This window comes from Acinetobacter brisouisimilis, assembly GCF_000368265.1.
In the GTDB taxonomy this organism is placed as follows: Bacteria; Pseudomonadota; Gammaproteobacteria; order Pseudomonadales; family Moraxellaceae; genus Acinetobacter.
Map to the genome: position 1 here is coordinate 428276 of NZ_KB851219.1, position 57671 is coordinate 485946.

Consider the following 57671-nt stretch of genomic DNA (forward strand, 5'->3'; position numbering starts at 1 on the left):
TAGCGGATGCGGATGACAGACAATCGCAAAACTGCGAATTGCTCCCTGTGGGCGGTCAACAAAAACCTCAATTTTCCCAGCAGGACCTTGTAAAAAAATCGTTTCAGGCATAGAACTCGATGAGCTTAATTTTAAAGTAGGGGTCATGATTGTACCGATAAACGCCATCAGAAACACGAATTGGCGTTAGAAATAGGGGACTGATATAGTGGGCAGAATATAGCAAAAATGAGGATGTCTATGCTGGCTTTAATTTCACCTGCGAAAACACTGGATTATGAAACTGCATTGCCAAGTAGCAACTTTACTCAGCCACGTCTGCTTGATCAGTCTGAGCAGTTGATTGAGGTGTGTCGTGAGTTGTCCGCATCGCAACTGGCAAGTTTAATGAGTGTCAGCGAAAAAATTGCACAGCTCAATGTCGCGCGCTTTCAAGATTGGCAAACCGAGTTTGATCTTGCCAATGCCCGCCAAGCCATTTTTGCATTTAAAGGTGATGTTTATACAGGTCTAGATGCCTATGCATTGAACGACCCACAATTGGATTTTGCCCAACAGTATTTACGTATGTTGTCAGGTTTGTATGGTTTGCTTCGTCCACTGGACTTGATGATGCCCTATCGTTTGGAAATGGGCACAAAACTGCACAATCCGCGTGGCAGCAACTTGTATGAATTTTGGGGCAAACGTATTACCAACCTGATCCAGCAAGATTTGCAGCAAGCCAACAGCAATATTTTGCTGAACCTTGCGTCGGATGAATATTATAAAGCGGTGAAAGAATCTGAGTTGGATGCGAAAATCGTCAAACCTGTATTCCTCGATCAGAAAAATGGCAGATACAAAGTCATTAGTTTCTATGCCAAAAAAGCCCGTGGTTTAATGGCACGCTTTGTGATTGAGCAGAAAATTCAGCAGGTTGAAGATTTAAAAGCCTTTAATAGCGAAGGTTATTATTTCGATGCTGAAAACTCTAATGCTAAAGAGCTCGTATTTAAACGTGAAGAACAGGCAGCATAATGCTGACTTTTCAGCAGCAGTTTAGTCAGGCATGGCGAAAACTATTCGTACAGTTTTCACCTGAGTACTGGTCATTGCAGCAGCATGAACAGTGCTTGGCAGAATTGCTGCAAGCTTATCAGGAACCACAACGTGCCTATCATCAGGTACAGCATATTGTGGAATGTCTAGCGTTGTTTGAAAAAGTACAAAGTCAGATTGAAGATGGTTTAGCGTTGCAACTGGCAATTTTCTTTCACGATGTGGTGTATCAGCCCCGTTCTGCAAGCAACGAACAGGATAGTGCCATGTGGATGCGGCAACAACTGGCAGGCGCATTGCCCCAAACTCAGCTTGAGAAAATTGTGACTTGGATTTTGGCGACACAGCAACATGCCACAACGCCTGAGTCAGATTTAGTCTATTTACTGGATATTGATCTGGCGATTTTAGGCAGCTCAGCTGTACGTTTTGCCGAGTATCAACAGCAAATTCGGCAGGAATATGTATGGGTCGATGAACTGATTTATCAGGAAAAACGCACGCAAGTGCTGCGCCAGTTTTATCTGGCACAACCTTTGTACCAAACCCGATATTTTCAGCAGCACTATGAGCAGCAAGCCAAACTCAACTTGCTGCAAGCATTGGGTTAATTCGGGCTAATCCAGTGCTTTAAATGCTTCGATGGCACGCACGCGACTGCTTTTCAGATCGACAATTGCTTTGGGGTAGCCTAACCCAGCTTTATAGCCTTTGGCATAAGGCTCATGAATGTTCTTATCATCTAAAGATCGAAGTTCAGGCACCCAGCGACGAATATAATCACCATTTGGGTCAAATTTTTCTGACTGACTAATCGGGTTGAAAATCCGAAAATACGGTGCTGCATCTGTGCCTGTCGATGCGCTCCATTGCCAGCCACCATTATTGGCTGCCAAATCCCCATCGATCAGATGTTGCATAAACCATTGTTCGCCTTTACGCCAGTCAATCAGTAAATTCTTGGTGAGAAACATCGCGCAAATCATGCGTACCCGATTGTGCATCCAGCCTGTCGCCAGTAATTGCCGCATACCTGCATCGACAATCGGGATGCCCGTTTTACCTTGTTGCCATGCGCTTAAACCTTCAGGATCATCACGCCATTGCAGTTGCTGGGTTTTAAGCTGAAAGGGCAGGTGCTTAGAGACTTGAGGGTGATCAAACAAAATATGCTGATAAAACTCGCGCCAGAGCAATTCATCTAGCCAGGTCTGCTGTCCCTGATCGGTGATTAAAAACTGTCCTTGCTGTGGGCGAAATAACGCCTGTACGCATTGGCGAATCGACAGAATTCCAATATTCAAATATGCCGATAGTTGACTGGTGCCTGCTTGAGCAGGAAAGTCACGTTGCTGCTTGTAATCTGCCAGTGTATTTTTCAGAAAATTATCCAGTTGCTGCTGTGCATGCAATTCACCAACAGTCCAAAGTTGTTGTTGCTCAGAAGAAATGGCGCTGTAACCCAGTTCATGCAGTTCAGGAATATTTTGTTCTTGTTCACTCAGCTCAAGTTGCAGAGGTGTTTGAATGGCAATATTAGGATAGCAGGCAGGTAATTGTTGATTGAGCCGCTCGTAGCAGTTTTTCTTAAAAGGCGTAAACACCTGATACGGCTGTCCTGACTGATTACGAATACTGCCCACAGGAAATAATGTGCGGTCTTGGTACAACTCCAGTTGAATATTTGCTCGTGATAACTGATCTTGACAGTGTTTATCACGTTGCAGTTCATGCACACCGAGTTCAACATTGGCATGGACTTTCTGAACTTGAAGACGCTCGCACAGTTTGAATAACACAGAGGGAATATCTCGCCAAACTGGCACAATTTTAATGATCAGTGGAATATTATAGTGTTGTAATTGTTGCTGTAACTGGCGTAATTGACGCAAATAAAAATCCAGTTTAATTGGCGCATCATCATGTAGTTGCCACTGCTTGGGAGACAAAATCGCGAGTGCGAGACATGAACCATTTTGACTGGCATGCCATAAGGCTGCATGATCAGAAATCCGTAAATCTTGACGAAACCAAATCAGGGTAGGCATAAAATCAAATCAGTCTTAAGTACTTGATGAGTCAAAAATAGCATAAAAAAAGCAAAGCGCTAGGCTTTGCTTTTTAGATTTGCGCTCGGCAAAACTTAGTGGTGGTGACCACCTGCACCGTGAACATGACCATGCTCAAGTTCTTGCGCAGTCGCATCACGCACTTCAACGATTTCAACTTGGAAAGTCAAGTCTTGACCAGCAAGTGGGAAGTTTGCATCAACGATGATTGTGTCGCCTTCAACTGATTTAACAGTCACGATTTGTACGCCGTCATCAGTTTGAGCTTGGAACTGCATACCTGCTTCGATTTTCTCAACGCCTTGGAACATTTGCGCAGGAACTTCTTGTACGAGGTCTGGGTTGTATTCGCCATAACCTTCAGCAGCAGGAACGTTGACAGTTAATTTTTCGCCAACAGTTTTACCTTCAAGTGCTTTTTCTAAGCCAGGAATGATATTGCCTGCACCGTGCAAATAGGCAAGTGGTTCGCCTTGAGACTGGTCAAGTGTTTCACCCTCAGCGTTTGTTAATGTGTAGTGGAATGAAACCACGTGGTTATTTGCAATAGCAGTCATGTTTGAAATCCATACAGAGTTTTAAAGTCACATCATAAAATGAAATCCTGAATTTGGGGAATGCAAATTCAGGATTTTTGATGATGTGCATTATTTTAAACGAATTTGGGGCTGATTTAAAAAATTCAAGCCTATTTTTCTTTCGATCTTACAACAGTATCTTCGCGGGAATCACTTTTTCTGCGAGGAAAGGGAGTAATTGGCATAACCAGTGCCAGAAGCGCTGGAAAATGCTGGCATATTCAAGCTGAACATGTGAAAGCACTGGAATATCTTCTAACCATTGACCATTTTGGTACACCTTGAGCGTTGCGATGTGCACGTTCTGATTTAAAGGTGCGGTGAGTTGTTTCTGATTAAGGTTGACCTGAATCTGGGTTTTGGTCTCATTAATCGGTTCAATATTTTGCCCGTTATAGACTAAACGTCCGCTATTATTATTGAAGCTGCGCATGTCAATATTGATCGGCTGGTTGTACAAAGAAGTCGTCATAAACTGCGTGCTTTGCGGTACAACCTGATAGCTACGGATTTTCCCGTTCATGACAGGCAAAATCGCGATGGGCTGTTGTGCTTTAACCATCACTTCGTCGCGTGTGTAACTATAAGCCAGATTCATTAAGCGATGTGCGACTTCGGCACGCATTACAGGACTGGTTGTTCCAAGTACCACCACAATCAAACGACGCTCTGGCAAGTTTGGATTTATGGTTGGGCGTTTGGCAGTTAAAGCAAGGTTAAAACCTGCAGCACGGGTAAAACCTGTTTTTAAACCGTCCACAGTCGGATCTTGTTTGAGCAAGATGTTGGTGGCGTGATGCGGATGACCATTCCATGAATAACTGGTTTGTTTAGAGTAACCCAAATAATCAGGAAACTGTTGAATCAGTGCATTGCCCAGTTTTGCCATATCTGCGGCAGAGGAATAATGCCCATCCATGGTAATTCCTGCAGGATTGGTAAAGTGGGTATCCGTCATGCCCAATGCTTTGGCTTCTTGGTTCATGCGTGCCACAAAATGTGGAAGATTACCACCAATCCGCTGTGCCAATGTCACGGCAGCATCATTGGCAGACATCACCACTAAACCCGTGAGCAATTGATCAACCGTGATTTTTTGTCCTGGGCGCAAGAACATTTGCGATTCATCAGGCTGAACGACATGTACCACATCATTGGCAGTAATCACATCTGTCTTTTTGAGTTTGCCTGCCTTAATTTCTTGGAGCGTAATATAGGCCACCATCATTTTGGTTAATGAAGCAGGTGCACGCTGCGCATGGCTATTGTATTCAGCAATAGTTTGACCAGATTGAGGATCATAAATTGTCCATGCTGCGGCAGGTACAGATTCGGGATCGATATTCAAAATGGCTGCATGGGCAAAACCTGAGCACAATATACCTAGCCCCGCAAACCAAGAAATAAAACGTTTCAAAGGACAAATCCTGAGGAGATCAAAAGAAAGAGAAAGCTATCTTCCATGACAAAGATTAAAGCTAACTTGATTTACTTTATCTTCTGTATGGAATACTAGCAGTAGCGCATATTAGAGTAAAAAAATGCTAAGCTAAAGCCCTGCATAACCTGATTAAGATTAGAATTCCGACTTATGTTGCACTATCAAATAGAGTTTGACGATTACCAACAGCATCTCATTCATGTGACCTTACGTTTTGTTGCCAATCCGACCCAAGAGTTGTGGTTGCCGACATGGATTCCGGGCAGTTACCTGATTCGTGAATTTGCAAAACACATTGAATCTGTCAAAGCCTATGATGAGGCAGGGCGCGCGCTTAAAATCAGTAAATTTGAAAAGAATAAATGGCGTTTATTTAACACCGATCATGAGCTGATCACGGTGGAATACGATGTCTACGCGTATGATTTATCGGTACGCGGTAGTTATGTCGACCAGACACGTTTTTATGTCAATCCAGCGTGTGTGTGCTTAGGTCTCAAAGATCAAGAAGAAGCTGAATGTGAATTGGAAGTGTTCTTGCCCGATGAGTTTAAGCATTTTGCTGTAGCGACAGGCTTGGCATCAAAAAGCTTGGTGAAAGGGCGCTATACCTTAAAAGCTGAAAATTATATGCAGCTCATCGATAGTCCATTTGAACTGGCTGATCAAACCCGTTTCAGTTTTGAGGCTGAAGGCATCCAGCATGAATTTGTGATTTCGGGTAAACATGCAACCAACGTTGAACGCTTACAAGCAGATATCCAAAAAATTTGCCAAACTGAAATTCAACTTTTTGGTTCTGCACCCTTTAAAAACTATGTGTTCATGACCATGGCTACAGGCAACAGTTATGGTGGGCTTGAGCATCCGAACAGTACCAGCCTGATTACCCCACGTGATGACTTGCCAAAAGCCAATGAGCCACAAGAGCCATCGGAAGATTATCAACGTTTCCTCGGGCTTTGTAGTCATGAATATTTCCATTCGTGGTTAGTTAAATATATTCGTCCTGAAAACTTTGTGAATTATGATTTGCACAAAGAAAGCTACACCTCGTTGTTATGGATTTTTGAAGGCTTTACTTCATATTACGATGATTTGATCCTGCTGCGCAGTGGCGTGATTTCACAAGCCTCTTATTTGAAATTACTCAAAACACAGATTGATCGTTATTTACAGAATCCAGGTCGTGAAGTGCAGTCTGTGGCTGAGTCGAGTTTCGATACTTGGATCAAATTCTATCGCCCAGATGAAAACAGCAATAATGCAGGAACCAGCTACTACAATAAAGGTTGCTTGGTTGCATTGTGTCTGGATTTAGGTTTGCGTTTACGCGGTTCAAGTCTTGATGCGTTGGTACGTAAGCTGTATGAAAATGCGCAAAAAGGTATTCAAGTCAGCGAGCGTACTATTTTTGACTTGTGTGAAGAATTAACAGGTCACTCATGGTTAGAGCAAATCAACCATCTGATCTATACCACTGATGAATTACCACTGGATCAATTATTCCCTGAATTCGGGATTGAGTATCAAGTTAAAAATGACAAGACTCAGCCATTTGGTTTGAAAGTTGCCGATAAACCTGAGGGCATGATGATTCAACAGGCACGTCGTGATGGTGTGGGTGCAAAAGCTGGGTTGTCTGCCAATGATGTGATTGTTGCGATTGACGGCTTAAAAGCTTCGGAAAAACTGTTAGCGAAGTACGCCAAGCAGCAAGGTGAATTTGTGGTACATGCTTTCCGCCGTGATGAGTTGCTTCAGTTTACGGTAAATGCAGCTGAAATTGGATTGACCACAGTTGAGTTGAAAGTGGAAGATCAAGAGAAGGTAGAAGGGTGGTTAATAAAACAATTTATATTTTAAAAATATAAGAATTACTTTGTAAAATGGTGAATACTGAAACCTAGTGTTTACCATTTTCTTTCTTTAATAGTTTGGTATTATTATAAGTTAGTTAAAATGGATTAGAAATTTTTTTAATTTTATTGTTTAATTATTGAAAATATTGTAATAATTTCTTTATGGTATTTTTAATAAGTTGATACTTTATATTTTTAAATATAAGAATAAATAATGGTTTTTTGTATTGGGAAGATTAGTATAATAAATTTGTTTTTCTAATATTTAAGTTATTTTTTATATATGAATAAATTAAGTTTCATAGTTATTAGCACTAAAAGTGACATATCCTAGCTCTTATAAAATTGACTTTTAAAAATATGAACTATATTTTACTTTAAATATACAAATATATACACTTATTAAACGTGAGATAATAATGAATAGGTCTTTCTTGCTTATAGCGAGTTTTTTGCTATTGTCATCTGTTGCTGTACATGCAGAAATTATTAAAACAATTGGTGAGGGTAAAGCACTGATTATAAAGAAAGATCAGAATCTAACGCGTAATCAGGCTTTAAATAATGCGCGTGAAGATGCAGTGACTGCCATGATTATTAAAATTAATGGTCCACAATCTCTTGCTGATGCCAAGCCATTTTTAAGTCAAATCGTCAAACAGGTTGATCCAAGCTATTATGTCAATTTGGGAAGCCAGACGGATGCTGAGCAAAATTTGGTGACACGCATAAGTCTGGAGATGGATGATCAAGAGTTTCGTTCAATTTTGAATGATTATGGTCTATCTAAAAAGAACAGCCGTACAAGTCCAATTATGGTGGTTATGGATGAGTATTTTGGTGTTCCACGAGATAATTCTAAGCCAGTCAAAGAGTTTACGGCTTATTATAACGATCAGAGCTATAAACATAACGAAGATGCAAAATATAAGAGCAATGAAAGCGCAAGTGCGTCTTCAAAAGAAAGCGCTTCTTCACGGAGTCGTGCAAGCTCAGGTTATGCAGGAGCTTATGATAATTATTATGGAGCAGGTGCATATGCAGGCGGGAGTAGCCGTAGCAATAGTAATAAATATGCTGCTGCGTCTTCTTCAAAATATAATGCCTCAGAAAGTGCAAGTTATTCACAAAATGAGCAGCAAAATGATATTCAAAGTTTTGTTCGATATGTGGAATATCAAACGCCAAGCACGCAACCTGAAAGCGTTAATCAGACCTTAAACAGTATTGCGCAAAATGCTGCGAAATATGATTTACGCCTCATGGATTCAGACCTATTTAGAAGTAAATATTTAAAAGGGCGTCATATGTCAGTTCAGCAATTGCTGAGTGACAGTGAACTGGCAAAATTTGCTGCTGCTGCACGCCAAGAAAAAGCAGATTGGTTTATGGCAGGCAGTAGCAATATCTTTGATCGAGGGCGATCTCCAGTAACAGGGCAATATGCTTGTGATGGAGCAGTCAGCTTTAAGGTTTATTCAGTTGATGATGCAACTTTAATGACTGGGGAAACTCGTACTGAATCTGCTTCAGGCGCAACTGCGGAAGCATGTCGTACAAATGTTGCGGCAAAACTTGGGCAATTAGCACTGAGCACGATTGGACCACAAATCTTGAATTATTCAAAAAATCGTTCAATGTATGGTAAAGACATGACGATTTTTGTAAAGAGTACTTCGAATAACGTTTCAACTCGTTTAGGTGATGATCTCTTTGTTGCGCTAGAAGATATTCAAGGTGCAGATAATATTAATATTCGCACCCAAGATGGTCATTTAGTTGAAATTACAATGACCTATAAGGGTAATAAGCCAATTACAGTTGAATTGGCGAAAGCATTACGTAGTAGCCCTGTGTTAGCTGCAGCAGAACGTAAGCAAGAAGGTAATACGCTAACCTTATGTATTGGTGGTACCCAATGCAAATAAAAAAATTGGCGTGGTTACTCCCTTTTTTGAGTGCAAGTGCCTATGCTGATTTGCAAATTTATCCTGCTAAAGGTTTATTTGGCTTAGATCAGGAATGTAAGCAGGCATTCGTCCATGATGAAAAAAATTCACCGATTGCATGTGATTTTATCCAGTCGATTACGCCAAGTATTCGCTCACAGCTACAAACGAGTTTTGAAGGAGCATTGAATCAGGAATTTACCAATCAGATCGCACAGCAAATTCAGCAAAATACCAAGCATAAAACTTATATTGCATCATTGGAAGTTTTACGGGCAGGTGAATATTTTGTTGAAAAACAGTCAACAACAGAAATTTTTACACCTGTTACCTTGAGCTTGAAGCTGACCAATATCTTAACTGGAGAAGTCCTGTATAGCGAAAGTTTGACTTCGACACAGCCGATTAAGGTATTAACAGCAGACTTGCGTAGTCCAGTCACAAAACAGCAAATCATGCAGCAATATCAAGCCAGTGTGATTACACTGTCGAGCCAGTTGGTCAAAAAAGCCAAAGCGAATTTGCAGCTATCTGAAATTAAAACGTCAGTCCTTGACCAATGGAAATCTTATTTAATTCTGGATAAAGGATTGAATCACGGAATCGGGCAAAATGATGAATTGTCATCAGCTGAGGGAGACTTGATTCATGTGGTTTATGCAGATAGTGATTATGCTGTAGCAACGCCAATTCTGGTCAATAACCATTCTAAACAGTTTGTAAAACTGACGACCAATGTTCGTCAAGCAGTCAGTAAACCTAAAGCTTTGGTAGTTGATGTGGCAACAACACAGGGTGAGTCAAAGGATCTGGTAGAGCAAATCTTTTCTGACGCCATCGGAGATGGTGCCGCATTTAGTTTGGTGCCTGTTAACAAGCGCTATAGTAGTTTAGCGCAATCAGTTTCTGAACAAACGCAATTAGCGCAAGCCGAAGATATTAATCATCGAGAATTACCTGATTTATTTATTCGTCTAAATGTTTTGCCAACCGTCGCATATCTCCAGCCTTTAGGAAAAATTACCCAGCAACAGGTTGTACATAGTGAAGTATTTGCGGAAATGTTGGATCGTTCAGGTCGAGTAATTCATGTTGCCCATGCCAGTGATGAAGTCAAAGATGTGATTTCTGATGGCATGGGTTTTTCTTTAGAAAATCGCCAAGAAGTTGTATTGAAAAATGCTTTAATTAAATTAGGTCAGGAATTTAAAAAAGGCATTAAATTTACACGATCTGATTTGAAAATCAGCGCGAAAGATGGAAATCAGGTCAAAATTTCTGATTCAGGTTTGCGCTTGGGTGTCGGAACGAAAATTTACATTTATAACCAGCAGAAAGTTTCTGGAAGATTGGTATCTATCCCAACATGGGAAGCAACTGTAATTTCGCGTGATCAAAACGAAGCAGTTGCTCAATTGGATGCAGCCATTAGTGGTCGAGATAATCTCTCGGTCACAAAAGGAGATATTGTTCTGGTTAACAATTCTCAACAGGCTGTAACGGATTCAACTGATTCTCGTGCAATGTGTTCTTTTATTTCATCTGAGCAATCTGGTGATTTGCAATTATCGGCTTTTCCTACATTGACTTATTATGCTTTTGCGACAAATTCTAAGTATCCATTTTATGCAACAGGTGGTGCATTGCCAGGGCAAATGCCGTTTCAGGCATCGGTTACCTATATGACACAAAATGCAGGCTTTAAGCAGCAGTTAAATTTCAAGCCCTTTGTTCCTGCAAAGTGTATTCAACCTGTTTTAAAATCTAAGTTAAAAATAGATACATCCAAGTGTAATGCACAGGATCATCATTGCAAAGTTGCAGCAGATTTTACCTTAGGCGTGCGTTTCTTTGATCAAAAACAGCAAAAGATTGCAGCTCAAGGCATTCAACAAGAATTCAATTTAATTGACAGTCAACTAGACAATCGAGACCAACTTTATAATCTTCAATTACTTGAAATCATTCCCCCATTACTTAAACAAGTTGTTCAAAAAGCCGATTTGGCGAAATAAGGAAAAATCATGAAAAAAATTGCAGCAATTTCTCTAACTGTGTTTTCTGTGTCTATGGCCCATGCAGGCTTTGGACTAAGTAATCTTGCTTCTAATGTTACTCAAAGTGTTGTCGGAACCTCATCTGCAACAAGTGTAAATGTCGGAGATTTCTTAACTCAAGCACGAGCAACCAATTATCTCTTTCAGCAAAGCCGCGCTGCGTTAGCTGCTGCCATTTCAACAGGTGCGGATAGCAAAGAAATTCAAACTAAATTGGCTACTTTAAGTAAAACATCTAATTTGCAAGAAAAAGATGCTCAAATTAAAGAATTAGCAAAACTTTCTGAGACTGTTTTGTCAGCAGCAAAAAAAGATGAAAATCAAACATTAGAGCAATTAAAAACATTGAGTGCTCAAAAGAAACAATATCTATTGGGTGCTGCAAAAAACTATGCGATTGCTGCACTTATGGCAAAAGATTTAGCACAAGGTTCTAAGCAAGTTTCTATGGCAATCGTGAGCAATCCTCAATCATTGGTCTCAACAGGGATGAATTTAACCAGTGCTCAGGGATTGGTAAGTGATGTTGGAGGAATTGCAAAAAACTCATCTATGGCCTTAGTGGAAGTACCTCAGTTGTTTAAAAAAGCAGGAATTGATTTTCAAGTGCCAACTAATGCTAAAACAAAACCTGTTGACTTAAGTAACTTATAAGTCTGAAATAAAAAACCGATGCTCAGGCATCGGTTTTTTATTTAAATACCCCGATAAGTCGAATACCCATATGGACTAATCTGTAGTGGAATATCATAGTGACCAATTGAATCATCAGCCACAAAAACAATGGGTACTGATACTGTACATTTTGCTGAAGTAACTCAGATTGTGTTTGAGTTTTTATTGGTTAAAGTAGCTAAAGATGAGGTTTTTGTGGTCGAATGAATGACCCAATTGAAGTTTTTATATCGCTGACCAATATTAAATTAAAAAATATTGCGATACATTTTGCGCTTTAAAAGTTAAAATTAATGCGCTACAGTGAATCAAATTATTCGTGAACTCAGTAGAAAGTTGCATAATAATAGACGTAGATATGTGAAAAATCTTATAGTTATATCACTTATCAATCTGAATTTTTAAACAATCTTATTGAATATAGACACTGATGACCCAAAACAAGATTGGGTATTTTTTTTCGAAATGTCGTTATCACAAGATATATCGTTGACTGAAATGCCATGAGGGTCGATACTCTCAAGGTTTTTATTTAAGCACATTAGTGAGTAGAACTGGGCCACAAGCTCGGTTCTTGAAAAATCAATTTAACACAAGGGGCTATATATGGCTGGTGGAAAGTCAAACATCATTTACACACTGACTGACGAGGCGCCATTATTGGCGACCTATTCGCTACTGCCGATCATTGAAACCTTTACTAAGCCCGCAGGTATTCAGATTGTCAAAAGTGACATCTCTGTTGCTTCGCGTGTGCTCGCAGAATTTTCGGATTACCTAAGCGACGAACAGAAGGCACCTAACAACCTCGCAGAGCTAGGTCGTCTTACGCAAGATCCAGACACCAATATTATCAAACTTCCTAATATCAGTGCTTCAGTTGGTCAATTGATCTCATGTATCAAAGAACTTCAGTCTAAAGGCTATCCAATTCCTGATTATCCTGAAAATCCGACTACTGAAGATGAAAAAGCGCTTAAGACTCGCTATGGTAAATGCCTTGGTTCTGCTGTAAACCCAGTATTACGTGAAGGTAACTCTGACCGTCGTGCACCTGCTGCGGTGAAAAACTACGCTAAAAAACACCCGCATTCGATGAGCGAGTGGAAGCAGTGGTCACAAACCCACGTTTCACATATGGAACATGGCGATTTTTACCACGGTGAAAAGTCGATGACTCTTGATCGTGCGCGTAACGTGAAAATGGAATTGATCACAACAAGTGGTAAAACCATCGTACTTAAGCCAAAACTTGCGCTTCAAGATGGTGAAATCATTGATTCAATGTTCATGAGCAAAAAAGCACTTTGTGACTTCTACGAGAAACAACTCGAAGATTGTCGTGAAGCGGGCATCTTGTTCTCATTGCACGTAAAAGCAACCATGATGAAAGTTTCACACCCGATCGTATTTGGTCACTGTGTGAAAATCTATTATAAAGATGCGTTCGAGAAACATGGCAAACTATTTGACGAGTTGGGTATCAACGTCAATAACGGTATGTCAGTGCTTTACGAGAAAATCGAAAGCTTACCAGAATCACAACGTGATGAAATCATCCGTGACTTACATGCTTGTCAAGAACACCGTCCTGCGTTAGCGATGGTTGATTCAGCGAAGGGCATCACAAACTTCCATTCACCTAACGATATTATTGTTGATGCGTCTATGCCAGCGATGATCCGTGCGGGTGGTAAAATGTGGGGTGCCGATGGTAAGCAGTATGATGCTAAAGCGGTGATGCCAGAATCAACATTTGCTCGTATCTATCAAGAAATGATCAATTTCTGTAAGTGGAATGGCAACTTTGATCCGAAAACCATGGGTACTGTACCTAACGTTGGTTTGATGGCACAGCAAGCTGAAGAATACGGTTCACACGACAAGACTTTCGAGATTCCTGAAGCGGGTATTGCCAACATCACTGACCTTGAAACAGGCGAAGTGTTGATGTCACAAAATGTTGAAGAAGGCGATATCTGGCGTATGTGTCAGGTAAAAGACGCTCCGATTCGTGACTGGGTGAAACTTGCGGTAACTCGTGCACGCAACTCAGGCATGCCTGCGATCTTCTGGCTTGACCCTTACCGTCCACATGAAAATGAATTGATCAAGAAAGTACAAGAATACTTGAAAGAGTACGATACTTCAGGTCTCAATATTCAAATCATGTCTCAAGTACGTGCAATGCGTTATACGCTTGAACGTGTGGCGCGTGGTCTGGATACTATTTCTGTGACTGGTAACATTTTACGTGATTATCTAACAGACTTGTTCCCAATCATGGAGCTTGGTACTTCTGCGAAAATGTTGTCTATCGTTCCGCTTATGGCTGGCGGTGGTATGTATGAAACGGGTGCAGGTGGTTCAGCGCCTAAACACGTTCAGCAACTTATCGAAGAAAACCACTTACGTTGGGATTCATTGGGTGAGTTCCTGGCTCTTGCAGCTTCTTTGGAAGAGATGGGCATTAAGGAAAGCAATGACCGTGTGAAGTTGCTTGCCAAGACATTGGATCAAGCGACTGGCAAGTTGCTCGACAGTGACAAGTCACCATCACGTCGTACAGGTGAGCTTGATAACCGTGGCAGCCACTTCTATCTATCGTTGTACTGGGCTGAGGCTCTTGCTGCACAAGATGAAGATGCTGAGTTGAAAGCTAAGTTTGCTCCACTTGCGAAGGCACTGGCTGAAAACGAAGAGAAAATTGTTGCTGAACTTGCTCAAGTACAAGGTAAACCTGCTGATATTGGTGGTTATTACGTGATTGATCAAGCTAAGGTAAATGCTGTAATGCGTCCAAGTACGACGTTCAACACATTACTTGCAGCTGTTTAAGTGAAATACAAAGTCGGCAATTAAGTCGATGATGTGAAAAAGCCGATGCAAATGCATCGGCTTTTTTGTTTTGTAATAAATATAAAATTGATGTAAAACGTTTACTTATAATTTTTTTAAAAAAAGATGATGAAACTAGGAATAAAGCAATTAAAAGAGTTGGCTAAGTTAGCTGATAAATTATTATTAGATGAGAATAGAAAAAATGAGTTAATAACGTTTTTTAACATTCAAATTGAAACTTTATTCATATTTGAGAGTGATTTTTGTAAGGGGTATTTTTATTACATTTTAGGAAACTGTAGTTCCGTAATTTACAGATATCAGAGTGAAAATTGGTACTCGCAGGATTTGATTAATACGGTTAATCTATATCAAAAAGCAGTCTATTTTTTAAGAAAAGAAAAAAATGCAACAGATTTACTTTCATTTGCATTAACAAATCTAGGTAATTTTTTATCATCACAAGGCCGTTGTTTTTGTGCACAACATTATTGGGACGATGCAATTAAAATTGATGAAAACCCTGTTGCTGTAATTGCTAAAGCAACCAATATTCTTTTTAGAACAGAGCAATTATATGATGATTCTAATAATGAGGTTTATTATTTCTTTGCTAATCAGTTAATAACTCAAGCCTACAAAAAAATTGACTTTTTAGAACGAGAGCAAAAAATACCACTTCAACAAGGTCATCTATTGTATGTTTTTCATCAATGGTATGGACAAAACTTTAAAGAAAATGAATTTAACTATTTAAAAGAATATAAGCAAAAAACAAGTACAAAAACTGAATATCGTTATTTAAATTGGGTTGCCAAGAATAAATTATTTCTGAATGAACTAAATGATCTTTTGAATGAGGAAATGGTTTTTCAAGACACTTTAGAAATTTCATCAATGAGTTACAAGATTAATACTTCATTGAGTTTAAAAGAGGAATTAGTATTTTATTCTAATTTTGATGAGTTACGAAATGAATATACATATGCGCGTTTTTTGATTTTTCAGGCATCGGAAATAAAGGAGGACTCTGAACATTTTTATAATAAAACATATTCTCATATTGATGATACATTACATGCTATAGATAATTTAAAAACTTCACAGATGAAATCTGCATTTAGAATTTTATATTCAATTTTTGATAAGATTTCATACTTTATTGCAAAGTATTTTGGTTTATCTATTACAGATCATGAAATTAGCTTTAAAGGGATATTTTATGAAGGAAGGTTAGATAAAATACGCAATAGATTCTTTGAATCCGAGAATTGTTTCTTACATGCTTTATTTTATATATTAAAAGAGATTGAGGTTGAACCTAAAAGGAAAAGCAAAGACTCTATTGAAAACATGAATAAGATCGAAAATCTATCAAATCTGGAAAAACATCGATTAGCGAAAATTAGAAATCATTTAGAGCACAGGTCTTTTCGTATCGTTGATGATTTTGGATATGAATTAAATACAAAATATAATTCTAGTGAAGAATTTAGGTATCAAGAATTATTAGTAAGAAAAGATGAATTAGAGAAAAATAATCTTCAAAGTTCTGATGAATATATTGAAGTTATAAATAATTTAAAGGAAAAAGAGATTAAATCTAAATATATTCTGGAAATGCCTCTTTCGGAATTTGAGGAAAGTTTAATGCACTTAACAAGACTTGCTAGAAACTCTTTGATGTATTTATCTTTGCTTGTACAGTATGAAGAAAAAAATAAGCCTAGGGATGGCAAACTTGTTTTAGAAAGAGAAGTCCCTTTAAAGTAAAAGCCCACTTTCGTGAGCTTTAAAATCTTAAAACTTAACGGCTATTACGGCTGCGACCGCGTGGCGCTTTGGTATTTGGGCGAGTTGTACCATTGGTTTTACGACGTGGTTTTTCACTTTCATCCATCTGCCAGATGCGTTTAGTTCCTGTTTTTTTCTTTTCGCCTTCTTTCTTTTTCTGGTGTATTGGCTTGCCACCTGTACCACCTGGCTTTTTCACGTATGAGCGCGACTGATATGGTCGTTCTTCTGGAACATCCCTAAAGTCAGGATACAGCAATGGCTCAATTTCTTTAGTTTCACCTGGTTGTAAACCGAGTTGAACCAAATCGATTGAACCGATTTTGGTGCGAATCAGACGTAAAGTCGGAAAGCCAACAGCAGAGGTCATGCGGCGCACTTGGCGGTTACGACCTTCACAAATTGAGATTTCAACCCAAGAGGTAGGAATATTTGCACGGTAACGTACAGGCGGGTTGCGTTCCCATAACCATTCTGGCTCTGAAACTTTAATGGCTTTGGCAGGGAGTGTCATGCCATCATTGAGCTCAATTCCTTGACGTAATTTTTCAAGAGCTTCTTCAGAAATGTCACCATCTACCTGAACTAAATACGTTTTGTATTTTTTATTTGCAGGATTGGTAATGAACTGATTGAGACCACCGTGATCAGTTAAAAAAACCAAACCTTCAGAGTCCATATCAAGACGACCAGCCAAACGTAAAGTTGGATCATCTACAAAGTCAGACATCGTCATGTGTGCTTCGTCTTTACGAAATTGGGAGAGGACGTCATAGGGCTTGTTCAGGATGACGATTTTCATAAAAAATGACTTCTTCTTTCAGATAACCACAGGAAACATTGAGTTTTATTTGAGCGAGAAATATTGTTATTTCTCATATAAATCTCAAAAATGATTTAATTCAATTAATCTATTATGCGATAAGAAAACAGGAAAGTATTGTCTATCGGCAATTATTTTTTTAATTTGCTAATTATAATAAAAGGGAGAACCGATACAATGGGTTATCAGAAGATCGTAGTGCCTGCGGATGGCAGCAAAATTACTGTAAACGCAGATTTGTCACTCAATGTTCCCAACCAGCCAATTATTCCGTTTATTGAAGGTGATGGTATTGGTGTGGATATTACACCTGCGATGCGAGCTGTTGTTGATGCTGCAGTGCAAAAAGCATATGGTGGCAAACGATCTATCGAATGGATGGAAGTCTACTGCGGTGAAAAAGCAGATAAAATTTATGGCACATATATGCCAGAAGAAACTTTTGAGGCTTTTCGCGAATTTGTAGTATCTATTAAAGGTCCACTCACAACACCCGTCGGCGGTGGTATTCGATCATTAAATGTTGCCTTGCGTCAAGAATTAGATCTTTATGTATGTGTACGCCCAGTGCGTTGGTTCGAAGGTGTACCTTCACCTGTTCAACATCCTGAACTCACCGATATGGTGATCTTCCGTGAAAATTCGGAAGATATTTATGCGGGGATTGAATGGAAAGCGGATTCTGAAGAAGCGAAAAAAGTGATCAAATTTCTTCAAGAAGAAATGGGTGTAAAGAAAATCCGTTTTCCTGAAGATTGTGGTATCGGGATCAAGCCCGTATCTAAACAAGGTACTCAACGTTTGGTTCGTAAAGCAATTCAGTTTGCAATTGATAATGATAAGCCAAGTGTAACTTTGGTGCATAAAGGCAATATCATGAAGTACACCGAAGGCGCGTTCAAAGAATGGGGTTACGAGCTTGCTGTAGAGCGCTTTGGTGGCGAACTGATTGATGGCGGCCCTTGGGTGAAAATTAAAAACCCTAAAAATGGTAAAGACATCATCATTAAAGATGTAATTGCAGATGCATTTTTGCAACAAATTTTAATGCGTCCTGCAGACTACTCGGTGATTGCGACATTAAACCTGAACGGTGATTACATTTCTGATGCACTTGCTGCTGAAGTGGGTGGTATTGGGATCGCGCCTGGTGCAAATATTGGTGGTGCGATTTCAGTTTATGAGGCAACTCATGGCACTGCACCTAAATATGCGGGTCAGGACAAAGTTAACCCAGGCTCAATCATTCTTTCCGCTGAAATGATGCTGCGTGATATGGGCTGGGTTGAGGCTGCTGACCTGATCATTAAAGGTATTTCAGGTGCGATTGCAGCTAAAACGGTCACTTATGACTTTGAGCGTTTAATGCTAGGCGCTACACTTCTTCGTTGTTCTGAATTTGGTCAGGCGATTATTGAAAACATGGGCGAATAATCCCTGATGATTTGTTGCAAAAAGACCTCGCTATATGTGAGGTCTTTTATATTTTAAGGTGATTTTGGTCGATCCTGTACGCTGACTTCTTCTCCAATCAAATAGAAGTTGCCACCTGCAACATGATGTAAGCTACGCCACTCAGGATCTGCGTCTTGAAAATGCCAATGCCCATCACGGAAAATTCGGTCATCTGCCCATGCACTGACTACTTCACCAATAAACAAATCATGTGCCTGCTGATTGTGTGGTTCAGGAATCAATTTACAAACTAACCATGCTGAACAGCCCGCAACTAAAGGCTACTCTGAATCTTCTAAGTAAAATAACTTCACACCACTTTGTTCTAGTTTGTTGGGCATGCCATGCAGGCTAGTTGTACCAAGTTGATAGACCAAATCAATTTGTTTGTAGGTAGGAACTTGTAATACAAAATAACCTGATTGTTCAATAATCTGACGGGTCATGGTGCTTTTATCGAGAACCACAGTCACTTTTGCGGGTTTAAATTCTAGTGCGCATGCTCATGCAGCTGTCATGACATCACGTTGTTGCCCATGCTGTGCAGAGACTAAGACCGTTGCGCCATGCGTCAGTAAGCGATATGCCTTTTCAAGTGGGACATTTTAAAAATGTGAGTTAGGAAAATAATTCATAAAGTGACAATCGTATAGGATTCGGTTAAAAAAGAAATGAGCTCAATCACAATAAAAGATTCTGTGGTTCATCAATAAATTAATTCTACCTAGAGAATGTAAAACAATGAAAATTTATCAAGTGGATGCCTTTAGTCAAACATTATTTCAAGGCAACCCTGCGGCAGTGATTGTACAAGATGAATGGTTGCCAGATGAGTTAATGCAAAATATAGCACTTGAAAATAATTTATCTGAAACGGCATTTGTAAAACGAATTGATGATACCCACTATGCGATTCGCTGGTTTACACCTGCGGCTGAGGTGGCATTTTGTGGTCATGCAACATTGGCAAGTGCTTTTATCTTGTTTCGTGAATATACAAAAGCCACTGAGATTGAGTTTGAAGTCAAAAACTTGGGAACATTTTATGTCTCTCAAAGCATAGATGGCAAAATCAATATGAATTTTCCGATTCGTAAACCTGAATATTTGGAAGAATACCCAGAAATTTTGAATGAAGCGCTAAATAAGCCCATTCAAGCTGTCTATGTGAATCCACAGGCGTATGTCATTGAATTGGAGTCCGTACAAGATGTGTTGGACTTGGAGGTCGATTTTTTAAAGCTCAAAGCATTAGGCTGTATACATGCTGTGATGGAAGCACCGAGTTTGGATGTTGCGGTGACAGCAAGTGATGTGGGCGAATCTACCTATGACTGTATTTCGCGTTATTTTGCGCCAGAGATTGGAGTGAATGAAGATCCTGTTACCGGTTCGATTCATACTGCAATTGTGCCGTTATGGGCAGAAAAACTGGGTAAAACTGAATTGGTTGCGTATCAGGCATCGGCACGTGGGGGAGAGTTATTCTGTCGAATCTTGAATGATGAGCGTATGGAAGTTTCAGGATATGCCAAGCTCTATATGATTGGTGAGCTGTTTGTTTAAACACGCACAAAATAAGGAATAGCAATCAAGATACAACCGATACTGGTAATGGCAAGGTTGCTATCAAAAAAATAAGGATAAACCATTAAGCTTAAGCCGCAGATGAAAGGTACGCTGCGCTTTTGCTTTTTGCCGTAAATAAAATAGCCTAACCCGATTGAGCCAAAGATGACTCCAAGAAAAAGTTGTGTTGCATTCATGGTATTCGTTGGTTTGTAAATTTCTGTTTATAGTATGCTGAATTCTATAAGATGAAAAATTAATTTTGAGGAAGAAAAGGTGTCTGCAATTTTACCTGTTGCCCAGCGTGGAGAAGCTATTTTAACGCTTGAAGCGGCTGCTGTTGCACAAGATGAATTAAATAGTGACTGGCTTAAGCAATTAGCGCTTGCGATGCAGGCAACTATGCTGGCGCGAAATGGTGTGGGGATTGCTGCACCGCAAGTCTATATTTCGAAAAGGGTGATCATTGTGGCGTCACGCTCCAATCCACGCTATCCAGATGCGCCAGATATGTCAGCAGTCACCATGATTAATCCTGAGATTATTGAATACTCAACAGAAACCTGTTTTGGTGAAGAAGGTTGTCTGAGTGTGCCTGAGCAGCGAGGGCAGGTGGAGCGCGCTTATGCGGTTAAAGTACGTTATTTAACGCTACTGGGTGAGCAAGTTGAACAATTTTATGAAGGTTTTCCTGCACGTATTGTGCAACATGAAATTGATCATCTAAACGGAATCTTATTTGTAGAGCGACTTTAAGTCGCTTTTTTTATATGGATATACACGAAGCTCTAAATTTCAGGTATAAAAAAACCAGCTTACGCTGGATTTTTTACTGGCACCATTTTAACAGTCTTAAAATGGTGCCCGGGGCCGGACTCGAACCGGCACGCTTTGTGGGCGGGGGATTTTAAATCCCCTGTGTCTACCTATTTCACCACCCGGGCTTTACCAAGATTGGAGGCGGAGGTCGGAATCGAACCGGCGTCCACGGAGTTGCAGTCCGCTGCATGACCACTCTGCCACCCCGCCTTGTCTTGGTGATGCACATATTAGCAACCTTTGAAAAAAAAACAATAGGTAATTCAGAGGATATGCACATAAAATCAACATCTAAAATAAAATTGGGCAAATTATCATGTATTATTTGCGGAATTGATTGATATCGGCCTGTGGAGACGTATTGTGGCATTGGTATTAGATGGTAAAGCGTTAGCAAAGCAAATTGAGGCAGATTTATCTGCACGTGTTGAAGTATTAAAGCAAAAATCTGGTCGTACTCCGATTTTGGCAACAATTCTGGTGGGGGATGATGGCGCATCGGCAACGTATGTTCGCATGAAAGGCAATGCTTGCCGCCGCGTGGGCATGGATTCAATTAAAATTGAATTGCCACAAGAAACCACAACTGAGCAGTTGTTGGCTGAAATTGAAAAATTAAATGCCAATCCTGATGTGCATGGTATTTTGTTGCAGCATCCTGTACCTGCACAAATTGATGAGCGTGCATGTTTTGATGCAATTAGCCTTGCAAAAGATGTTGATGGTGTCACTTGCCTTGGTTTTGGTCGTATGGCAATGGGCGAGGCGGCTTATGGTTCGGCAACACCTGCGGGCATCATGACGATTTTGCAAGAAAACAACATCGAAATCGCAGGTAAACATGCCGTTGTCGTAGGTCGTTCTGCAATTTTGGGTAAACCAATGGCGATGATGTTACTTCAAGCCAATGCAACTGTGACGATTTGCCATTCACGTACCCAAAACTTGGCTGATCTTGTGAAACAAGCGGACATCGTTGTTGGTGCAGTTGGTAAAGCTGAATTGATTCAAAAAGACTGGATCAAGCAAGGCGCTGTTGTGGTTGATGCTGGTTTCCATCCACGTGATGGTGGCGGCGTTGGTGATATCCAGTTGCAAGGTATTGAAGAAATTGCTTCTGCTTACACACCAGTTCCTGGTGGTGTTGGCCCAATGACGATTACCACTTTGATTCGTCAAACGGTTGAAGCTGCTGAAAAAGCTTTAGGTTAATTTTATTTATTCACGGTGGCATCCTATCATTTAACGCAAATGTTAGGAGCTCGTAGGTTACTTTTCTTTCGGGAAAAGTAACCAAAACCATTTGTCATTCGCAAAACTCGTCAGCTACTGGTTAGCTTTTGATGAGTCGCAGAAACATTTCGACCTTATGTAGTCCGGCCTCGAACAATTGCGGATGACGTTAACGCGTATCGAATAGTAATTATAAATTATTGAGCTTATTTATGAGCTGCACCTTTCAACTTACCAAAGCCCCTGAACATTTACTTCAAGCCTTACATCAAGTCATCCCTCATTGTGATTTACAGCCACAGCAGTTACCCAATACGCTGATTTCATTGTGGTTGATACCGCCTGTATTTCCGACTGAGCGCTTGGACGATGAAGTGATTCAGCGCATCTGGAATGACACGCCGTATTGGATCTTCTGTTGGGCTTCGGGTTTAGCAATGGCGCAGTGGTTACTTGCAGAACCTGAGCATGTCAGAGATAAAGTGGTTCTGGATTTTGGTGCGGGCTCAGGTGTAGTCGCGATTGCGGCAAAACTGGCTGGAGCAAAGCGTGTGATCTGCTGTGATATTGATGCGGTTAGTTTGGTAGCCTGTCGTGAAAATGCATTGCTTAATGGTGTAGAGCTCGAATATTTGGACGATTTATATAAAGCTGAACAAGTTGATATTTTACTCGCGGCAGATGTTCTCTACGATCAATGCAATCGTTTTTTCTTGGATGAGTTTTTAAAGTTTGCCCCAGAAGTTTGGGTAGCAGACAGTCGAGTGAAAAATTTTAGTCACCCACAATATCAAAAAATAGATGAGCGTAGCGCTACGACTTGGCCAGATTTAGATGAAGCCAAAGAGTTTCGTAATGTAAGTTTTTATAAGACGCTGTAACCCATCAGCGTCTTATTGATGTGCTGCCTAACTTAGATTGAACAACGGTAACGGATGACAGTTAGTGTGCTTGGACGAGTTTGCATAGCATTGCGCATTGCATAGTCATCATCATTGTTATTTGTGCTGGTATTGCTTAGACCAAATGTGGTGTGTGTTTTACCAATTTGTACGCCATTGCTTACTGGAATGCTTGCAGGGTTGGCAATTTCATTCGTACTTAAAATTTCAATTTTATAATCTTGGTTTGCCCCTAGAACTTTCTTACAAGCATTTTGTAGCTTATTCTGATTGGCAACACGATTGGCATGAACTGCAAGCGTATAGCTAATAATGGCACTATTTTCTGTTTTACTTTCAACCTGATAGCCAGAGTTACCATTGTAACTTTGTGGAACGTTCTGGCAAGCTGTTAGCCCAATAGCAAAAGCGCTCAGACCCAATAATTTCAATGTCATTTTCATGAGGTTAAACCTTTGTCATTTCTTTACAGTATGCCATAGCTCGGTTGAATACTCATTAGATAAAACAAATATTGTCGGCTAGGTCTTGAGAGGCCTCATACATATTTATACAAAATAAAATTGGATTTTTCACACAAAGTGTCTTTATTTTAACTTAATCGGTTTGTGATTCGATAGGATTAAGTTGAGTCATGCTACTGAAAGAAACCCATGATTTAATCAAGGAAAAATGATTCAAAATTTAGCAGGATAGGCTTCTTTGACTCTAATGATTTTACTTCTTTATAGGGAAGCAAAGAGGGATCAAATCCTCATAAAAGAAGCCCAATAATAAAGAAAAGATAAGCTAGTCTGCTGAGGGTGAACATAAACAACGAGGGAGTGTGATGTTATGAGTGAAGGTGTATATACCACAGAAGAAAAGCGTAAACGTATTTTTGGTATTGTTGGCGCTGCTTCTGGTAATTTGGTTGAATGGTTTGATTTTTATATCTATGCAGTTTTTGCAGTTTATTTTCAGCAAGCACTGACATCGCCTGATATGGCATCGACTACGAAGCAAATTTATATTTGGGGGGTATTTGCGGCGAGCTTCTTTATGCGCCCCATAGGGAGTTGGCTATTTGGTCGAATTGCTGATAAGCATGGACGTAAACGTTCAATGATTATTTCGATTTGTTTAATGGCTCTCAGTTCATTTTTATTTGCGATGTTACCTACCTATGGGCAGGTGGGAATGGCTGCTCCATTTTTATTGCTTCTTGTGCGTCTATTGCAGGGATTGTCAGTGGGTGGAGAATATGGTGCTGTTGCAACATATATGAGTGAAATCGCTTTAAAAGGGCATCGGGGATTTTACGCCTCATTTCAGTATGTGACGCTTTCGGGGGGGCAACTCCTTGCTAGCTTACTTGGTGTGATTTTGCTTTTCTTAATGAATGAACAGCAGCTGGAAAATGGAGGTTGGCGGATTCCGTTTGTTGTGGGTGGGATTACCGCACTGCTGTCGTTACTGGCGCGTAGTCGTTTGGTTGAGACATTGGCGAGTGAAGACAGTCATCATAAAGAATCAGGAACACTTAGGGCTCTTTTTAGAGATCACTGGCAGTCATTTTTACTGGTGGTTGGTTATACTTCGGCAGGCTCTTTATCTTTTTATGTCCTCACGGTTTATTCTAAAACCTATTTAACCAGCCTAGGGATTGCTGCGAAAACAGTGGGCTATATGATGACAATTGCACTGTTTGTGTATATGTTGGCTCAGCCTCTATTTGGAGCGATTGCGGATCATATTGGTCGTCGTGCTGCGATGCTAATTTTTAGTGTTTCTTTGGCAATTTGTATTTATCCAGTCATGGTGATTGCAATGCCTGCATTTAGCAGTTCACCTGTCATAGTAACGTTAATGCTGATTTTCCTGATGTTGCTATTGAGTTTTTATACATCTATTAGTGGTTTGATTAAGGCGGAAATGTTTCCTCCACATGTGCGCGCACTGGGGGTTGGTTTTTCCTATGCTGTTGCCAATGCAATTTTTGGGGGATCAGCGCCTGCTGTGGCTTTGCAATTTAAAGAAGTAGGGCATGAATATACTTTTTTTGTTTATGTCATTGTGATGCTGATTATTTGCTTCTTCTGTAGTTGGAAATTGCCAAAAGAACCTGAATATTTGCAGCATGATCATTAACAAGAGCATGAGACAATAAAAATGCCAGTGGATCAAATTCACTGGCATTTTTTAATAGTATATGTGCGGAAAACTTAGAGTTCTTGACCATTTGCTAAACGGCAGTTTGTAGCAGATGGAGATTTCCATTGAATGGCTGTACCTGCAATTACAGGTCGAACAAAGCGCCAAGGCCAGAAGCCGAAGCGTTGACTCGCACGATAATGAATCACGGCATCGGCATGGTATTTTTGAGTAGTTTCATGTAATCGAGGATATAAGTCCGTAACACTGCCATAAGTGCCTTTGGCAATTTTAATGTGTTTCACAACTTTATAGGGTAAATCGCTCGGTGGTGTATCGGTCATGACACAAAGGGAACCTTTTACAGGCGTGCTGATTTGAGTTGATATATTTGGATTGGTAGTGGGAGTTGTTTCTGCATGTACAGTTGCTGCACATACTAAAATGAGTGCAGTAAAAGGGATAGATTTTTTCATATTTAACTCAGTTGAACGTATTTATATTTTAAGTAAAGTGTTAAAAATATTAGAATAAAAAAAGACCACACGAAGTGGTCTTTTTTTTATGTCGATTAAGCGTTTACATTTTCAGATTGAGTTGCTTGAACCGCTTCTAAAAGTTCAGCTTGACGTGATTTTAATGCTGTTGGTAGACGATCACCGAGTTTGTTGAATAACTCAGTGTGGCTTTCGATTTCTTTAATCCATAGTGCTTTGTCTTGAGAAGTTACTTTCTCAAAGTCAGCTTTAGAGAAATCTGTACCTGTCCAGTTCAAGTCATCATAAGTTGGAACGAAACCGATTGGGGTTTCAACCGCGTTAGCACGGTTTTCACAACGGTTGATGATCCATTCAAGAACACGCATGTTTTGACCGAAACCAGGCCATACGAAGTTGCCATTTTCGTCACGACGGAACCAGTTTACATTGAAGATTTTTGGTAATTTGTTACCAGAAGCTTGCGCTTTTGCAGCAACTTGTTCACCAAGCTCTAACCAGTGGCTGAAATAATCCGCCATGTTGTAACCTGTGAATGGAAGCATTGCAAATGGGTCACGGCGTACAACACCTTGTTGACCAACTGCAGCAGCAGTTGTTTCTGAACCCATAGTTGCAGCTTTATAAACACCGTCAACCCAGTCAAATGCTTCAGAAATTAAAGGAACAGTGTCTGCACGGCGACCACCGAAGATGAATGCAGAAATTGGAACACCTGCTGGGTTTTCCCAGTCAGCGTCGATAGAAGGGCATTGACCTGCTGATACCGTGAAGCGCGCATTTGGATGAGCAGCTTTTTCACCAGCAACGTGTGGCTGACCTTTCCAGTTAGTTAAGTTTGCTGGAACTTCTTTAGATAGACCTTCCCACCATACTTGACCATCTTCAGTCACAGCAACGTTGGTATAGATTACATCTTTATGCATGGTTGCCATGCAGTTCGGGTTGGTTTTGGTATTTGTACCTGGCGCAACACCAAAGAAGCCTGCTTCTGGGTTGATTGCATATAAGCGGCCATCTTCACCTGGTTTGATCCAAGCGATGTCATCACCTACAGTTTCAATTTTCCAGCCTTCGTAGCCTGCTGGTGGAATCAACATTGCAAAGTTGGTTTTACCACAAGCTGATGGGAATGCTGCAGCAACGTAATGTTTTTCGCCTTGTGGGTTAGTAATACCCAAAATAAGCATGTGTTCAGCTAACCAGCCTTGTTCACGACCCATCACAGAAGCGATACGTAATGCTAGGCATTTTTTACCTAACAAAGCGTTGCCGCCGTAACCAGAACCGAAAGACCAGATTTCACGAGTTTCTGGGTAATGAACGATATATTTTTCTTTGTTACAAGGCCAAACAACGTCTTTTTGACCTTCAGCAAGTGGCGCACCAACAGTGTGGACACAAGGAACGAATTCGCCATCTGTACCTAAAACATCATAAACTGCTTTGCCCATGCGTGCCATTTTACGCATGCTGACTGCAACGTAAGGAGAGTCAGTGATTTCGATACCGATATGCGCGATGTGGCTTCCTAGTGGACCCATTGAAAAAGGAACCACATACATGGTACGTCCTTGCATTGCGCCATCGAACAGACCGTTTAATTTTTCGCGCATAACTGCTGGGGCTTCCCAGTTGTTAGTTGCGCCAGCATCTTCTTTTTTTGCAGAACAAATAAAAGTACGATCTTCAACACGAGCAACATCTGAAGGGTCAGAATTCGCCAAATAAGAACCAGGATGTTTTTCTTCATTTAGCTTTTGCATGGTGCCGTTAGCAATCATCAAGTCGATTAGACGTTGATACTCTTCTTCGCTGCCGTCACACCATTCGATTTTTGCTGGCTTGGTTAATTTAGCAATTTCTTCCACCCACGCAATCAGCTTAGGGTGACGAACGAATTCTGGTGCATTCACTTGGGTCATGTTGATGCCTTTGAGATACAAAAAAACAAAACACACATTCAATATATGATCAACCCTTGATCATGAGTGTGTTAAAAAGTTTGCGTATTAAATCACAAAAGTTCTCAAATTTTAAGATGTTTAAAAACTGATCTTATAGGAAGTTGTGAGTAAATTTTATAAAAAAATGTTTAAAATCATAGTTTTGTGTTTTTTATTTGCAACCATTCATAAAATAAATTATGAAAATAAAATCATTTATTTTACAAATATGTATTTAAATTAGTGGGTTACACAGTGTGTAAAAAAGCATAAAAAACTGAAAAATTGCAAAAGTTTATGTAGTTTTTTTACATAAACACACTATTTCATTTCAAATGAAATCCAGACAATTAAAGATAAATCAATTTGCATCATAATAATTATACTATGCTAAAACCGTTCTCTATTATCTATAACCAAAAGTCAGGTTTTCATACTGCACAGCAAGAGCGTGTATATGCTGAAATTATAACTATTTTTTCTAAATATAATTTTGAAATTCAAATATTTGAATTTAATGATAAGCACTCTATTTATACCCTGATGCCACAGGTTTTACAACGCCATAGTCATACGGAAAACCGTGGAGTCGTGGTGGTTGCAGGAGGGGATGGAACCTTAAATGCTGTAGCAACTTATTTATTACATACAGAAATTCCTTTGGGAATCTTGCCTATGGGAACTTTTAATTATGTAGCCAGAGTGTTAAATATTCCCTTAGATTTGAGTGAAGCAAGTAAAATCATTGCAACTGGAGAAATAAATAAAATTCATGTCGCAAAAATGAATGAACATATTTATTTAAACAATGCTAGCCTTGGCTTATATCCATTATTTATTGAGAAGCGTGAGCATTACAATCGGTTATTTGGTCGGTTTGCTTTACATGCTTATACTTCAGCATTAGATGTATTGCTGAGGCGACATCGTGAATTGGAATTAAAAGTTGTTGTAGATGGTGATCAATATCCAGTTAAAACACCGTTGATATTTTTTGGTAATAATCACTTGCAGTTGAAAGAGCTGAATTTGAAAATTGCCCAGTCGGTACAGCAAGGCAGGGTTGCGGGCGTGATTGTTGCCAAAAGTAATAAAATCACCTTGTTGAAATTGCTCTTTCAGCTCTTAAAAGGAGATATTGAGCAGGCAAATGATATTTATAGTTTTGCTGCCGAAAAGGTTGTCGTTCATGCGGCAAAAGGTAAAAAGCTACATATCGCAATAGATGGTGAAATCGTGGAAGAATTTGCACCTTTACAATTTTCTGTTATGCGCGAAGCACTCAATGTGATGGTACCTGCTCATGTTACTTCATCTGTCTGATTTGCATTTTGGCACAGAAAAACCAGAGTGTTTGCTGGCAATACAACAGTTTTGCTGTGAGCATTCGATAGAAGTGATTGCCGTAAGCGGTGATCTGACTCAGCGTGCGCGTTTTTTTCAGTTTCTAGGCTGCAAGTATTTTCTGGAGCATTTGAACTTACCTTATCTGGTCGTTCCTGGAAATCACGATATTCCGCTATATCATGTATTTAATCGGTTATTTAGTCCATTTACCCGTTATCAGGCATTTTTTGGTTCGTTGGAAAGTGTCTTGGAAACCGAACATTTTTATTTGGTTGGGGTAAACAGTATTCGGCGACGTTATCATACCAAAGGACATATTTCCTTAGAGCAGATTCAGGAGATTGATGCCAAATTACAGGCTGCGCCAGCCAATAAATTAAAAATTGTGGTGGTACATCAACCTTTTTATACCTCTCCTGAAGATGGTCATGCAGTCAAAGATTGCCCTGTGCTTGGGCGCATGGCACTTGAGATTTGGGGCAAGCGGGGAATATTTGCACTGTTGCATGGGCATTTGCATCAGACAGCACAATATGATTTGAACCAGATCTATGATTTGAAGCTTGAGCATCCTGTTTTTGAAATTCATGCAGGAACTGCAACCTCTCATCGTTTACGCAAAGGTGAACCGAATAGCTTTAATGTACTGACATCGCAAGGTGAGTTACAACGCTATTGCTTTGATGCTGTAAAACGCCAATTTGTTCTTAAATGATCCACGTCAGAAAAAATATTGGGTTTTAGACTAAAAAAACTGCAAAAAATGAAATTTTTTTTGAAATGCCCCTTGAAGCCTTGTTTTCTATCCCCAAAAAAATGACATCACAAACATTTATTGATGATGGCACATAGAAACTATGAAAAGTGCCGTTTTTAATTGAAACAAAACTTAGTCTGATGGAGTTTTATATGAGCAACATTCGCCCATTACATGATCGTGTAGTTATTCGTCGCGTTGAAGAAGAAACAAAAACTGCAGGCGGTATCTTATTACCAGGTTCAGCAGCAGAAAAACCATCTCAAGGTGAGGTGATTGCTGTCGGTAACGGTCAAATTACAGATAATGGCGTTCGCGCATTAGATGTAAAAGTAGGTGACAAAGTATTGTTCGGTACTTATGCAGGTACAACTGTAAAAGTAAGCGGTGAAGAACTTCTTATCATGAAAGAGTCTGATATCTTAGCTGTTTTGGAAGGCTAATTTTCAACCATTCATATCAGATCAAGTAAAAAGCAAAAAATTCGGAGTAAATAAATAATGTCAGCTAAAGACGTAAAATTTGGTGATTCAGCTCGCTCTAAAATGATTGCAGGCGTAAACATTCTTGCAGATGCGGTTAAAGTCACTTTAGGCCCTAAAGGTCGTAACGTTGTAATTGACCGTTCTTTTGGTGCACCACACATCACTAAAGATGGTGTTACTGTTGCAAAAGAAATTTCACTTAAAGACAAGTTTGAAAACATGGGTGCTCAACTTGTTCGTGAAGTTTCAAGCAAAACCAACGATATCGCGGGTGACGGTACTACGACTGCAACTGTACTTGCACAAGCAATTTTGAATGAAGGTATCAAGTCAGTGACAGCGGGTATGAACCCAATGGATCTTAAACGTGGTATTGACCTTGCGGTTAAAGCATTGGTTGCTGAAATTAAAGCAACTTCAAAACCTGCATCTGATACTAAAGCGATTGAACAAGTAGGTTCAATTTCTGCAAACTCTGATGAAACTGTGGGTAAATTGATTGCGCAAGCAATGGAACGCGTTGGTAAAGAAGGCGTGATCACAGTTGAAGAAGGTTCAGGCTTTGAAGATGCGCTTGACGTTGTAGAAGGTATGCAGTTTGACCGTGGCTATATCAGCCCGTACTTTGCAAACAAGCAAGATACTTTAACAGCTGAATTAGAAAACCCATTCATTCTTCTTGTAGATAAGAAAGTTAGCAATATCCGTGAGTTAATCACTGTATTAGAAGCTGTGGCTAAAACAGGTAAACCACTTCTCATCATCGCTGAAGATGTTGAAGGTGAAGCGCTTGCAACACTTGTTGTTAACAACATGCGTGGCATCATTAAAGTATGTGCAGTGAAAGCTCCTGGTTTTGGTGATCGCCGTAAAGCAATGCTTCAAGATATCGCAATTTTGACTGGTGCTACTGTTATTTCTGAAGAAGTAGGCATGTCTTTAGAACAAGCTTCTCTTCAAGATTTAGGTACTGCACATAAAATCACTGTTTCTAAAGAAAACACAGTGATTGTCGATGGTGCTGGTGATGCTGCTCAAATCGCTGAGCGTGTTCAACAAATCCGTGCGCAAATTGAAGAATCTACGTCTGAATATGACAAAGAAAAACTTCAAGAGCGTGTTGCTAAATTGGCAGGCGGTGTTGCTGTTATCAAAATTGGTGCTGCAACTGAAGTTGAAATGAAAGAGAAAAAAGACCGTGTTGACGATGCGCTTCATGCAACGCGTGCTGCGGTTGAAGAAGGTGTAGTTGCTGGTGGTGGTGTAGCGCTTGTACGTGCTGCTAAAGCGCTTGATGGTGTAGTTGGTGCAAATGATGACCAAAACGTAGGTGTGAACATCCTTCGTCGTGCAATCGAAGCGCCACTTCGTCAAATCGTAGCGAATGCAGGTGATGAGCCTTCAGTTGTGATCAACGCTGTGAAAAATGGTGAAGGTAACTTCGGTTACAACGCTGCAACTTCTGAATATGGCGATATGTTGGAAATGGGTATTCTTGACCCAGCGAAAGTAACACGTTCTGCACTTGAGCATGCTGCATCTGTAGCAGGTTTAATGTTGACAACAGAATGTATGATTACTGACATTCCAGAAGACAAACCTGCTATGCCTGATATGGGCGGCATGGGTGGTATGGGCGGTATGATGTAATTCATCATCGGTTCTTACTAAAAAATCCCCGCATCATGCGGGGATTTTTTTATCTTATTTTTATGGTTTCTGGCCCTTTATTTTAAAATTAAAAAATTGTTATTTATGTGGAAAATTAAAAAATTAGCTTTAAGAAGTCTTTTAAAATTAAGCTTTTTTTAAGCTTAAGAGATTATTCTAATGAATATGGAAATTATGCTGTAGTTTCCTATTTTGGCCATACTCCTTACTGACAGAGTATGGCTTTTTTTTGTCTAAAAAATGGCGAAATATACTTTTGAACATTTCAAAGCATCCGTGTTTTATCCTGTAGGTTCTGCCTATGAGTCAGGTTGAACATCATCTTAGAATTAAAATTAGTAAGCTAATCAATAAATAATCAGATTGAAGTTTTTATCGTATCTGTTGTCATTTCAACATGTTTCAGTTTAATTTTCAGATTATATTTTATTGAAATATATTTTAATTCTATTCAATGAAAAACAAAGAAGATATCGAACATTATGAAAAATCTATTACCTAACCCTGTATATATTACAGGGTTTTTCTATTAAAAAGAGAATGGTTTTATTTTTGAATATACGATGTTTAAAAATAAACATATTGTTTGATTCCTAGCTTTAAGATTGTTTAGTTTGCATCATTAATTTTTATGTTTTTAAAATAAAATAATAAAAACAATAACTTAAATTTTGGTATTGGCTTTGCAATAGGTTAATTATCCAAAATAGTCACTGACTATTTTAAACAATAAACTTTTTAGTTCAGGATTATTAACAGTGAAATTTAATTTGAAAATAACAACGGCAATATTATTAGCAGCTTTTGTATCACAAGCGAAGGCAGTAGATTTGGATGCGGGTGATTATGATGTTGCTCCAGCGGGGACAAATCTAGCTTTGCTGTATTTACAATCTGCTAGTCGCGATGCGCTGTATGCAGGAAGTGACAAATTGTCAGGTGATCCTAAACTGGATTCAAATGTTGGGATTGCTCGTTTTGTGCATTATACCGATATTGCAGGTTTACGTGTTGCTCCACAAATTTTAGTTCCATTTGGTGAATTAAAAGCGAAGGGTGATATTTCTGCGTTGGGTTCAGCCAGTGGGCTAGGAGATATTATTTTGGCTGCTCCTGTGTGGTTGCTCAATAATCCAGAGCATAAGACTTATTTTGGGCTTACCCCTTATTTGTATTTACCAACAGGTCATTATGATAAACATGATGCTTTAAATTTTGGTGAGAACCGTTACAAACTTGATCTTCAGGCTGCATATAGTCAACGCTTGACTGATAAATGGGCATGGGATGCGGCCGCCGATATTATTTTTTATGGTCAAAATAATGATGCCTTTGGTGGAGGAACTTTAAAGCAGAATACGGGTTATCAACTGCAAACCAATACTCGTTATTTTATTAATGATCGCTTAGATCTACGAGCAGGGCTGTCTTATACTGATGCAGGAGATACCAAGAAAAATGGTATTAAGACACAAAGTTATCAGCAAACAAAGTTTTGGGTAGGGACAGCATATTCACCAACCGCAAGCACCAATGTGATTTTAGCTTATGGGCGTGATCTTGCCATTGAAAACGGTTTTAAAGAAAATAATCGTATTAATGTTCGATTATTAAAAGTATTTTAATCTCTTTAGGCAGGTCAATCTGCCTTGATCTGCCTAAATTAAACTTGTGTTGACCAAAAGCATAACAAGATATTGAATAAATGCAGTAGAAATAAGTATAAGCCAAGAATAAAGAGCGTATTAATATACTCACAATATATAAAGCCGATGGATTTAATTGGTTAATGAATAATTTTACTTTAACAAATGTGTTTACTTTGGAGGGTGAGCACACTCAGCCTTTGACTGTGCGAGCCAAAGCTCTGGTTTTTCATGACCCAGCTTCACAGTCATTATTAAAATTAATTGAACGCCTTGCGCCAAGTGATGCCCCTATTCTGATTCGCGGTGAAACGGGGACAGGCAAGGAGCTGGTTGCACAGCATATTCATCGTTTAAGTGGAAGAAAAGGTCCATTCCTTGCAGTGAATTGTGGCGCTATCAATGAACAATTAGCTGAGAGTGAATTATTTGGTCATGAAGCAGGAGCATTTACTGGAGCAATCAAACAGCGTAAAGGCTGGTTTGAAGCTGCACATGGTGGAACACTGTTTTTAGATGAAATCGGTGATTTGCCCTTGTGCTTGCAGGTCAAATTACTCAGAGTGTTACAAGAAAAAGAAGTCACCAGATTAGGTGCTAGACAAGCCATTCCTGTCGATATTCGATTGATCACAGCAACCAATATTGATTTGGAACAAGCCGTACAAGCTGAGCAATTTCGGCAGGATTTACTATTTCGTATTAATATCGCCCAATTAGAACTAAAATCATTACGGGAGCGTAAAGGGGATATTTTACCGCTGTTTGAATATTTTATTCAGCGTTATTTAACCAAGGTAAGACGCTCTGATAAATTACAGATTTCTGCATCTGCAACTCAGCAATTACTCACATATTTATGGCCAGGAAATATCAGAGAGCTAGAAAATATTGCACATTATGCTGTTCTTGTAACTGAAGGGATGTTAATTCAGACTGAACATTTAAAATTTAATCAGATATTCAAAAATATGGAGTATCGTTCAGCACAACCTATCACGCATACAGATGATGAGATCAATACGGCATTATCTCCTTATCAGATTATTGAGTCCCAGTTAAAGAAAATCTACGCATCGAGTCAATCTTCTTCTGGTGATTTATGGAATACGTTAGAAAGTATGATCATTGCGACTGCATACTCATCATCATTTTCTAATCAGGTTAAAACCAGTGAATTACTGGGAATATCTAGAAATGTGGTACGAACTTTATTAAAGCGCCATCATCTTTTACCTCCTTCTATAAAAGAAATAGTTGAATAAGAGAGAAGAGAATAATTTATAGGTGATAATAAAATCCTAGTCTAGAAACAGATATTATGCTGATTTACTTTTCTAATGAATCAATCAGTTTTTTATGTATTGAAAAGTAAAAAAATTAAAAGATAAATATTATATTGTTTTATATCATGCCCTGTTTTTTTAGATTTGGTTTTAACTGATATTTTTAAAATTCTATTTTCTTGGTTCGAATAAAAAAAGCCCTTACAAAATATGTAAGGGCTTTTTAGTATTTGGCGGAAGCGGTGAGATTCGAACTCACGGAGGACTCACACCCTCGTCGGTTTTCAAGACCGGTGCATTAAACCGCTCTGCCACGCTTCCAATGTGCGCTATCATATAAGGAAAAATATGCTTTGACAACTGATTTTAGTGTGAAAACAATTGATTGGTTAAAATAAGTGCAATTTAGAGGGGTGTATTGGACGTGTAAAATACCCATAGTGAAAAGATATCTTATTTATGGTCTGTAAATATTTAAAATTATGCTCAGTTGAGCTTAAATTTTTATCTCTCAATGCTCGCTATGCTTTATAGGTTCTGATATTACCTATCCTTCAACCTAGCAAGAAATGAACTTAGCAGCATTTAAGGTAACTTCAAAAAAGTTACCTTCTGTCTAATATGTCGGGTCTTTTATTTTGCCTGAAAAATGTTGTGGCAACTGGTGCAGTAAATACAAACACAGCAGCACTGTGAAAAACATGAGTGCCCATTTTGCAGAATAAACACTGGCAATTGCACCCGCAATCAGTCCACCCAACGCATCAAAACCAAAACGGATGGCGGTGTAAATGGATACCGAGCGTCCACGCAATTCGGCAGGGGTGTTTTTCTGAATGAGGATATTTGTTGAAACATTCGCGGTAGAAATGCCGAAGCCCAATAAAAATAATGCCAGTAGATATCCTGAAAACAGGTTGAGTGCCGATAAAAAGATCAGTCCTAAGGCACACAAAAATTTACTATAAAAAATTCGTTGGTGAATATTATCATCATTTTGACTGCCTGCTAAAAGTAGTGAAGATAGTAGCGATCCAATGCCTGCCATGCCCCATAAATAGCCCAAAACCTTGGCATCCCCGTGTAAATAGTCTTTTGACAGAATCGGGAGCAGCGCGACATAACTCGAAGCAGTAAAGTTTAGACAGGCGATGCCGATCATCATGCGTTTATAGTCTTGGTTTTTAAAAATAAAACTATAGCCTTGCTGAAACACCTGCTTGAGTTTACCTGTGGCTTGGGTGGCGTGAATGTTACGCATCAGCAGTAGCGCCAGCATGAGAAATAAATAGGACGCCGCATTGAGTACAAAGCAGGTAAACGGATTTGAGATCGCCAGTAAGAACCCAGCAATCGGTGGGCCAATAAAACGGCAGGAATTAAAAATCATGGCATTCAGCGCCAGTGCATTGCCAATATATTGCCGATCCTGAATCAGTTCACTAATAAACGACTGGCGTAAAGGAGTATCAATCGCGGTTAAAAGTCCCAAAAATAATGCCAATACAATAATGCTACTGGCGTTGAGTAAATTAAAATAGGTTAAATAAGCCAATAAAAGTGCTTGTATTAGAAACAGGGCTTGTACCACAATCAGCGCAACCCGTTTGTTAAGTGTATCAATCACCGCGCCAACCAGAGGGCTGACCACAAGCTGTGGAAACAGTGCCAAAAAACTGCTTAAACCTAGTAAAGCTGCTGAATGAGTGAGCTTATACACCAGCCAGGCTAAAGCGACTTGTTGAATCCATGTACCTAGTGTGGAGAGGGTATGCCCAATAAAATAATGTCTAAAATTGGGGAAGATTAGGCTACGAAATAACATAGGGAAAAATGTCAAAAAGCTACTTAATTAATATATTAACATTATTGTTGCGTCAAATTTATATCAGGAAATGAATAGATTAATTATTTCGTAAAAGTCATTTGATTTTCTAGCATGTTTCAAGGAAAATAAAAAAATTCCAGTATTTTACTTTGATTATAAATGAGCAAAATTCGCCCTTCATTGACGCTAGCCTTACTGCAAGCCCGCGAAACAACAATGAGCTTTTTTCGACCAGCCTTGAACGAAATTGGTTTGACTGAACAGCAGTGGCGTATCATTCGTATTTTGTCGCAATACGACGCTTTGGAAAGCAACCAATTAGCTGATTTTGCGTGTATTTTAAAGCCGAGCCTGACGGGTATTTTAAACCGCATGCTGGAAATGAAGCTGATCAGCAAGAACAAAAGCACGGAAGATCAGCGTATTTATCTGATTAGCCTGACCGAAGCAGGCAAAAAGTGTTTTGAGCACCAAGTGGTCAAAATGGAAGAAACCTACAAGAAAATTCAAAAAGAATATGGCGAGGAAAAAATGCAAACCTTGATGCAATTGCTGAAAGAGCTTTCCGAACTGAAAGAGAATTTTTCTGAGTAATCGCATACTATAACTTTTTCATCCTCTTTATTTTGTTCCTGTAGGATTAAAAAGTGTATCTAAGAAACCTATTTAAAAATGTAGACTGAAATAAAAAAGCCATTGAGTTGAACCCAATGGCTTTTTTGTGCATCTTGAATTAAATACCAATCAAGTCTTTCAACATTTGCTTGAACAAGTCACGTTGTTCATCGCTGTATTTCGCAAAAACTTCTTTCTGGTGATTTTCAGCAATCTCGTAGAGTGTACGTGCAGTGTCGATGCCTGCCTCGGTCAACTCGTAATGATTGCCTTGATCAGTCAACAAGCCTTTTTCCGCAAGAATTTGCGTCGCACGCTCGATTTCAAGCATTGGCATGGCGACTTCACGGACTAAGTCTTCTTTAGACTCCGCCATTTTACTTTCCAGAACTAACAGCAAACGTGCTTCGCTGGTACGGAAACCCGATGCCAGTTGTTTGGGCTGATAGTCGTTTTGGTAGGCACGTACTGCTTGGGTTAGCAAGTAGTACATGTTTTGGTATAAGCGACCTGGATAAATATCCTGTGCAGTCTGCGCATTTTCCTGTTTGTTTTTCAGGTGCAAGCTCGGATGTGGCAACACCGCTGAATATGCTCCCTGATGGTAAACTAACGGGTAACGACCTGCATCGGTGAAACACACCACTTTACCAATCAGAATCCAGTGATCACCACCTTCAGCGATTTGATATTTTTCACATTCAAAATTTGCCGAGCAATTTTTCAGAACAGGCGCATTGCCCATGCCGAGTTCATACTCTGTGCCTGCAAATTTGTCGGTGTTGTGGCGGGCAAATTTGTTGGACAAATCAATTTGCGCAGCCGACAAAATATTGACAGTAAAGTGTGTTGCTTCTTCAAACACTTGAAAGCTCGACGAGTTTTTGTCGATGCTCCATAAAATTAGTGCAGGGTCTAAAGACACAGAGTTAAAGCTGTTGGCAGTGACACCAACTTTTTCGCCTGCGGCATTTTGTGCAGTGACAATGGTTACGCCTGTGGCAAAATTACCTAAAGCGCGGCGAAACTGTAGCGGATCAATAGCCGCATTGACTTGAGAATTCATCATGACATCCTTGTATTGATTAAACCATGCTCGGATCTGGGTCTAAGCCCATGAGCTGACGTCCTAAAATTTGTGCACAAACGTCATAGTCCGTATAGGCATGTGCACCTGTCATGTGTGAATCACGGAACAGACGTTGTAATTCACTTTGATCGAGCCAGCTGGTTGCGCCCGCGGCTGCAAACAAACGGTCAACCGCTTCAATACACATTTTCACCGCATAAGCTTGGTTGGTACGCCAGAAGGCTAAAGTATCGGTATTTGGGTAGTGTTTGTTTTCACCATGCACTTTATGGTCTTGCCATGTTTTTTCCAGTAAGGCACGCGCTGCGGCAACCTGATGGGTCGACTCGGCTAAACGCATGAATGCAGGTGTGGCATTGGCAACATTTGCACCTGTATAGGCACGCACACGGCTCTTTTGTTTTTCTTTGAAAGCTTCCAGCATGCGCTCTGCAATACCGAGGCTGACTGCCGCAAAACCACTGGCAAAATATGGACGGTAAGGGGTATAGAAAATCTTACTGTCAGGATACAAACCAAAACCTGAAGAACGACCTTCCATCATATTCTTGGCTTTTTCAATGCGATACTCAGGAATAAACACATCTTTCAGCACGAGCTGTTTTGAGCCGCTACTTTTAATTGCTTGGGCAAACCAGTTGTCATGAATTACGTAGTCTTTACGAGGAACTACTCCGAAGCTATAGATTTTGTTGCCTTCGGCATCGAAACGGTTGAAACCGACAATCGCATATTCGGCGTGGTCACAGCCAGAACTCCAACCGTATTCACCATTTAAGATAATTCCGCCTTCAACTTCTTGCACTTTACCAAAAGGCGCAATTGAGCTACTTGCAGTGGCATCGGGATTGCTGAGCCAGATTTCGTTCTGAAGCTGTTTGGAGAACATGGCAATTTGGTGGCTATGGGTACACAATAAGCTAAATGCCCATGCCGTTCCTGCGCATGCACCTGCAATTGCCACGATACAGTTGGCAAAATCAGGCAGGCTGATTTCCAAACCACCATAAACTTTCGGTTGAAAGGCTTTATGCAAGCCAATGCCTTTTAAAAGTTCAATATTTTCATCGGGAACTTGGCGTAAAGCTTCAGCTTGTTCCGCATTTTTGGCAATTTTTGGTAATAAGGCTTTGACCTGTTCCAAAATGTCTGCACCCACCACTGAATCTGCATAATAAGTGTTGTTGCTAATAAATGTCGCAGGAATACGTTCTGCTAAAGCGATATTTGTTCGGGTTGCTGCTGGTTGAGCAATGGTATTTTCCATAATAGCTAATCCTTAAACTACAGTTGTATGTCAATCATGTGATCTCTCCGATGTCTATTAAGATGCGGTATAAAAAGGATTTTTTTAATGCACTTTCCATTGTTTAACTTGTACTTTTCATAAGTGATTATTTTTTATTAATTAATATATTAATTTTATTTTTAATTGTTTTTATAAATCATCCTAGAGGATGATTTTAAGCCTGAAACGGAGTTTGTGATAGACAGTCTAAATGTTAATTAATATATTAACTTTAATTGATGATCTAATGCTCATTCTATCTTTTAAAATAGTGACCATGCGCACAACACAAGATACTTGCTTAGATCTCATCTTATGAACTGTTGTGAATATCTGATCAAGGAGGACAGGGAATGACCAGTAACAATCATCTCCGAAAAGGAAGCTTGGGTCTGTGGACTGTCGTATTTTTTGTGGTTGCAGCAGCATCACCTTTAACAGGTGTGGTGGGTGCATTGCCACTAAACTTTATGTTGGGGAATGGCGCGGGCGTACCTGGGTCATTTGTGGTTGCAGCAGCATTGCTGATTATTTTTAGCTTTGGCTTTGTAGCAATGAGCCGTTATGTGGTCAATGCAGGTGCGTTTTATACCTATATTGTGCAAGGCTTGGGGGTTGGCTCAGGGATTGCAGGTTTAAGTACCGCAATTTGGGCATATGCCGCGATGGAATTATCTGTAACAGCCATGTTTGGTTTTTTTGCTGAGCATTTATTGCAAAGTAATTTTCATATTGATTTGCCGTGGTGGCTGTATGCGGTTGTCATGCAGGTCGTGGTCGTTTTCCTCGGAATTGCCAAAGTTGAGATCGGTGGCAAGATTTTGGGCTTGCTGATGATTATGGAAGTGGGGATTATTCTGGTTGCTGACTTTGCAATTTTTAATCAACCGACCGAAATTGATTATTCACATGTTCAGGCAATGAATATTAACTTTGCTTCATTTTATCCAAGTAACATCTTCAATGACCATTTTGGGATTTCGATGGTATTTGCGATCTGTTCCTTTATTGGTTTTGAAGCTGCAGCAATTTACTCGGAAGAGTGTGTGAATCCACAAAAAGTGGTGTCACGGGCGACATTTATTGCGGTAATTTTAATTGCAGGATTTTTTGTACTCACTGCATGGTCGTTTGTTTTATATAGCGGGGTTGATCAGGTTACAGCGATTGCGACCAAAGACCCAGGCATGTATATCTATAACGTAACTGAAAAGATTTTGGGGCATTGGGCAGTGGAGCTGATGTCAGTCCTGTTGGTCACCAGTCTGTTTGCTGCAACTCAAGCCTTCCATAATTCGCTTTCTCGCTATATGTATACCATTAGTCGTGATGGTCTGCTTTGGGCAAAAATGGGACAAACTCACCCTAAACATCAAACTCCATATATTGCCAGTCTGGTACAAGGCGTGTTGATGATTGTTGCAGTTGTGGTATTTGCTGTGATGAAACTTGATCCGATGATTGATATTTTCGCATGGGCTTCGGCGTTTGGCAGTATGGCAATTTTAGCCTTGCAGTTTGGCGTATCTTTGGCGGTGATTTTCTACTTCATGAAAAACAAAGACTTGCCTGTATCAATCTGGAGTCGTTTGCTTGCCCCTTTAATTTCAGCGATTGGCATGTTTGTGGTGTTATGTCTGGTGGTGAAAAACCTCGACATTCTTAGTGGTTCAAACAGTCCTGTTGTATATAGCTTGCCGCTGATTTTAGCTGCCTGCATCATCTTTGGTTTATTTGTGGGCTCATTCTTGAAGAAGAAGAAACCAAGTTTATATGCCAATATTGGTAACACTGTGAAGAATATTTAAGATCAGTTTTGCGCAGACCCATCCTCGGATGGGTCTTTTTTGTTTAAAAGAAGCGAACAAACAGTTTAAGTCAGTTGCAAATGCTGCTGTATTTTCAGTGAAAATTTAATTCAATAGGATGTGAGGGATTTAGGTGAAGTAATACGATTTTGCTTCATTAACGGAAAAATAAAACGAGTATTGGAAAAATCCTATTCATTAATAGACTGATTTTATTAGCCCTTTTTTTAATCATAAATTCTCATAAAGATACCTTCATTCTCTTGCGAAACAGCGTTTCTCATCCCAAAGGGAGATGGAACTTTCAATCTCGATTTTATTATCGCTCATGATCATTTTTGATTGATGAAAGAGGTCTAATCTCAAATTCTGTAAAGAACTTGATTGAATAGATCAGATAGAAAACAGATTTTCTGATTTTGGGACGTGCAGATAAGGTTTTTACAATTGTTTATTTTGAAGTCTAAAAGAAAATGCCAGCCAATTAATGTAGTGACTGGCATTCATCAGACATCAGATTAGGTTGGGTGGGGTTATATTATGCCACTCAGACCAATTTAGAATTTCTTCACATAGGTCAGGAAGATACGGTTTTCATCAAAATCGGTACCATAGTGAATCCGATAGGGCGCATACAGGTATTGAATCGATAGACCTTGCAGGGCTTTTTGCTGGAAGTTGTAATTTAAAATCACATTAGACTCCTGCTCATTATTTTTGCGATTGTCAGTGGTTTTAAAGCCGTAACCGTAAACATGTTTGAGTATCATGCTGAGTCCAGGAATATAAGCTTTAAAATCATAACAATAGACAAAGTGCCATGATTTTTCTTTGGCTTTAAAAAAGCCAGTCACGTTCCAGTTAATAAAATAGGTTTCAGGCAAATAGCCATCTGGCAATGGGTAGGCATCACCAATAATTTGCTGATAACCCAGACTGACTGCATGATTTTGATATTTTAGGGTTTCCAGCAAGCCAATATTTTGACTATCGATTTTGAAATGCGAGTTGTTGTCTTGCGAGTTAAAATATTTCAGTTTGCTGTTTAAGATCAGATCAGTCGAGGTTGGCAACTTCCAAGCGTGATCCAGCCCCAGATAGTGCTTGTCATACAGATTTTCTAAGTTGCCATAGTAATATTCAGCTTTCAGGTTGGGGCTGATCCGATAACGGACATCCAGATAATTTAGCCCATCGGAATAATAGGTTTTACCGCCAGTGGTATAAGCAAAATGATGAAAACCTTCCTGATTACGCGGTGAAACTTTGGTGACCCGTCCAATTTCGGCGCTCAAGTCATCATTGATTTGCGAATGCAGATTTGCACCCCAGTAAGAGGTTAATAACTGGCGACTACGGTCAACCGTAGTGACAGGCAAGTCTAACCAAAGTTCCCCCATTTTGACTTCAGTATTTTGGTACTTGAACTTGAGCGTGCCACCATATTTTAAATAATCGGCTGCCTGTTTTTTGGTGCTGTTATCAAAAGGCAAGACAGTGTCGGCAACATGCTTGTCGTCACTTAAACGCACAGCATATTGGGTAGTAGCTTCCACTCCAACCTGTAGTTGATCAATCGGCGTGGCATGATAATGCGAATCATAAAATAGTGATGCACCTTGTGACCAACTGCCTGTATCTTTGACCGTGTTACTGTCATAGTTACGGTCGATATAGGCATTTTTTAACACCAATTTGAAATGATCCGTATCATCATCTGCCCATGCACTGTGTTGCAGGCAGAGCATCAAGCTCAGGCTTAAACTGGACAAGAGAAAATGGCGTTGGTGATCGCAAGAAAATATAGACATAAACGTTCCTTGTAGGAGCAATGACATGGCACTGCTCGCTGTGTAATCAATAAGTGAGTGTTTTGAGGTCAGGCAAGATTCATCCTGTTGAGTCTTGCTTTGAGTGTGGTTTTATTTTTGCCAAGAAAATGGATGTTGTTTTTGTTCTTGTTCGTGATCTGGCCCTAGTGGAATACCAGTACGGTCACGCAGTGCCAAGGTTGCCACTAAACCAATTAATGTCATGATCACTAAATAAATACTGACCGAATTGGTGCTGTGGGTGCTACTAATCAACCACGATGCGATCATTGGCGAAAATGCCCCACCCATAATTGCGCCTAGAGCGTAAGCAATCGACACTCCTGAAAAGCGCACCGATGCAGGAAATAGCTCCGAATAAAATGCTGACTGAGCGCCATAGGTCATGCCAATCCCGATAGAAAGCAGGCAAAGCGCAAGGGTCACTGACCAGATACTACCAATATTGACCAGTGGAAATAGTGCCAATACTCCAACCAGTTGAATGATCCAGCCCAGAATATAGGTATTGCGACGCCCAATTTTGTCGGATAGACAGCCTGAAATCCATGTGAAGATGAGCCAGCATGCTGATGCCAACGTCACACTCATTAAAATCGCAGTCCGTGGCAAATGAATTGAACCTTCAGGGTTGGTGGTATAGTTTTGAATAAACCCACCTGTAGTCATATAGCCAATCGCACTATTGCCTGCAAAGACCAGTGCAGCGGTAATCACCAGTAGCGCATGATGCTTGAACAGGTCTTTTATAGGCGTTTTGGAATTGCTTTTGCGTTGTTTAATCTCTTCAAAAACAGGGCTTTCTTCGACTGAGCGGCGGATCCAGTGACCAACAAACAGCAGCACAATGCTAAATAAAAACGGAATCCGCCAGCCCCATTCCATAAAAGCGTCGCCCGGTGCAATGACACCACTCATCAGTGCCAGCATTCCCGATGCCAGTAGCAAGCCCAGTGGTACGCCAATTTGAGGAAATGCACCAAAGCGTCCACGTTGATGGTTCGGTGCATGTTCAACTGCCATCAGCACCGCGCCGCCCCATTCGCCACCCGCAGAAAGTCCTTGAATAATCCGTAAGATCAACAGCCCAATCGGTGCAGCAAGACCAATCTGTGTATAGGTTGGCAAGACCCCAATCAGTGCAGTGGATAAGCCCATGCAGATGAGAGTAATAACCAAAACTGCACGTCGACCAAATTTATCGCCATAATGGCCTGCTAAAAATGCACCAAGAGGCCGGAATAAAAAGCTGACACCCACAGTAGCAAAAACCAAAAGTGTCCCGAGGCTATTTCCCGCAGGGGCAAAGAATAGGTTTTTGAAAATCAGCGCGGCAGCACTGGCATAAATAAAAAAGTCATACCATTCAATGGTAGTTCCGATCACTGTTGCTAAAGCCACACGTCGTTCGCTCGATATCCTCTGAGCAGTCGTTGCTATATCCATATCAGATTTTCCAGAAATTTTTGTTGTCAATATAGTTAATATGCTAACTATATATTTAATATATTAACTATATTGAGGCGTGTCTAGAGGTTTATTTTATTTTTTTAGACAGCAATGCCAATACCAATCGGGGAGATTGGAGGCTGAAAATAAAAAAAGGTTTTTACCTTTCTTTTCTGGGTGAAATCCTCAGAAAAGAAAGGGGATGAGATGTTAGAAAGACTTGCCGATACTAAAATATACAGTGCCATCGGTGGTTTTTGGCCCATGTTTCACATCGGTATCAATCCAGGATAGTTCAGTGTCTAAGCCTTTAATGTTGGTTTTCAGACCGACTTTGTAGTCCATATAGTGATCTGTGTTGCCATAGCCATAAGCTTGCTGGAATTTTGTCACGCTATCGAGTTTGGTATAACCCACAGAACCAATCAGGTTGATGGTTTTGTAAATCGGATAGCTAAATGCAGCATTCAAATACATTTCATCGCCAGACTTCATCGCAAATTCTGGTGAGTAATAACCGCTCAGTGTCCAGTTATCACCTTCTTTAAAAGTGCTGTTACGGCTATAAATCACACCAAATTCATGAAAAGCAGGATGATAGTCTTTGACGACACCAGGATAGTTGACATTGATATATTGAAAATCGAGCGTAGATTTAGCATCAATTTTCCATTGATAGCCTAAGTAATAATCAGCTTCAATGCTGTTACCTGGCAACAAATTGACATTGGATGCCCATAAATTCACATAAAAACCTGATTTATGTGCAAGGGTTAAGCCACCTTGTACGCTAGGGTCATTGCTGGTTTGTGACAAGCCACGGAAACGGTAGTCGGTTGCCATAGTGACATTGCCTGTGACCGTAAAGGCATTTGCTGAAAGCCAGTCGTCTGCTGCCAAAGCCTGTTGTGTTGCGAGCCCCATAAATGAAAACAAGATGAAGGATGAACCTAAATACTTCATAAAAACATTCCTTTTATTGAATCAAATCCAATGATTGAAAATTGAAAATAACGGTTTTTACTTATAAAAAAATCACCCTTAAGGATGATTTTGAATGTGTGGATATTGCTGGTCTTTGATAGAAAATAGTCATTTTTATGGCTTGATTAATGATGTAAGTTTATATTTTTTATTAATTTATTAAAATTTTATTTTTTGGTTTTATAGACTTGTTGATACTGATTTTAGGAACTATTTAATAAATTAATTATTGTGCTAATTAAATATATTTAATATATTAACTAATATGAGCGGTCTGAGTGAATACCGCATAAAACGAGGGATTGGTTATGCATCCAGATGAAACAGCAACCTATTACACATCGACTAAAAAATATCATTTGAACTTTCCGCAGCTTGAGGCAGATCTTCAGGCAGATGTGGTGATTATTGGTGGTGGATTTTCAGGGATTCATACCGCACTCGAACTTGCGGAACATGGCGTTAAAAATATCGTGGTGCTTGAAGCACGCTATCTTGGATTTGGCGGTTCGGGGCGCAATGGCGGTCAGGTCATGGCAGGTATAGGGCATGACTTGGACAACATTAAGCATGAAGTGGGTGAAGAAGGTTTAAACACCATTTTTGAGCTAAGTGAACTGGGCCCGCAGATCATGCGTGAACGTATTGCAAAATATCAGATCGATGCAGATTTTGTAAATGGCTATGCCTATTTGGGCTTTAACCAGCGTCAGTCAAAGACCTTAAAGGCGTGGGAAAAACAGTTTAAAGCCAGCAATAGCCACGATGACATTTACTACGTTGAAGGCGCTGACGTACAAAAGGTCGTGGGTTCAACCGCTTACCAAAGTGCTTTGGTGCATATGGGCGGTGGGCAGGTGCACTCGCTGAATTTGTTGCTGGGCGAAGCCAAAGCCTGCTCTGAAATTTACGGGGTGAAAATCTTTGAACATACGCCAGCCATCGAGATTGAGTACGGCAAAAAAATCAAAGTGCGTACTGCAAAAGGCTCGGTGACTGCGGACAAAATGGTTTGGGCGTGTGACAGCTTTCTCAACAAGCTTGAACCGACTTTGCATAAAACTACCATTAATACCTATGCCTTTCAGCTCATGACCGAACCACTCAGTGATGAACTGATTCAGCGCATTAGTCCAATGCGTGGAGCTTATAGTGATATTCGTCCTGTGATTGACTACTACCGCGTGACACCTGAAAACCGTTTGCTTTTTGGCGCGGCAACGCCCTTGTTTGACTATATTCCAAAGGATTTAAAAGCGTGGAATCGTGAACTGATGCTGAAAATTTTCCCGTATCTGGTAGACGTTAAAATCGATCTGGCATGGGGTGGCCCAATGGCATCGACCAAAAATTTGTTCCCGCAAATCGGTACACTGACTGAACAGAAAAATGTGTTTTATGTACAAGGTTACTGCGGTTTCGGCGTTACACCGAGTCAGATTATTTGCAAGATTCTGGCACAGGGCGTACTCGGCGGCAGTGAGCATTTCCAGCTTCTCAGTTCAGTATCGAAACCTGAAATTCCTTACAAAGATTCACTACGGGCAACCATGTGTACTTTGGGCAAATTCCTGCATCAGATCAAAGGTTATGGTCAGGGCAGACGTTAATTGAATTATTTTTTGATGGAGAAATGACAATGACTACATTCGTGACAATCAATCCGCAAGTACAACTTGAAGACCTTGATGCTTGGGGACAAATTACTGACTTGGGTGGTGAGTTACTTGCCGATCACAATGTCGATATTTTTGGCAAAATGACGCTTGGAGCACCAACCGATGCGATTAGTGCAGGCTACTTTGCAACTAAAAAGGGTAAATACCGTTTGGTTTATCCATTTTCAGAGCAGGCTGTGATTGTGGCAGGCGAGCTCAGCATTACTGACGAAAGCACAGGCGAAACACACAACTATAAAGCAGGTGATTTCTTCGTTGTAGCCAAAGGCACATCGACGGTTTGGGAAGTTAAAAGCGATTTCTTTATCAAGCATTACTTCGCAGCGGTGTAATCGCTTCCATCTTCAGGTTTGGAGTACCGATTATTTCCCCTGTATATCGGTAGACCCATCTCCAAAGAGGGAGGGTGATCGCTGAAAAGAAGTAGTGAGCTTTAAGGCATTACCAAGGAAACAGATACCATCAGGTATCTGTTTTTTTATGAGTTAACGAAGGTTCTGTAGGCGTTTTAAAGTTTCTAAAATATACTTAATCATACTTGCATGATCATTATAGCCAATACTGCGAGAAGTGACGGATTGGGTATATTCATCAAATGCATGTGCATAATTTCCATGATTATGCGTTTTGTATGGTTGTTTCAATGTATTTTCAACGATGCTAATAAATTGATTGCGTTGAGATGATTGCATTGGAATAAGTTTTAAGATCATATCTTTGCCTGTGAGTTGCATTTTGATGCTGAGTTGAACATCTTCATGTCCAATTTCTAGGCGAATTTGTGGATCTTGTGGGATAGAAAGATCGGGCCGTTGAATGATTAAACCTGATAGTTCAGGCGCATTGATTAGTTCTGTATATAGGGTTTCTAGCTTTTCAATAATTAAGTTTTCTGAAATTTTATGGCGTTGGTCATCACTAAATTTACCTGAGCGATCATTGGCAAGTTTAATCTTACGAGGAATATCAATGCCTGAAATTTCAGAATAGTTGGCATGTAGATGTTGAGTATAGTCACGGATATTTTGATGACGATGTCCATGTATCTGATTGTTTAAACGCTCAAAACCATACACCCATTTGATTAGTGTTGCTTCAACGGCAAAGGCTTCTTCTTCCGTTGCAAAGCGTCCGACCACGACACGTTGCAAGGTATATCCTGCATCTTGAATAGCTTTAACTTTGGCTTCGATACTATTCAATTGAGCTTTGTCGAGTTCAAAGCTACGTAGCATCCGTTGACCTGTGCCTTTACCGACATAGACGACGCTATTATCTCGAGGGTCACGAAATTCATAGACATAATAAGGTAATAACGGAATGTCTTGATCTGTACGTTCATCTATCATAGGTTGAGATTCCTATAATCAAAAAATCGGTCTTGATGATCAGATTAATTGGTCGAAAGTTGACAGGTAAACAAGGCACTTTGTGCAATTTCAACATCTTGTGAGATTGAACCGCCACTGACTCCAATACCTCCAATTAGTTGTCCCTGACAAAAAATTGGTAAACCACCACCGATACCGAGCAAACGTTCATCGCTGTGTTGCATACCATACAGGCGCTGATCAGGCTGAATCAGTTCGGCAAATTCCGAGCTGCTACGTCGAAGGGCGGCGGCGGTAAAGGCTTTCTTTTGTGCAAAGGCATAACTGACCACGGGTGCATTATCCATGCGGGCATAACTCACCATATTACCTTGTGCATCGACAATACAAATCACCACATCGATCTGAAGTTTGCGGGCTGTATTCAGTGCAGCTTGGGTCAGTTGTTGCGCCGTTTGTAGGTTAATGACGGGTTTTAAATTAAAAAATAAATTGGAAGGTGCTTTGGTGTTCATGTCTTGTCCTGAAACAAAAAAATACTGCAACATGCCACTGTACCACAGGCAGCCATAACGCCTGTCATGGCAAGTGTGGAGTTGGCAACATAAAATAAAGTCACTAAATAACTGGCAACTGCCCCCAAGCCGAATTGTAAGGACACTGCAAGTGCTGACGCCGTACCCGCCAGGTTCGGAAATAAATGCAGCAAACTGGCGATCGAATTTGCCCCGATAGCCCCTGTCATGCCAACAAATAAACACTGCCCAAGCATGATCCACAAGGCTTGATCATGTGCAGTCAGGCTTAAACTCAACAAAAACAAGCCTGCGGCACATGCCAAACTGGCAAAGGCTTGGAGTAATTGCTTTGGGCTATAGCGCTTGAGCAGTCGGGTATTGAGATAAGAAAATACGATGATGGTAAAAATATTGGAAGCAAATACTAGCGCGTACTGGGTTGCAGAAAAATGAAACTGCTGAATAAAAATAAACGATGAGCCTGTAATGTAGGCAAACATACCTGCAAAAGTCCCACCCAAGCACAGCATATAGCCCCAACTGGCTTTGACTTTCATGACTTGCCAGTAATTCGCCAGCAAATTATGTGCAACACCGACAGGTTTTTTATGCTCAATCTGCCGATAAACCGCATATAAAATCAGGCAGGAAAACAGGCTTAAAAATACAAAAATTGCCTGCCAATGATATAACTGCATGATGATGCTACCAAAAATTGGTGCGATCAATGTCGCAATCATGGTGACAATATGCATAAATGACAAGATTTTCGGGGTTTCCTGTGGCGGAAACAAATCGCGCACCAGTGCCCGCGAAATGACCGAAGCAGAGGCGCCACCAATGGCTTGCAGCAAACGGAAAAACACCAGTGACTCAATATTAAAAGCAAACACACAACCCAGTGATGCCATTACATAAATACTGATTCCGACCAATAACAATGGTTTACGCCCCAGACTGTCTGACAGTGGACCATAAACCAGCATGCCCAAACTAAACCCAATGAAGAAAATGGTAATTGAAAGCTGGACTTGGGATGCGCTGGCGTGTAGATCATGTGCAATAGTCGGCAGGCTTGGCAAATACATGTCAATAGACAGAGGGCCAAATGCCACCAGCATGCCCAATAAATAAATCAGGCGCTTTGATGAAGTTGCCACGAATATTTCTCGACGCTGTGTTTAGACGATTATTATGACAAAAAACAATATTTGTTAATATATTAAATAATAAAAAATATAAGTTTTTCATATTTAGACTGCATTAAAATGATGCAACTTGCACTAATAGGCATCTAATTTTAACAATGCAGTATTTGACCAGCATAATAATGAACCTGATTTAAAAAAGCATGTGGTGAGGTATTACCATACTTTTTAAAGTCTTTGCTGAAATGTGATTGGTCGTTATAACCTAAGTCATATGCTAAGTCAGAGAGGCTATGCTGTGGGGTGTGCTGTAAGCGTTGAATTGCAGATTGAAACCGCATCATGTTGAAAAAAGACTTGGGACATAAACCTGTGTCTTGTTTAAAGGTTCGCTGGATATGCCGTGAAGAATAACCAGTCAGTTGCTCTAGTTCCTTGATTTTAAACTGTGAGGTTGAGCGATAAATGCATTTTAAAACAGCCAGGCTAATGTCAGACAGCGCATGCATAAAATGCTGGTTCATGAATTGCTCAAAGCAGCGAATACGCTGCTCAAAATGATTATTTTTAATAATTTGTTCAATTAAAACATTAGCTTGTGGAAGTATGTCTAGCAGTTTGTATTCTTGATCAAGCAGTTCATGCGCAGCAAGCTGCTGAAACTGTGGAATTACACCGGGGTGAAAACGCACGCCAAAATAATGTACGCCTGCATGCAGTTGAACGGTCTTGGCACTTAAGGTTGTTCCACAAATCCAGGCATGCGCTTGGCTGGTGTTACATTCAAATAAAATGTCCACACAGCCATCGGGAATCGCAATCACCTGATCTTGAGTGTCGGCGAGTTCCAAATCATAGTAGTCGGAAATCAACGGATGATTGACCTGACGGCGTTGTTGATGCAAACGCGAACAGAACACAAAAAACGGCTGCTCAGGAAAAATCGTGCGGGTAAAGATCGACATCATCTATTCACCATCAGTCAAGTATCGGGTGTAAAGCAAAGATAGTGCCAAAGTAATTAGTTCAGGCGTTTAGCGTATGGACTTTGCTGGGTTTCAAGCTGTGCAGGACGACACAGGCATTAATCCGAGCAAGGGTGATGACTATCAATTGTCGCTAAGTCGGGTATTTGTATGGCGCCATTTGCAAGTCGCGTTTGAGCCTGACCAAACTGAATCGTGAGCAGTTGATGCTTTGCAGCCAGCAGATCTGATTGATGATGTGCAGCACAATCCTTGTGTTTTTGCATTCTTGAATCCATGTCGTTTTTTTACAAGATTTTCCAAATCCGTTCTGTCAATAATAAATTCACACCCTGAATTTTGCGGCTATTGACCCTAAAAATAAGCGGTTGTTGTGATTCCACAGCGCTTAAATTTAAGCTGTATCTTAGCAATTTATTTGCAGTTGGTTAATCCAAATTTAGCTAAAGTCGAGCGATAAATTTTACGGGATGTAAAACCTGATGCAAATGCATCAGTTTGAGTTGTCACAGTACATCAGAGATATGGAGAGTGGAGATGGCAGATCTGTCAGCAACAGGGCTGAAGCGCTCGTTGGGCTTAATCGATTTGGTTGCATATGGCTTAGCCTATTTGTCATTGATTGCTGCATTGACCACCTTTGGTTTTGTGTGGGATGCATCAGGCGGTTTGATTACCCTCGCGTATATTTTGGGAGCGATCTGTATTTATTTTACTGCCAAAAGTTACGCCATGATGGCAGGTGAGCAGCCACATGCAGGTTCAGTCTATGCCTATGCCAAAATGGCACTGGGTCCATTTGCAGGCTTTTTGGCAGGCTGGCTGATTTTACTGGATTATCTGTTAATTCCTGCACTGGTATTTATTTTGATGTCAATTGGCATGCAAACCTTGATGCCATCGGTGAGTCGAGCCATATGGATTTTATTGCTGGTGGCATTTGCCTTTTTTGTGAATTGGCGCGGTGTGAAAGTATCGACCAAAGTTAGTCTGACCAGTGTCGCAGTACAGTTTGTGATTATTATCGGTGTATTGGTATTTGCTTATCTGGCTTTGCATCATGGCAAAGGCTCAGGTGGTTTGACGCTTGCCCCGATCTATCAGGCAGAGCATTTTGAGCTGAAAAAAGTTTTTGAAGCAACCTCAATTTGTATTATTGCTTTCTTGGGTTTCGATGCGATTACCACGCTGTCTGAAGAAGTTAAAGGTGATAGCCGTAAACTGGTTGGGCAGGCGATTATGCTGGTGCTGCTGATTAGTGCCTGTATCTTTATTGTCTCAACATGGTTTGTCGGCAACTTGGCAGCAGGGTTGCATATTCATGATCCTGCCGCAGCGATCTATGAAATTTTAACTCATCAAATCGGAACATGGGCAGCACTGGCATTTGCATGGCTGACTACGATTTTTGTGAGTTTTACCAATGCTTTACCGATGCAGGTTGGTGTGGCTCGGGTATTGTTTGCGATGGGGCGTAATCAGCAATTGCCAGAAGCCCTTGCCAAGATTCACCCACGCACACAGATTCCACATGTTGCCATGATTGTTTCTACGCTCATTTCTCTGACTGTGGCACTGGTGATGAAAGACCATGTTGATACCTTGGCGCTGTTTGTGAACTTTGGCGCACTGGCAGGCTTTTTATTGCTACATGTGTCGGTGCTGGTGCATTTGGGACTACGCAATCCACAACGCCGTTTTTTGCCACATATCTGTGTACCTGTGCTTGGCATCGTGATAGTCCTTGCCGTGTTTGCCTATATGCAGCATGCCGCATTGATTTTAGGTGTAATTTGGACGGCATTAGGTGTGGGCTATGGGCTGTATTTGCAACGAAAAGGGCGTGTCGAGCTGGCGCTGGATTTAAAATCTGAATGCTAGATTTAAATATTTAAATACTAGGTTTAAGACAATTAATTAATATATTAAATTATTTTATATGTTTGATTTGATTTTTAGTTAATATATTTACAAATTTCTGTTTTTATATTAATTTAAAATCAGGGTTGGTGACAGTAATGTCTCAATTTAAAACATGTAAACCAACCTGAACATAGATCAAGACGAGTTGGTCTGAATATTTTTTCTTTTAATGCAATATCTTGATGCAACTCTGGAACAGGTTGCTCAACTCTCTAGATCAGGTGATTGATCTCAGTAAAAAGGAATGTGAAGTTATGAACACCAGTTTAATTATTGATGGTGCACAGGTAACAGGTCAGGGCGAGAAGGTTACAGTACTGAATCCTGCCAATGAGCAAGTCTTGGCAGAAGTAGCTTCGGCTACGGTTGAGCAAGTTAACTCGGCAATTGCTGCGGCACGTCAGGCATTTAAAAGCTGGAAAAATACTGACGATCAGCACATTCAACAGATCTTATTGCAAATCGCAGACAAAATTCAGGCGGAAAAAGCCAGTCTTGCGGAGTTGATTACTCAGGAACAGGGCAAACCATTGTTTTTGGCGCAGCTTGAAGTGGACTTGAGCGTGTTGTGGATTCAGCACATTGCTCAGCTTGAAATTCCAGTTGAGCATTATGTTGAGCCAACAGGCAAACAGGTTAATGTTTATAACCGTCCACTAGGGGTAGTGGCTTCAATTACGCCGTGGAACTGGCCGTTTATGATTGCGGTGTGGCACATTATTCCTGCGCTTAAAACCAAAAACTGTGTGGTAAATAAACCATCAGAATTTACCCCGTTAAGCACGATTCGCTTGGTAGAAATCATTAACCAAGTGACACCAAAAGGTGTATGTAACTTGGTGCTGGGTACAGGCGAAGTGGGTAAAACACTCAGTGAACATCCTCAAGTCGATAAAGTGGTATTTACAGGTTCAACCCGTACAGGTCAGCACATTTTACAAGGTTCGATTGCATCACTGAAAAGTGTCGTGCTTGAACTGGGTGGTAATGATGTCGGTATTGTCCTCGATGACGTGGATGTCGATGCTGTTGCAGGCAAAATTTTCCAGTCAGCATTCTTAAATGCAGGTCAGACCTGTGCTTGTTTAAAGCGCTTATATGTCCATGAAAATGTCTATGATGCCTTGACTGCAAAACTGGTGGAAATTGCCGATCAGCAAGTGGTGGGGGATGGTTTAAATGCCACGACCACTTTTGGGCCAGTACAAAACCGCATTCAGTATCAGAAAGTTAAAAACATTTTGGATGATGCAATTGCCAATGGTGGGCAAATTCTTAATCAGCGCGTGACTCATCCTGAACAAGGGTATTTTATTGCGCCGACCTTGGTTGTTAACGTACAAGATGGTACAGCATTGTTAGACGATGAACAGTTTGGCCCAGTTCTACCGATTGTGAAATTTAGTGATGTCGATGCTGTCGTGGCTAAGGTCAACCAAGGTGAATATGGTTTGGGTGGTTCAGTCTGGACACATGACTTGGATAAAGCGCAAGCGATTGCCGAAGCACTCGAAACAGGTACGGTCTGGGTCAATAGTCATGGCGATCTGTCACCATCGGCAGCGTTTGGTGGTTGGAAACTTTCAGGTTTGGGCTTCTCGTTTGGTTTGGACGGTTTATTACAATTTACCCATAAACAATCAGTACATGTAACCCAAGCTTAAACGTGGTTGTGGCGTGTTATCTGGCAGCATAATGGACATGCTGTCAGTTCTAGGAGGGAACAGGATATGAATCAAATCAACTGGATTGGTTTTACCGATCATTTTATTCAAGCGGTACAACGTGTCATGCCGATTGATGGCTTTATTTCTTATGATATTAGTGGCGAACAACAGGCTGAAAACTTTTATCATCAAGGGGTCAAACAGATTTCACTCGATGAATACGTCTCAGAAAAACAGTATTGTGACCCTGTGCATTTTCAGGTTCTGGTGGAAAATAAACTCCACTGCTGTGCGTTAAAAACCCGCAAAATCAATGCAGAATATGCCCAGTTTATGCAGAAGTGGCAGATTCAGGATCATATTGAACTGATTTATCTCGATCAGCAGCGTCCTGTACGCGGGGTGAGCCTGATTCGTGAACAGCGTGATTTTTCGACACAAGATTTTGCCATGATTGAAAGTCTGTATGCATTTTCTAATCATTTATTTTCTTATCAGGCAATTCCTTATCAATTGATTCAGGAAACCTTTGGCTTGACCCGTAAAGAGCTGGAAATTTTAAAATATATTTGTAAAGGCTTTGATAACCTAAAAATTGCCAATACGATTTTTTCCAGTCTTGCCACCGTCAAAACTCATGTTCGTCATATCTTTCAAAAAGCTGACGTAGGCAGTAAGCAAGAATTGCTTTCTAAAGTAATGCGCTTTTCTTCGATGTCATTGAGCTAAGTAAGTGACGAACTGGAACATCTCCAGTTCGTAAGTTACAACTTTTATTATTATGCTATTTCAGCTTCATCAATCAGACTTTTAACTGACCTGTGAGCTTATCTAGTAAATTTTTCTTAGCTATTAAGTGCTTGTTGTATTCCACCACGCGGCATGTCCCGCTAAAATTCAGTGTGCTTATTCAGTTTTTAGTAGAGAAATTGGTGCAGCAATCGGCTTTGTATCACAAGAATCCATGATTTTTCTGAATCGTAAAATCAACGTGGAATATATCTGTAGTATTTTTTAAAATAGAAATAGGTTATTTAAAATTAATCTATTGATTTGTATAAAATAGAAGAATTCTAAATCATAAAAATTTTGTTGGGGAAATGATCCGATGCGGAAATTATGTGCTGCGATGTTGTTATGTTTTTCTAGTGCAGCCTTTGCGATAGAGGGAACAAATTCATTTTATTCGCCATCGGGTGCGATAGTTCGTATTGGTGATACGCAAAGCGAATTTTTAAATAAAATGCAGGGCAAATTGACTCATCCCACACAGACCACCTTTCGGGATCGGCGTGGGCGGACACATTATGCGCTGGTTTATACCTTTAAACTGGAAATGATGATTTATAAAGTCTTCATTTCAGGTGGGCAGATCGTTGAAATTCAGTCAGATTACACTTAATTCAGATATTAACTAAAGCGATCAAAACGGTAAGGGTTTGGATCAATAATTGGCGTATGCCCAGAAATCAGATCGGCTGCCAGTTGACCAGCAGCAGGTGATGTGCCAAAGCCATGCCCTGAAAAGCCTGTGGCAACATGTAGCCCTGGAATTTGCGCGACAGGGCCAATCACAGGATTGGAATCTGGTGTGACATCAATCACACCTGCCCAAGTATCTTCAATTTGAGCGTGCTGAAAGGCTGGCCATGCTGCACTTAAATTATCCATTGCTTCACTATTTAAAGCAGGATTGGCGTGTGGATTCATGGTACGGATACGTTCAAATGGGGAAACACTTTGATTGTTCCAGCGGCGAGATAAAGCCAAATCTTGGAAGAAATATTTACCTAGTGATATGCGTAAGAAGCTGCGCTGACCACGAAGTTGTGACATATAACGTGTGCCAATCAGCAAGTGATCCAATGTCAAAGGTGCATCTAACGCGCCGCGTTGGGTGATAATAAATCCGCCATCTTTGTGCTTACGAAATGAAAAGTCAGGTGCGCCCACTGCAATATCGGTCGGTCCTTGCATTGGTTTAGTACGTAGTACTGAACAGATCAATGGCAATGTTGGCAAAGTAATGCCTAGATTGCCCAAGAAGCGGCGAGACCATAAACCACCTGCCAACAGCACTTGCTCACAAGCAATTTCGCCTTTTTCAGTCATAACTCCGCTAACTTTGCCTGCATTTGTGACCAAACCACGAACAGCACAATTCTCAATAATTATTGCGCCTTTAGCCATCGCTGCCTTGGCAATCGCACTTGATGCTAAGGTTGGTTCAGCACGACCATCGGACTGGGTGAAAATACCGCCTGCCCAGTTACCCTGACCATGTGGCACCATTTGCTGAATTTCTTTGGCGCTGAGTAAACGTGAATCTAGTTCAAGGTGTTGTACTGACTTGAGCCAGTTTTCATGCATTGCCATTTGGGTTTCATTGCGTGCAATAAACATAATGCCAGCCTGACGATAACCAACATTAGCTCCAACACGTTCAGGCATCTCTTTCCAAAGTCGGTCAGAGGCTTGCGCCAGTGGAATATCATCTGCCAAACGACTAGTTTTACGTACCCAGCCTAAGTTGCGCGAAGATTGTTCACCTGCAATGCGTCCTTTTTCCAAGACCACCACAGGAATATTGCGTTCAGCCAAGGACAGTGCCGCAGTTAAACCGACGATGCCGCCACCAATAATCACAAC

Annotated in this window: 49 protein-coding genes, 3 tRNA genes and 2 pseudogenes (2 of these 54 running past the window's edge); 29 read left to right on the plus strand and 25 right to left on the minus strand. The window is 40.3% G+C overall.

Going from position 1 to position 57671, the window contains the following annotated elements:
- Nucleotides 1-111, minus strand: the start of a protein-coding gene (locus F975_RS05670) for an alpha/beta hydrolase (RefSeq protein WP_004751227.1). It extends 519 nt beyond the left edge of the window; only the first 111 of its 630 coding nucleotides appear in the window; the start codon lies at nt 109-111; its stop codon lies beyond the left edge, outside the window.
- 129 nt (nt 112-240) lie between these two features.
- Between F975_RS05670 and yaaA the strand changes: the two genes are divergently transcribed.
- Both yaaA and F975_RS05680 read left to right on the plus strand, forming a co-directional pair.
- Nucleotides 241-1020 carry a peroxide stress protein YaaA gene (yaaA, locus tag F975_RS05675; protein ID WP_004751228.1) on the plus strand — a complete coding sequence of 260 codons (780 nt, stop codon included), beginning with the start codon at nt 241-243 and terminating at the stop codon, nt 1018-1020.
- Nucleotides 1020-1652, plus strand: a complete 633-nt coding sequence (locus F975_RS05680) for an HD domain-containing protein (RefSeq protein ID WP_004751231.1) — start codon at nt 1020-1022, stop codon at nt 1650-1652. Before yaaA ends, F975_RS05680 begins: the two co-directional genes overlap by 1 nt.
- Nucleotides 1653-1658: 6 nt before the next feature.
- Here the strand turns inward: F975_RS05680 and phrB are convergent, their stop codons facing one another.
- The 3 genes from phrB to F975_RS05695 form a co-directional block, all read right to left on the minus strand.
- Nucleotides 1659-3089 (minus strand): deoxyribodipyrimidine photo-lyase, encoded by a 1431-nt coding sequence (gene phrB, locus F975_RS05685; protein WP_004751233.1) that lies wholly within the window; start codon nt 3087-3089, stop codon nt 1659-1661.
- A 95-nt stretch (nt 3090-3184) separates the two neighbouring features.
- Nucleotides 3185-3667 (minus strand): FKBP-type peptidyl-prolyl cis-trans isomerase, encoded by a 483-nt coding sequence (locus F975_RS05690; protein ID WP_004751235.1) that lies wholly within the window; start codon nt 3665-3667, stop codon nt 3185-3187.
- Between the two features lie 148 nt (nt 3668-3815).
- Nucleotides 3816-5105, minus strand: coding sequence for a D-alanyl-D-alanine carboxypeptidase family protein (locus F975_RS05695; RefSeq protein ID WP_004751237.1), 1290 nt, complete (start codon nt 5103-5105; stop codon nt 3816-3818).
- 174 nt (nt 5106-5279) lie between these two features.
- Here F975_RS05695 and F975_RS05700 point away from each other — a divergent pair, with 174 nt between their 5' ends.
- The 4 genes from F975_RS05700 (at nt 5280) to F975_RS05715 (ending at nt 11651) form a co-directional block, all read left to right on the plus strand.
- Nucleotides 5280-6995: a M61 family metallopeptidase gene (locus tag F975_RS05700; RefSeq protein WP_004751239.1), complete on the plus strand. Its 1716-nt coding sequence runs from the start codon at nt 5280-5282 to the stop codon at nt 6993-6995.
- 415 nt (nt 6996-7410) lie between these two features.
- Nucleotides 7411-8919, plus strand: a complete 1509-nt coding sequence (locus tag F975_RS05705) for a hypothetical protein (protein WP_004751241.1) — start codon at nt 7411-7413, stop codon at nt 8917-8919.
- Nucleotides 8910-10955 (plus strand): hypothetical protein, encoded by a 2046-nt coding sequence (locus F975_RS05710; RefSeq protein WP_004751244.1) that lies wholly within the window; start codon nt 8910-8912, stop codon nt 10953-10955. Before F975_RS05705 ends, F975_RS05710 begins: the two co-directional genes overlap by 10 nt.
- Nucleotides 10956-10964: 9 nt before the next feature.
- Entirely contained in the window at nt 10965-11651 is a 687-nt protein-coding gene (locus tag F975_RS05715; RefSeq protein ID WP_004751245.1) for a hypothetical protein, read from the plus strand.
- Between the two features lie 41 nt (nt 11652-11692).
- Here F975_RS05715 and F975_RS15440 read toward each other — a convergent pair.
- A pseudogene (locus F975_RS15440) lies at nt 11693-11788 on the minus strand (hydroxyisourate hydrolase); the annotation flags it as partial.
- A gap of 490 nt (nt 11789-12278) precedes the next feature.
- Between F975_RS15440 and F975_RS05720 the strand changes: the two are divergent.
- Nucleotides 12279-14510 (plus strand): NADP-dependent isocitrate dehydrogenase, encoded by a 2232-nt coding sequence (locus F975_RS05720; RefSeq protein ID WP_004751247.1) that lies wholly within the window; start codon nt 12279-12281, stop codon nt 14508-14510.
- A gap of 126 nt (nt 14511-14636) precedes the next feature.
- Entirely contained in the window at nt 14637-16286 is a 1650-nt protein-coding gene (locus tag F975_RS05725; protein ID WP_004751249.1) for an LA2681 family HEPN domain-containing protein, read from the plus strand.
- Nucleotides 16287-16320: 34 nt separating this feature from the next.
- On the opposite strand, the gene F975_RS05730 is transcribed toward F975_RS05725, so the two are convergent.
- Nucleotides 16321-17109, minus strand: a complete 789-nt coding sequence (locus F975_RS05730; protein WP_004751251.1) for a pseudouridine synthase — start codon at nt 17107-17109, stop codon at nt 16321-16323.
- 198 nt (nt 17110-17307) lie between these two features.
- On the opposite strand from F975_RS05730, the gene icd reads away from it, so the two are divergent.
- Entirely contained in the window at nt 17308-18564 is a 1257-nt protein-coding gene (gene icd / locus F975_RS05735) for an NADP-dependent isocitrate dehydrogenase (RefSeq protein ID WP_004751252.1), read from the plus strand.
- Between the two features lie 53 nt (nt 18565-18617).
- Here icd and F975_RS05740 read toward each other — a convergent pair.
- Nucleotides 18618-19160: pseudogene (locus F975_RS05740) on the minus strand (flavin reductase family protein).
- Between the two features lie 166 nt (nt 19161-19326).
- On the opposite strand from F975_RS05740, the gene F975_RS05745 reads away from it, so the two are divergent.
- Nucleotides 19327-20151 carry a PhzF family phenazine biosynthesis protein gene (locus F975_RS05745; protein WP_004751256.1) on the plus strand — a complete coding sequence of 275 codons (825 nt, stop codon included), beginning with the start codon at nt 19327-19329 and terminating at the stop codon, nt 20149-20151.
- Here F975_RS05745 and F975_RS05750 read toward each other — a convergent pair.
- The gene (locus tag F975_RS05750; RefSeq protein ID WP_004751257.1) at nt 20148-20351 is read right to left on the minus strand and encodes a hypothetical protein; all 204 of its coding nucleotides are present in this window, start codon (nt 20349-20351) and stop codon (nt 20148-20150) included. The genes F975_RS05745 and F975_RS05750 overlap by 4 nt on opposite strands.
- 79 nt (nt 20352-20430) lie before the next feature.
- On the opposite strand from F975_RS05750, the gene def reads away from it, so the two are divergent.
- Nucleotides 20431-20910, plus strand: coding sequence for a peptide deformylase (gene def, locus F975_RS05755; protein WP_004751259.1), 480 nt, complete (start codon nt 20431-20433; stop codon nt 20908-20910).
- A 102-nt stretch (nt 20911-21012) separates the two neighbouring features.
- On the opposite strand, the gene F975_RS05760 is transcribed toward def, so the two are convergent.
- Both F975_RS05760 and F975_RS05765 read right to left on the minus strand, forming a co-directional pair.
- Nucleotides 21013-21098: transfer RNA gene (locus F975_RS05760), tRNA-Leu, on the minus strand.
- Between the two features lie 11 nt (nt 21099-21109).
- A tRNA-Cys gene (locus tag F975_RS05765) sits at nt 21110-21183 on the minus strand.
- 153 nt (nt 21184-21336) lie between these two features.
- On the opposite strand from F975_RS05765, the gene folD reads away from it, so the two are divergent.
- Both folD and F975_RS05775 read left to right on the plus strand, forming a co-directional pair.
- Nucleotides 21337-22185 carry a bifunctional methylenetetrahydrofolate dehydrogenase/methenyltetrahydrofolate cyclohydrolase FolD gene (gene folD, locus F975_RS05770; RefSeq protein ID WP_004751261.1) on the plus strand — a complete coding sequence of 283 codons (849 nt, stop codon included), beginning with the start codon at nt 21337-21339 and terminating at the stop codon, nt 22183-22185.
- Between the two features lie 233 nt (nt 22186-22418).
- Nucleotides 22419-23087 (plus strand): class I SAM-dependent methyltransferase, encoded by a 669-nt coding sequence (locus F975_RS05775; RefSeq protein WP_004751263.1) that lies wholly within the window; start codon nt 22419-22421, stop codon nt 23085-23087.
- A gap of 32 nt (nt 23088-23119) precedes the next feature.
- On the opposite strand, the gene F975_RS05780 is transcribed toward F975_RS05775, so the two are convergent.
- The gene (locus tag F975_RS05780) at nt 23120-23551 is read right to left on the minus strand and encodes a hypothetical protein (RefSeq protein ID WP_004751264.1); all 432 of its coding nucleotides are present in this window, start codon (nt 23549-23551) and stop codon (nt 23120-23122) included.
- 391 nt (nt 23552-23942) lie between these two features.
- Between F975_RS05780 and F975_RS05785 the strand changes: the two genes are divergently transcribed.
- Nucleotides 23943-25238: an MFS transporter gene (locus F975_RS05785; RefSeq protein WP_004751266.1), complete on the plus strand. Its 1296-nt coding sequence runs from the start codon at nt 23943-23945 to the stop codon at nt 25236-25238.
- A gap of 74 nt (nt 25239-25312) precedes the next feature.
- Here F975_RS05785 and F975_RS05790 read toward each other — a convergent pair whose 3' ends face one another.
- Nucleotides 25313-25717 (minus strand): hypothetical protein, encoded by a 405-nt coding sequence (locus F975_RS05790; protein ID WP_004751268.1) that lies wholly within the window; start codon nt 25715-25717, stop codon nt 25313-25315.
- Between the two features lie 95 nt (nt 25718-25812).
- The gene (locus F975_RS05795) at nt 25813-27663 is read right to left on the minus strand and encodes a phosphoenolpyruvate carboxykinase (GTP) (protein WP_004751270.1); all 1851 of its coding nucleotides are present in this window, start codon (nt 27661-27663) and stop codon (nt 25813-25815) included.
- 408 nt (nt 27664-28071) lie between these two features.
- Between F975_RS05795 and F975_RS05800 the strand changes: the two genes are divergently transcribed.
- From F975_RS05800 to F975_RS05825, 6 genes are all read left to right on the plus strand, one after another.
- Nucleotides 28072-29007: a diacylglycerol/lipid kinase family protein gene (locus F975_RS05800; protein ID WP_004751272.1), complete on the plus strand. Its 936-nt coding sequence runs from the start codon at nt 28072-28074 to the stop codon at nt 29005-29007.
- The gene (locus F975_RS05805) at nt 28988-29746 is read left to right on the plus strand and encodes a metallophosphoesterase family protein (protein ID WP_004751274.1); all 759 of its coding nucleotides are present in this window, start codon (nt 28988-28990) and stop codon (nt 29744-29746) included. Before F975_RS05800 ends, F975_RS05805 begins: the two co-directional genes overlap by 20 nt.
- A 194-nt stretch (nt 29747-29940) precedes the next feature.
- Nucleotides 29941-30231 (plus strand): co-chaperone GroES, encoded by a 291-nt coding sequence (locus tag F975_RS05810; protein WP_004652030.1) that lies wholly within the window; start codon nt 29941-29943, stop codon nt 30229-30231.
- 57 nt (nt 30232-30288) lie between these two features.
- Nucleotides 30289-31923: a chaperonin GroEL gene (gene groL / locus F975_RS05815; RefSeq protein WP_004751275.1), complete on the plus strand. Its 1635-nt coding sequence runs from the start codon at nt 30289-30291 to the stop codon at nt 31921-31923.
- Nucleotides 31924-32702: 779 nt separating this feature from the next.
- Nucleotides 32703-33569 carry a transporter gene (locus tag F975_RS05820; RefSeq protein WP_004751276.1) on the plus strand — a complete coding sequence of 289 codons (867 nt, stop codon included), beginning with the start codon at nt 32703-32705 and terminating at the stop codon, nt 33567-33569.
- A 164-nt stretch (nt 33570-33733) separates the two neighbouring features.
- Nucleotides 33734-34855 carry a sigma-54 interaction domain-containing protein gene (locus tag F975_RS05825; RefSeq protein WP_004751277.1) on the plus strand — a complete coding sequence of 374 codons (1122 nt, stop codon included), beginning with the start codon at nt 33734-33736 and terminating at the stop codon, nt 34853-34855.
- 252 nt (nt 34856-35107) lie between these two features.
- On the opposite strand, the gene F975_RS05830 is transcribed toward F975_RS05825, so the two are convergent.
- Nucleotides 35108-35197: transfer RNA gene (locus F975_RS05830), tRNA-Ser, on the minus strand.
- A 295-nt stretch (nt 35198-35492) separates the two neighbouring features.
- Nucleotides 35493-36701 (minus strand): MFS transporter, encoded by a 1209-nt coding sequence (locus F975_RS05835; protein WP_004751278.1) that lies wholly within the window; start codon nt 36699-36701, stop codon nt 35493-35495.
- A gap of 162 nt (nt 36702-36863) precedes the next feature.
- Here F975_RS05835 and hpaR point away from each other — a divergent pair, with 162 nt between their 5' ends.
- Entirely contained in the window at nt 36864-37298 is a 435-nt protein-coding gene (gene hpaR / locus F975_RS05840; RefSeq protein ID WP_004751279.1) for a homoprotocatechuate degradation operon regulator HpaR, read from the plus strand.
- Between the two features lie 139 nt (nt 37299-37437).
- On the opposite strand, the gene F975_RS05845 is transcribed toward hpaR, so the two are convergent.
- The gene (locus tag F975_RS05845) at nt 37438-38385 is read right to left on the minus strand and encodes a p-hydroxyphenylacetate 3-hydroxylase reductase component (RefSeq protein WP_004751280.1); all 948 of its coding nucleotides are present in this window, start codon (nt 38383-38385) and stop codon (nt 37438-37440) included.
- Nucleotides 38386-38404: 19 nt separating this feature from the next.
- Nucleotides 38405-39676: a p-hydroxyphenylacetate 3-hydroxylase oxygenase component gene (locus tag F975_RS05850; protein WP_004751281.1), complete on the minus strand. Its 1272-nt coding sequence runs from the start codon at nt 39674-39676 to the stop codon at nt 38405-38407.
- A 374-nt stretch (nt 39677-40050) separates the two neighbouring features.
- Here F975_RS05850 and F975_RS05855 point away from each other — a divergent pair, with 374 nt between their 5' ends.
- A complete protein-coding gene (locus F975_RS05855; protein WP_004751282.1) occupies nt 40051-41505 on the plus strand; it encodes an APC family permease in 1455 nt (484 codons plus the stop codon).
- A gap of 557 nt (nt 41506-42062) precedes the next feature.
- Here the strand turns inward: F975_RS05855 and F975_RS05860 are convergent.
- The 3 genes from F975_RS05860 to F975_RS05870 form a co-directional block, all read right to left on the minus strand.
- Nucleotides 42063-43316 (minus strand): OprD family outer membrane porin, encoded by a 1254-nt coding sequence (locus F975_RS05860; RefSeq protein WP_034425796.1) that lies wholly within the window; start codon nt 43314-43316, stop codon nt 42063-42065.
- Between the two features lie 111 nt (nt 43317-43427).
- Nucleotides 43428-44783 carry an MFS transporter gene (locus F975_RS05865; protein ID WP_004751286.1) on the minus strand — a complete coding sequence of 452 codons (1356 nt, stop codon included), beginning with the start codon at nt 44781-44783 and terminating at the stop codon, nt 43428-43430.
- 213 nt (nt 44784-44996) lie between these two features.
- Nucleotides 44997-45749: a TorF family putative porin gene (locus F975_RS05870; protein ID WP_004751288.1), complete on the minus strand. Its 753-nt coding sequence runs from the start codon at nt 45747-45749 to the stop codon at nt 44997-44999.
- A gap of 329 nt (nt 45750-46078) precedes the next feature.
- Here F975_RS05870 and F975_RS05875 point away from each other — a divergent pair, with 329 nt between their 5' ends.
- Entirely contained in the window at nt 46079-47380 is a 1302-nt protein-coding gene (locus tag F975_RS05875) for an NAD(P)/FAD-dependent oxidoreductase (RefSeq protein WP_004751289.1), read from the plus strand.
- A 29-nt stretch (nt 47381-47409) separates the two neighbouring features.
- Nucleotides 47410-47781, plus strand: coding sequence for a cupin domain-containing protein (locus tag F975_RS05880; protein ID WP_004751290.1), 372 nt, complete (start codon nt 47410-47412; stop codon nt 47779-47781).
- Nucleotides 47782-47934: 153 nt separating this feature from the next.
- Here the strand turns inward: F975_RS05880 and F975_RS05885 are convergent, their stop codons facing one another.
- The 4 genes from F975_RS05885 to F975_RS05900 form a co-directional block, all read right to left on the minus strand.
- Nucleotides 47935-48798 (minus strand): GIY-YIG nuclease family protein, encoded by an 864-nt coding sequence (locus F975_RS05885; RefSeq protein WP_004751291.1) that lies wholly within the window; start codon nt 48796-48798, stop codon nt 47935-47937.
- 44 nt (nt 48799-48842) lie between these two features.
- Nucleotides 48843-49295 carry a GlcG/HbpS family heme-binding protein gene (locus F975_RS05890; RefSeq protein ID WP_004751292.1) on the minus strand — a complete coding sequence of 151 codons (453 nt, stop codon included), beginning with the start codon at nt 49293-49295 and terminating at the stop codon, nt 48843-48845.
- Complete coding sequence (locus F975_RS05895) at nt 49292-50458, minus strand: multidrug effflux MFS transporter (RefSeq protein ID WP_004751293.1); 1167 nt, start codon at nt 50456-50458, stop codon at nt 49292-49294. Before F975_RS05895 ends, F975_RS05890 begins: the two co-directional genes overlap by 4 nt.
- A gap of 140 nt (nt 50459-50598) precedes the next feature.
- Nucleotides 50599-51414 carry a helix-turn-helix domain-containing protein gene (locus F975_RS05900; protein ID WP_004751294.1) on the minus strand — a complete coding sequence of 272 codons (816 nt, stop codon included), beginning with the start codon at nt 51412-51414 and terminating at the stop codon, nt 50599-50601.
- Nucleotides 51415-51487: 73 nt separating this feature from the next.
- Between F975_RS05900 and F975_RS15695 the strand changes: the two genes are divergently transcribed.
- The 5 genes from F975_RS15695 (at nt 51488) to F975_RS05920 (ending at nt 56424) form a co-directional block, all read left to right on the plus strand.
- The gene (locus F975_RS15695; protein ID WP_004751296.1) at nt 51488-51631 is read left to right on the plus strand and encodes a hypothetical protein; all 144 of its coding nucleotides are present in this window, start codon (nt 51488-51490) and stop codon (nt 51629-51631) included.
- Between the two features lie 338 nt (nt 51632-51969).
- A complete protein-coding gene (locus tag F975_RS05905; protein ID WP_004751298.1) occupies nt 51970-53313 on the plus strand; it encodes an APC family permease in 1344 nt (447 codons plus the stop codon).
- Between the two features lie 296 nt (nt 53314-53609).
- Nucleotides 53610-55019 (plus strand): aldehyde dehydrogenase family protein, encoded by a 1410-nt coding sequence (locus F975_RS05910; RefSeq protein WP_004751300.1) that lies wholly within the window; start codon nt 53610-53612, stop codon nt 55017-55019.
- Between the two features lie 66 nt (nt 55020-55085).
- Nucleotides 55086-55751: a helix-turn-helix transcriptional regulator gene (locus F975_RS05915; RefSeq protein WP_004751304.1), complete on the plus strand. Its 666-nt coding sequence runs from the start codon at nt 55086-55088 to the stop codon at nt 55749-55751.
- Nucleotides 55752-56130: 379 nt separating this feature from the next.
- Nucleotides 56131-56424, plus strand: coding sequence for a hypothetical protein (locus F975_RS05920; protein WP_004751306.1), 294 nt, complete (start codon nt 56131-56133; stop codon nt 56422-56424).
- Nucleotides 56425-56432: 8 nt separating this feature from the next.
- Here F975_RS05920 and F975_RS05925 read toward each other — a convergent pair whose 3' ends face one another.
- Nucleotides 56433-57671, minus strand: partial view of an NAD(P)/FAD-dependent oxidoreductase gene (locus F975_RS05925; RefSeq protein WP_004751307.1) — the 3' portion only. The gene runs 57 nt beyond the window's last position; 1239 of the gene's 1296 nt are visible here — the last part of the coding sequence; its start codon lies beyond the right edge, outside the window; its stop codon occupies nt 56433-56435.

What these genes read in the sequence shown, in the direction of transcription:
- F975_RS05720 (WP_004751247.1), top strand. Translation starts at nt 12,279, where the DNA reads ATGGCTGGTGGAAAGTCAAACATCATTTACACACTGACTGACGAGGCG.
- F975_RS05690 (WP_004751235.1), bottom strand. Translation starts at nt 3,667, where the DNA reads ATGACTGCTATTGCAAATAACCACGTGGTTTCATTCCACTACACATTA.
- groL (WP_004751275.1), top strand. Translation starts at nt 30,289, where the DNA reads ATGTCAGCTAAAGACGTAAAATTTGGTGATTCAGCTCGCTCTAAAATG.
- F975_RS05795 (WP_004751270.1), bottom strand. Translation starts at nt 27,663, where the DNA reads ATGACCCAAGTGAATGCACCAGAATTCGTTCGTCACCCTAAGCTGATT.
- F975_RS05790 (WP_004751268.1), bottom strand. Translation starts at nt 25,717, where the DNA reads ATGAAAAAATCTATCCCTTTTACTGCACTCATTTTAGTATGTGCAGCA.
- F975_RS05865 (WP_004751286.1), bottom strand. Translation starts at nt 44,783, where the DNA reads ATGGATATAGCAACGACTGCTCAGAGGATATCGAGCGAACGACGTGTG.
- F975_RS05750 (WP_004751257.1), bottom strand. Translation starts at nt 20,351, where the DNA reads ATGAATGCAACACAACTTTTTCTTGGAGTCATCTTTGGCTCAATCGGG.
- F975_RS05850 (WP_004751281.1), bottom strand. Translation starts at nt 39,676, where the DNA reads ATGGAAAATACCATTGCTCAACCAGCAGCAACCCGAACAAATATCGCT.
- F975_RS05700 (WP_004751239.1), top strand. Translation starts at nt 5,280, where the DNA reads ATGTTGCACTATCAAATAGAGTTTGACGATTACCAACAGCATCTCATT.
- hpaR (WP_004751279.1), top strand. Translation starts at nt 36,864, where the DNA reads ATGAGCAAAATTCGCCCTTCATTGACGCTAGCCTTACTGCAAGCCCGC.
- phrB (WP_004751233.1), bottom strand. Translation starts at nt 3,089, where the DNA reads ATGCCTACCCTGATTTGGTTTCGTCAAGATTTACGGATTTCTGATCAT.
- F975_RS05825 (WP_004751277.1), top strand. Translation starts at nt 33,734, where the DNA reads ATGAATAATTTTACTTTAACAAATGTGTTTACTTTGGAGGGTGAGCAC.
- F975_RS05845 (WP_004751280.1), bottom strand. Translation starts at nt 38,385, where the DNA reads ATGAATTCTCAAGTCAATGCGGCTATTGATCCGCTACAGTTTCGCCGC.
- F975_RS05715 (WP_004751245.1), top strand. Translation starts at nt 10,965, where the DNA reads ATGAAAAAAATTGCAGCAATTTCTCTAACTGTGTTTTCTGTGTCTATG.
- F975_RS05805 (WP_004751274.1), top strand. Translation starts at nt 28,988, where the DNA reads ATGTTACTTCATCTGTCTGATTTGCATTTTGGCACAGAAAAACCAGAG.
- F975_RS05835 (WP_004751278.1), bottom strand. Translation starts at nt 36,701, where the DNA reads ATGTTATTTCGTAGCCTAATCTTCCCCAATTTTAGACATTATTTTATT.
- F975_RS05725 (WP_004751249.1), top strand. Translation starts at nt 14,637, where the DNA reads ATGATGAAACTAGGAATAAAGCAATTAAAAGAGTTGGCTAAGTTAGCT.
- F975_RS05920 (WP_004751306.1), top strand. Translation starts at nt 56,131, where the DNA reads ATGCGGAAATTATGTGCTGCGATGTTGTTATGTTTTTCTAGTGCAGCC.
- F975_RS15695 (WP_004751296.1), top strand. Translation starts at nt 51,488, where the DNA reads ATGGACTTTGCTGGGTTTCAAGCTGTGCAGGACGACACAGGCATTAAT.
- F975_RS05905 (WP_004751298.1), top strand. Translation starts at nt 51,970, where the DNA reads ATGGCAGATCTGTCAGCAACAGGGCTGAAGCGCTCGTTGGGCTTAATC.
- F975_RS05710 (WP_004751244.1), top strand. Translation starts at nt 8,910, where the DNA reads ATGCAAATAAAAAAATTGGCGTGGTTACTCCCTTTTTTGAGTGCAAGT.
- F975_RS05890 (WP_004751292.1), bottom strand. Translation starts at nt 49,295, where the DNA reads ATGAACACCAAAGCACCTTCCAATTTATTTTTTAATTTAAAACCCGTC.
- F975_RS05705 (WP_004751241.1), top strand. Translation starts at nt 7,411, where the DNA reads ATGAATAGGTCTTTCTTGCTTATAGCGAGTTTTTTGCTATTGTCATCT.
- F975_RS05900 (WP_004751294.1), bottom strand. Translation starts at nt 51,414, where the DNA reads ATGATGTCGATCTTTACCCGCACGATTTTTCCTGAGCAGCCGTTTTTT.
- F975_RS05785 (WP_004751266.1), top strand. Translation starts at nt 23,943, where the DNA reads ATGAGTGAAGGTGTATATACCACAGAAGAAAAGCGTAAACGTATTTTT.
- F975_RS05810 (WP_004652030.1), top strand. Translation starts at nt 29,941, where the DNA reads ATGAGCAACATTCGCCCATTACATGATCGTGTAGTTATTCGTCGCGTT.
- F975_RS05730 (WP_004751251.1), bottom strand. Translation starts at nt 17,109, where the DNA reads ATGAAAATCGTCATCCTGAACAAGCCCTATGACGTCCTCTCCCAATTT.
- F975_RS05680 (WP_004751231.1), top strand. Translation starts at nt 1,020, where the DNA reads ATGCTGACTTTTCAGCAGCAGTTTAGTCAGGCATGGCGAAAACTATTC.
- F975_RS05910 (WP_004751300.1), top strand. Translation starts at nt 53,610, where the DNA reads ATGAACACCAGTTTAATTATTGATGGTGCACAGGTAACAGGTCAGGGC.
- F975_RS05880 (WP_004751290.1), top strand. Translation starts at nt 47,410, where the DNA reads ATGACTACATTCGTGACAATCAATCCGCAAGTACAACTTGAAGACCTT.
- F975_RS05800 (WP_004751272.1), top strand. Translation starts at nt 28,072, where the DNA reads ATGCTAAAACCGTTCTCTATTATCTATAACCAAAAGTCAGGTTTTCAT.
- F975_RS05855 (WP_004751282.1), top strand. Translation starts at nt 40,051, where the DNA reads ATGACCAGTAACAATCATCTCCGAAAAGGAAGCTTGGGTCTGTGGACT.
- icd (WP_004751252.1), top strand. Translation starts at nt 17,308, where the DNA reads ATGGGTTATCAGAAGATCGTAGTGCCTGCGGATGGCAGCAAAATTACT.
- yaaA (WP_004751228.1), top strand. Translation starts at nt 241, where the DNA reads ATGCTGGCTTTAATTTCACCTGCGAAAACACTGGATTATGAAACTGCA.
- F975_RS05875 (WP_004751289.1), top strand. Translation starts at nt 46,079, where the DNA reads ATGCATCCAGATGAAACAGCAACCTATTACACATCGACTAAAAAATAT.
- F975_RS05775 (WP_004751263.1), top strand. Translation starts at nt 22,419, where the DNA reads ATGAGCTGCACCTTTCAACTTACCAAAGCCCCTGAACATTTACTTCAA.
- F975_RS05780 (WP_004751264.1), bottom strand. Translation starts at nt 23,551, where the DNA reads ATGAAAATGACATTGAAATTATTGGGTCTGAGCGCTTTTGCTATTGGG.
- F975_RS05860 (WP_034425796.1), bottom strand. Translation starts at nt 43,316, where the DNA reads ATGTCTATATTTTCTTGCGATCACCAACGCCATTTTCTCTTGTCCAGT.
- F975_RS05870 (WP_004751288.1), bottom strand. Translation starts at nt 45,749, where the DNA reads ATGAAGTATTTAGGTTCATCCTTCATCTTGTTTTCATTTATGGGGCTC.
- F975_RS05885 (WP_004751291.1), bottom strand. Translation starts at nt 48,798, where the DNA reads ATGATAGATGAACGTACAGATCAAGACATTCCGTTATTACCTTATTAT.
- F975_RS05915 (WP_004751304.1), top strand. Translation starts at nt 55,086, where the DNA reads ATGAATCAAATCAACTGGATTGGTTTTACCGATCATTTTATTCAAGCG.
- F975_RS05745 (WP_004751256.1), top strand. Translation starts at nt 19,327, where the DNA reads ATGAAAATTTATCAAGTGGATGCCTTTAGTCAAACATTATTTCAAGGC.